Source organism: Fluviicola sp., assembly GCF_039596355.1.
In the GTDB taxonomy this organism is placed as follows: domain Bacteria; phylum Bacteroidota; class Bacteroidia; order Flavobacteriales_D; family Crocinitomicaceae; genus Fluviicola.
The window spans coordinates 115,344-170,535 of the sequence record NZ_JBCNJW010000011.1; the positions used below are offsets into that span (position 1 = coordinate 115,344).

47 protein-coding genes (1 of these 47 running past the window's edge) are annotated in these 55,192 nt (G+C 45.0%); 16 read left to right on the plus strand and 31 right to left on the minus strand.

Translation table 11 applies throughout. The features are described 5' to 3' along the window. Window positions 1–432: the 5' portion of a pirin family protein gene (locus ABDV94_RS17340; protein ID WP_343748473.1), read on the minus strand. 705 nt of this gene lie to the left of the window's left edge; only the first 432 of its 1,137 coding nucleotides appear in the window; the start codon lies at window positions 430–432; the stop codon falls past the left edge of the window. Between the two features lie 146 nt (window positions 433–578). Here ABDV94_RS17340 and ABDV94_RS17345 point away from each other — a divergent pair, with 146 nt between their 5' ends. The 4 genes from ABDV94_RS17345 to ABDV94_RS17360 all read left to right on the plus strand — a co-directional run bounded on the left by ABDV94_RS17345 (window position 579) and on the right by ABDV94_RS17360 (window position 3,082). Further along, window positions 579–920, plus strand: a complete 342-nt coding sequence (locus tag ABDV94_RS17345; protein ID WP_343748474.1) for a hypothetical protein — start codon at window positions 579–581, stop codon at window positions 918–920. A 188-nt stretch (window positions 921–1,108) separates the two neighbouring features. Further along, window positions 1,109–1,900, plus strand: a complete 792-nt coding sequence (locus ABDV94_RS17350) for a glucose 1-dehydrogenase (protein WP_343748475.1) — start codon at window positions 1,109–1,111, stop codon at window positions 1,898–1,900. Between the two features lie 279 nt (window positions 1,901–2,179). Continuing rightward, a complete protein-coding gene (locus ABDV94_RS17355) occupies window positions 2,180–2,533 on the plus strand; it encodes a hypothetical protein (RefSeq protein ID WP_343748476.1) in 354 nt (117 codons plus the stop codon). Between the two features lie 36 nt (window positions 2,534–2,569). Then, window positions 2,570–3,082, plus strand: coding sequence for a hypothetical protein (locus ABDV94_RS17360; protein ID WP_343748477.1), 513 nt, complete (start codon window positions 2,570–2,572; stop codon window positions 3,080–3,082). Here the strand turns inward: ABDV94_RS17360 and mtnB are convergent. Genes mtnB through pyrF form a run of 3 tightly spaced genes read right to left on the minus strand, consistent with a single transcriptional unit; the run spans window position 3,079 to window position 5,410 of the window. Beyond that, a complete protein-coding gene (mtnB, locus tag ABDV94_RS17365) occupies window positions 3,079–3,681 on the minus strand; it encodes a methylthioribulose 1-phosphate dehydratase (RefSeq protein ID WP_343748478.1) in 603 nt (200 codons plus the stop codon). The genes ABDV94_RS17360 and mtnB overlap by 4 nt on opposite strands. Window position 3,682: 1 nt before the next feature. Next, a complete protein-coding gene (locus ABDV94_RS17370; protein WP_343748479.1) occupies window positions 3,683–4,576 on the minus strand; it encodes a sterol desaturase family protein in 894 nt (297 codons plus the stop codon). A 12-nt stretch (window positions 4,577–4,588) separates the two neighbouring features. Next, window positions 4,589–5,410 (minus strand): orotidine-5'-phosphate decarboxylase, encoded by an 822-nt coding sequence (gene pyrF, locus ABDV94_RS17375; RefSeq protein ID WP_343748480.1) that lies wholly within the window; start codon window positions 5,408–5,410, stop codon window positions 4,589–4,591. Between the two features lie 91 nt (window positions 5,411–5,501). On the opposite strand from pyrF, the gene ABDV94_RS17380 reads away from it, so the two are divergent. Then, window positions 5,502–6,149: a hypothetical protein gene (locus ABDV94_RS17380; protein ID WP_343748481.1), complete on the plus strand. Its 648-nt coding sequence runs from the start codon at window positions 5,502–5,504 to the stop codon at window positions 6,147–6,149. 45 nt (window positions 6,150–6,194) lie between these two features. On the opposite strand, the gene ABDV94_RS17385 is transcribed toward ABDV94_RS17380, so the two are convergent. The 8 genes from ABDV94_RS17385 to ABDV94_RS17420 all read right to left on the minus strand — a co-directional run bounded on the left by ABDV94_RS17385 (window position 6,195) and on the right by ABDV94_RS17420 (window position 18,541). After that, window positions 6,195–6,971, minus strand: coding sequence for a DUF4249 family protein (locus ABDV94_RS17385; protein ID WP_343748482.1), 777 nt, complete (start codon window positions 6,969–6,971; stop codon window positions 6,195–6,197). 108 nt (window positions 6,972–7,079) lie between these two features. Continuing rightward, window positions 7,080–9,401, minus strand: a complete 2,322-nt coding sequence (locus ABDV94_RS17390) for a TonB-dependent receptor (protein WP_343748483.1) — start codon at window positions 9,399–9,401, stop codon at window positions 7,080–7,082. A gap of 160 nt (window positions 9,402–9,561) precedes the next feature. Further along, on the minus strand, window positions 9,562–10,641 hold the full coding sequence (gene prfA, locus ABDV94_RS17395) for a peptide chain release factor 1 (RefSeq protein WP_343748484.1): 1,080 nt from the start codon (window positions 10,639–10,641) through the stop codon (window positions 9,562–9,564). A gap of 138 nt (window positions 10,642–10,779) precedes the next feature. Beyond that, complete coding sequence (locus ABDV94_RS17400) at window positions 10,780–11,952, minus strand: AIR synthase related protein (RefSeq protein ID WP_343748485.1); 1,173 nt, start codon at window positions 11,950–11,952, stop codon at window positions 10,780–10,782. A 216-nt stretch (window positions 11,953–12,168) separates the two neighbouring features. Further along, on the minus strand, window positions 12,169–14,343 hold the full coding sequence (locus ABDV94_RS17405) for an OmpA family protein (RefSeq protein WP_343748486.1): 2,175 nt from the start codon (window positions 14,341–14,343) through the stop codon (window positions 12,169–12,171). Between the two features lie 162 nt (window positions 14,344–14,505). Then, window positions 14,506–15,537 carry an RluA family pseudouridine synthase gene (locus tag ABDV94_RS17410; RefSeq protein WP_343748487.1) on the minus strand — a complete coding sequence of 344 codons (1,032 nt, stop codon included), beginning with the start codon at window positions 15,535–15,537 and terminating at the stop codon, window positions 14,506–14,508. 3 nt (window positions 15,538–15,540) lie between these two features. Further along, window positions 15,541–17,736: a T9SS type A sorting domain-containing protein gene (locus ABDV94_RS17415; protein WP_343748488.1), complete on the minus strand. Its 2,196-nt coding sequence runs from the start codon at window positions 17,734–17,736 to the stop codon at window positions 15,541–15,543. Between the two features lie 16 nt (window positions 17,737–17,752). Continuing rightward, window positions 17,753–18,541: a PASTA domain-containing protein gene (locus ABDV94_RS17420; protein WP_343748489.1), complete on the minus strand. Its 789-nt coding sequence runs from the start codon at window positions 18,539–18,541 to the stop codon at window positions 17,753–17,755. 151 nt (window positions 18,542–18,692) lie between these two features. On the opposite strand from ABDV94_RS17420, the gene ABDV94_RS17425 reads away from it, so the two are divergent. Further along, window positions 18,693–19,658: a D-alanine--D-alanine ligase gene (locus ABDV94_RS17425; protein ID WP_343748490.1), complete on the plus strand. Its 966-nt coding sequence runs from the start codon at window positions 18,693–18,695 to the stop codon at window positions 19,656–19,658. A gap of 370 nt (window positions 19,659–20,028) precedes the next feature. Here the strand turns inward: ABDV94_RS17425 and ABDV94_RS17430 are convergent, their stop codons facing one another. The 5 genes from ABDV94_RS17430 to ABDV94_RS17450 form a co-directional block, all read right to left on the minus strand. After that, window positions 20,029–20,604, minus strand: a complete 576-nt coding sequence (locus ABDV94_RS17430; RefSeq protein WP_343748491.1) for a leucine-rich repeat domain-containing protein — start codon at window positions 20,602–20,604, stop codon at window positions 20,029–20,031. Further along, on the minus strand, window positions 20,564–21,502 hold the full coding sequence (locus ABDV94_RS17435; protein ID WP_343748492.1) for a bifunctional riboflavin kinase/FAD synthetase: 939 nt from the start codon (window positions 21,500–21,502) through the stop codon (window positions 20,564–20,566). Before ABDV94_RS17435 ends, ABDV94_RS17430 begins: the two co-directional genes overlap by 41 nt. A 69-nt stretch (window positions 21,503–21,571) precedes the next feature. After that, the gene (locus tag ABDV94_RS17440) at window positions 21,572–24,166 is read right to left on the minus strand and encodes a gliding motility-associated C-terminal domain-containing protein (RefSeq protein WP_343748493.1); all 2,595 of its coding nucleotides are present in this window, start codon (window positions 24,164–24,166) and stop codon (window positions 21,572–21,574) included. Between the two features lie 2 nt (window positions 24,167–24,168). Continuing rightward, the gene (locus tag ABDV94_RS17445; protein WP_343748494.1) at window positions 24,169–24,453 is read right to left on the minus strand and encodes a hypothetical protein; all 285 of its coding nucleotides are present in this window, start codon (window positions 24,451–24,453) and stop codon (window positions 24,169–24,171) included. A gap of 172 nt (window positions 24,454–24,625) precedes the next feature. Then, window positions 24,626–27,490 (minus strand): gliding motility-associated C-terminal domain-containing protein, encoded by a 2,865-nt coding sequence (locus tag ABDV94_RS17450; protein ID WP_343748495.1) that lies wholly within the window; start codon window positions 27,488–27,490, stop codon window positions 24,626–24,628. Window positions 27,491–27,674: 184 nt separating this feature from the next. Between ABDV94_RS17450 and ABDV94_RS17455 the strand changes: the two genes are divergently transcribed. From ABDV94_RS17455 to sufD, 4 genes are all read left to right on the plus strand, one after another. Then, entirely contained in the window at window positions 27,675–27,998 is a 324-nt protein-coding gene (locus ABDV94_RS17455; protein ID WP_343748496.1) for an iron-sulfur cluster assembly accessory protein, read from the plus strand. 15 nt (window positions 27,999–28,013) lie between these two features. Next, window positions 28,014–29,459 (plus strand): Fe-S cluster assembly protein SufB, encoded by a 1,446-nt coding sequence (sufB, locus tag ABDV94_RS17460; protein WP_343748497.1) that lies wholly within the window; start codon window positions 28,014–28,016, stop codon window positions 29,457–29,459. 107 nt (window positions 29,460–29,566) lie between these two features. Further along, complete coding sequence (gene sufC / locus ABDV94_RS17465) at window positions 29,567–30,319, plus strand: Fe-S cluster assembly ATPase SufC (RefSeq protein WP_343748498.1); 753 nt, start codon at window positions 29,567–29,569, stop codon at window positions 30,317–30,319. A 15-nt stretch (window positions 30,320–30,334) separates the two neighbouring features. Then, window positions 30,335–31,603 (plus strand): Fe-S cluster assembly protein SufD, encoded by a 1,269-nt coding sequence (sufD, locus tag ABDV94_RS17470; RefSeq protein WP_343748499.1) that lies wholly within the window; start codon window positions 30,335–30,337, stop codon window positions 31,601–31,603. 88 nt (window positions 31,604–31,691) lie between these two features. On the opposite strand, the gene ABDV94_RS17475 is transcribed toward sufD, so the two are convergent. From ABDV94_RS17475 to ABDV94_RS17485, 3 genes are read right to left on the minus strand one after another with little or no spacing between them, the layout of a single operon-like run. Further along, complete coding sequence (locus tag ABDV94_RS17475) at window positions 31,692–31,958, minus strand: hypothetical protein (protein WP_343748500.1); 267 nt, start codon at window positions 31,956–31,958, stop codon at window positions 31,692–31,694. Window positions 31,959–31,970: 12 nt separating this feature from the next. After that, the gene (locus ABDV94_RS17480; RefSeq protein WP_343748501.1) at window positions 31,971–33,071 is read right to left on the minus strand and encodes a hypothetical protein; all 1,101 of its coding nucleotides are present in this window, start codon (window positions 33,069–33,071) and stop codon (window positions 31,971–31,973) included. 12 nt (window positions 33,072–33,083) lie between these two features. Next, window positions 33,084–34,862 carry a gliding motility-associated C-terminal domain-containing protein gene (locus ABDV94_RS17485; protein WP_343748502.1) on the minus strand — a complete coding sequence of 593 codons (1,779 nt, stop codon included), beginning with the start codon at window positions 34,860–34,862 and terminating at the stop codon, window positions 33,084–33,086. A 254-nt stretch (window positions 34,863–35,116) separates the two neighbouring features. On the opposite strand from ABDV94_RS17485, the gene ABDV94_RS17490 reads away from it, so the two are divergent. After that, window positions 35,117–35,971 carry a TlyA family RNA methyltransferase gene (locus ABDV94_RS17490; RefSeq protein WP_343748503.1) on the plus strand — a complete coding sequence of 285 codons (855 nt, stop codon included), beginning with the start codon at window positions 35,117–35,119 and terminating at the stop codon, window positions 35,969–35,971. A gap of 305 nt (window positions 35,972–36,276) precedes the next feature. Here the strand turns inward: ABDV94_RS17490 and ABDV94_RS17495 are convergent, their stop codons facing one another. Genes ABDV94_RS17495 through ABDV94_RS17505 form a run of 3 tightly spaced genes read right to left on the minus strand, consistent with a single transcriptional unit; the run spans window position 36,277 to window position 38,883 of the window. Continuing rightward, a complete protein-coding gene (locus ABDV94_RS17495; protein ID WP_343748504.1) occupies window positions 36,277–37,704 on the minus strand; it encodes a hypothetical protein in 1,428 nt (475 codons plus the stop codon). A gap of 4 nt (window positions 37,705–37,708) precedes the next feature. Continuing rightward, window positions 37,709–38,227: a sigma-70 family RNA polymerase sigma factor gene (locus tag ABDV94_RS17500; protein ID WP_343748505.1), complete on the minus strand. Its 519-nt coding sequence runs from the start codon at window positions 38,225–38,227 to the stop codon at window positions 37,709–37,711. After that, entirely contained in the window at window positions 38,227–38,883 is a 657-nt protein-coding gene (locus ABDV94_RS17505) for a hypothetical protein (protein WP_343748506.1), read from the minus strand. Before ABDV94_RS17505 ends, ABDV94_RS17500 begins: the two co-directional genes overlap by 1 nt. A gap of 99 nt (window positions 38,884–38,982) precedes the next feature. Here ABDV94_RS17505 and ABDV94_RS17510 point away from each other — a divergent pair, with 99 nt between their 5' ends. The 5 genes from ABDV94_RS17510 to ABDV94_RS17530 all read left to right on the plus strand — a co-directional run bounded on the left by ABDV94_RS17510 (window position 38,983) and on the right by ABDV94_RS17530 (window position 44,519). Next, complete coding sequence (locus ABDV94_RS17510; RefSeq protein ID WP_343748507.1) at window positions 38,983–40,218, plus strand: cysteine desulfurase; 1,236 nt, start codon at window positions 38,983–38,985, stop codon at window positions 40,216–40,218. Window positions 40,219–40,228: 10 nt separating this feature from the next. Then, entirely contained in the window at window positions 40,229–40,645 is a 417-nt protein-coding gene (locus tag ABDV94_RS17515; RefSeq protein WP_343748508.1) for a SufE family protein, read from the plus strand. Between the two features lies 1 nt (window position 40,646). Further along, window positions 40,647–40,952 (plus strand): SUF system Fe-S cluster assembly protein, encoded by a 306-nt coding sequence (locus tag ABDV94_RS17520; RefSeq protein ID WP_343748509.1) that lies wholly within the window; start codon window positions 40,647–40,649, stop codon window positions 40,950–40,952. Between the two features lie 146 nt (window positions 40,953–41,098). Continuing rightward, on the plus strand, window positions 41,099–42,343 hold the full coding sequence (gene fabF, locus ABDV94_RS17525; RefSeq protein ID WP_343748510.1) for a beta-ketoacyl-ACP synthase II: 1,245 nt from the start codon (window positions 41,099–41,101) through the stop codon (window positions 42,341–42,343). Window positions 42,344–42,575: 232 nt separating this feature from the next. Beyond that, entirely contained in the window at window positions 42,576–44,519 is a 1,944-nt protein-coding gene (locus ABDV94_RS17530; RefSeq protein WP_343748511.1) for a hypothetical protein, read from the plus strand. An 84-nt stretch (window positions 44,520–44,603) separates the two neighbouring features. On the opposite strand, the gene ABDV94_RS17535 is transcribed toward ABDV94_RS17530, so the two are convergent. From ABDV94_RS17535 to ABDV94_RS17570, 8 genes are all read right to left on the minus strand, one after another. Continuing rightward, the gene (locus tag ABDV94_RS17535) at window positions 44,604–45,452 is read right to left on the minus strand and encodes an alpha/beta fold hydrolase (protein ID WP_343748512.1); all 849 of its coding nucleotides are present in this window, start codon (window positions 45,450–45,452) and stop codon (window positions 44,604–44,606) included. Further along, complete coding sequence (locus ABDV94_RS17540) at window positions 45,442–46,689, minus strand: T9SS type A sorting domain-containing protein (RefSeq protein ID WP_343748513.1); 1,248 nt, start codon at window positions 46,687–46,689, stop codon at window positions 45,442–45,444. Before ABDV94_RS17540 ends, ABDV94_RS17535 begins: the two co-directional genes overlap by 11 nt. Window positions 46,690–46,908: 219 nt before the next feature. Further along, complete coding sequence (locus ABDV94_RS17545; RefSeq protein ID WP_343748514.1) at window positions 46,909–47,784, minus strand: DUF2279 domain-containing protein; 876 nt, start codon at window positions 47,782–47,784, stop codon at window positions 46,909–46,911. Between the two features lie 58 nt (window positions 47,785–47,842). Next, window positions 47,843–49,375 (minus strand): YceI family protein, encoded by a 1,533-nt coding sequence (locus ABDV94_RS17550; RefSeq protein ID WP_343748515.1) that lies wholly within the window; start codon window positions 49,373–49,375, stop codon window positions 47,843–47,845. Window positions 49,376–49,520: 145 nt separating this feature from the next. Beyond that, window positions 49,521–50,264: a CpsB/CapC family capsule biosynthesis tyrosine phosphatase gene (locus tag ABDV94_RS17555; RefSeq protein ID WP_343748516.1), complete on the minus strand. Its 744-nt coding sequence runs from the start codon at window positions 50,262–50,264 to the stop codon at window positions 49,521–49,523. A 1-nt stretch (window position 50,265) separates the two neighbouring features. Further along, window positions 50,266–51,312: a dTDP-glucose 4,6-dehydratase gene (gene rfbB, locus ABDV94_RS17560; RefSeq protein WP_343748517.1), complete on the minus strand. Its 1,047-nt coding sequence runs from the start codon at window positions 51,310–51,312 to the stop codon at window positions 50,266–50,268. A 172-nt stretch (window positions 51,313–51,484) separates the two neighbouring features. After that, window positions 51,485–53,665 carry a gliding motility-associated C-terminal domain-containing protein gene (locus ABDV94_RS17565; protein WP_343748518.1) on the minus strand — a complete coding sequence of 727 codons (2,181 nt, stop codon included), beginning with the start codon at window positions 53,663–53,665 and terminating at the stop codon, window positions 51,485–51,487. 83 nt (window positions 53,666–53,748) lie between these two features. Beyond that, window positions 53,749–55,192 (minus strand): T9SS type A sorting domain-containing protein (locus tag ABDV94_RS17570; RefSeq protein ID WP_343748519.1); only part of this gene is annotated, 1,444 nt, incomplete at its 5' end.

Below are 55,192 nucleotides of genomic sequence, written 5' to 3' on the forward strand. Positions count from 1 at the left end.
GTTTCCGTAACGCCCGGCTGCTCCCAGGGAATCTGCGTGGTCTACAATTCCTTTGCGCACCACGGTAATGGTTTCAAATCCGCGGTGCGGATGCCCCGGAAACCCAGGAACTTTTTTCCCGTGATACATCCGGAAACCATCTTTGATAATGAAATCATCTCCCATGTGACGGCCTTTGAAATGCTCGGGATTCGGCCCCATTTGTTCTGTTCCCTTCGGAAACTGATCTTCATGGTGAACACAGAACAAAAAGGGATCTTGTGTTTCCCACTGGAAACCCAGCGGAAAATGTCGTTTAATCGGATTCATGTCTTTTTCTTTTGGTTGTTCGGACTCGTCTTTGCCGGATGCCAGCCAGGGTAATGCAAAAATAGCTGCTGATGCTGCTGACACACGCTGTACAAAATTTCTTCTGGTGAAATCTTTACTCATAATCTTCAAAATTATTTACCCGGGTACTAATTTATGAAAAAGACTTTAGAAAAACCATTCTTTAAGGATTATTAGAGATTGATGCCCCCAGTCAACATCCATCCTGTCAGGAATATGTTTACATTGGGACTCCTAAAAATCAACACATGAAAAAAATCACCCTGCACATCGAATCCGACGACCTGGAACAATTGGCAGCCGTAGGAATCGCTTATTTCAATTCATTTAATAACAAGTATATCAAACAAACGAAAGACATGGTTCTGGCAGCATCGGAAGTGTATAAGATGCGAAATGGGTCTACGCAAATGAATATGCTCGTACTGTACCGGGAAAATGGCATCACGATCGACATCATGGGCGCTGCCGGTGGAACAGGAGTCTTTAACTGGAGTTGGGGTTCCGAAGCGGGCTTTACAAGGGAAATGGCGATCCGCTACAAAAACTACTGCGAAAAACACGGACTCAAATTCGTTGGAATAGAATAAGTTCTTTTCCCTGCGTTTTTTTTATATCCTTTTAACAGTCTCAAAATAGTTACCCGGGTTTATTTTTTCTAACTTTAAGGGTCGTTCATTCACAGATTCAGACATTCGTAACACGCTGTGATTTGACGCAGAAATAAGCACATCATTCATCCTGACATACACAGTATTTTAACAAAAACACAAACAAAATGGCAACATTTGAGCAAAAATCGATCATCATCACGGGAGCAGCCATGGGACTGGGATTAGCTGCAGCAAAAGAGCTGGCAGGCCGTGGTGCAAACCTCACATTAATGGACTTCAATGAAGGACAGTTGAAGGAAGTAGCAGCACAACTTTCGGAAGAATTTCCGGATGTGAAGATTATTACCGTAGCAGGAGATGCATCCAATGAAGAAGACGTAAAAAAATACGTCAGCGAAGCACAAAAAGCGTTCGGTCGCATCGACGGGTTGTACAACAACGCAGGAATCGAAGGGCGCCAGGCTCCGATCACGGAATACGATATCCAGGTATTCAAAAAAGTCATCGACGTGAACCTGATGGGAGTTTATTACGGAATGCGTCATGTGATTCCGGTCATGCAGCAGCAAAAATACGGCCGGATCGTAAACGTGGCTTCCGTAGGCGGAATCCGCGGGGTACAAAACCAGGTCGCATACGTGGCAAGTAAACACGCCGTTTCAGGGATGACTAAAAACGCCGCTTTGGAATACGGTCGTGACGGAATCACTACCAATGCCATTGCTCCGGGAGCAATCCTCACACCGATGGTTGCCGAAGCATTCAAACAGGTGAATCCGAATGATCCGAAAGCCGCAGAAACCGAATACGCACAACGGAACCCGATCAAACGCCTCGGAATTCCTTCCGAAGTAGCAAAAGTGGTTGCTTTTCTTTTGAGCGAAGACGCTTCCTATGTGAACGGGCAAACAATTGCTATCGATGGCGGGGAATCCAACATTTACGGAAACTCCTAAGAATTAAAACACACAACTGACAGCCGGGATTTGTTTTGAAACAGGTTCCGGCTGTTTTTATTTTAAGGTTCTGTATGAAATACAGGTGATCACTTCCAATTCTTTGCGACCTTAGCATCTTTGCGGTTAGATCTAAATAATTTCAGAACGCTAAGAAGCAAAGAGCGCAAAGGTTTTAAATTGGAGCAGATCAAAAAATGATCAATCCTGATTGTAGCATAAAACCTAAAATAAAACACTAAGTTTGATACTATCAAATGATACTATAAGATCAGAAATATGTGCTTATTTCGATTTTTTAAACAACCAAAGCCAGAGAACCTTTCAAAAGAAGCGTATTGGAAAAAATATGCCTTCGCTGAACTCCTGAAAGATTTACACCAAGCAGTCGAACTTCTCTCTATCTTAAATTCCGGACATTCCCATAAATTTCCATCAACCGAGGCATTTCGCTATGCATTGGAGGATGCAATTGATGACATTGAATTCGGAAACAAGGTTGATTTAAACCATTTTTACACGTGGTTTGCCCCGACATCCGACTGGGATGATTTCACTGGGCAGGATGGAGAAGAATTAGGAAACCGGATTTATGAGCGGGTATCCCAATGGAAAGAAAGACAAACTGAGTAGATGATAGAAAACAACGAAAATCAAACAGAAATAAACATGAAGGTCGATTTAGCCGACCTGCGTGATATCTATTTCGGAAAAAGACAACAGGTCTATTTTTTTGGACCGACAACCAAAGGCGAATCGTTCTTGATGGTTACAGCACTAGCCCTTTTTCCATTTCATACATGGTACTTTATCCATCAAAAAGAAGGCGGGGGAGCATTTATAATTGGTTTTATTATTCTGATTGCACTCATTGCAAACTTTTGGAGTTCCACCAAACCGATCATTCAATGGAAGAAATCCATCAACGAATTCCTGGAAACAGCAGGAAAAGTAAAAGACTTGAGATTTATTTACAACGAAACTTTCGTTCTTCACATACAGGATGAGCAAATCACCAAAATTAACTGGAGTCAGATCACACAAGCGGCGATTACCGAAAGATATATCAACCTTGTTGCAAGTACGGATATTTTATTACCGAAAAACTCAATGACGGCAAGTGAATATGAACAGTTATCCGAAAAAATCCTGGAGAAAGTACAGGAGGTAAACAAAGTTTAATTCGAAAACTTCCAATCCACCTCAAACAGGTATTCTGCAGTTTCCAGATGGCGTTTTGCTTCGAAGAGGTTTCTTCCCCAGGCGTATGTTCCGTGCTGGCGCATAATGAACGCCGGAACGGTTAAGCGTGCTTTTTCCTGCTCCAACGTTTCCGAAAAAGCCGGCATATCCTGCGTATTGTCAAAAACCGGAACCTGAACAGTGGTTTCGTGTGTCTTGATTCCTTCGAAGCCTTTCAATACTTCGTAGCCGCTGAGCGAAACCGAAATCTCGTTTTTCATCGACTGCAATACCGAATACAAGGAATGACTGTGGACAATACACATCGTTTCGGGAAACAATGCGTACAATTTGCAATGAATGAGTGTCTCTGCCGATGGACGGATTCCTTCGTATGCAGGAAGCGCTTTTCCGTCCATGTCGACCTCCATGAAGTCTGCTGCCGAAAAAACGGATTTATCGATCCCGGATTTGGAAACGAAGATTACATCCGGAGTTTCCGGATTCCGGAAGGAATAATTGGTAGATGTTGCCGGCGACCATCCTTTCTGGTGGTATGCGCGGATTACCTGTGCCAGCTGTGCTTTCAACTCTTCCATTTCAATCGTTTTTTTCCTGTTTGATATGTTCCCGCAGTTCCTTGGACGTCATGGTGCTTCCGTCATGGCTCCATCCCGGAGGCTTGGTCACATACATCCATTTATTCCTCCATCCCTTGACTTTTCGCACATCCTGGTAGATCGCAATCCACTCGTGGAAAATGACATTCGCCGGATTGTTGCTGATTTTCTTCTCGTACAACCCGAATTCAATCGGCAACCCGTCGATTTCTGCCTGGAACGTTCCGAATAATTTATCCCAGACAATGAGAATCATTCCCATGTTCTTATCGAGGTATTCCACGTTGGATGCGTGGTGCACGCGGTGATGCGACGGAGTAACCAGAAAACGTTCCAAAACCCCCAGTTTCCCCACTGCTTTGGTATGAACCAAAATCCCGTAGGTCTGGGTAATCGAGTACATGATGAAGATATCGAAGGGTTCAAACCCCAGGAATACCAACGGAATAAACCAGATAAACCGGTAAACGGGTTGAAAAACCGAGGATCGGAATCCCGTTGTCAGGTTGTATTTATCGGACGAATGATGTGTTACGTGGATTGCCCAAAAGAAACGTACCACGTGGTCGATGCGGTGAATCCAGTAGAAAATAAAGTCTTCGGCAATAAAGAGCAGCGCCCAGTAATACCAGGAACTCATGTTCCAGCTCACAAAGCGGTAATCGAAGAAAAACATCAGCACGATGAGGGTGATTCCACGCATCAACACATCAATTCCCATATTCGCCAACATGAGGTACAGGTTCTGGATCGTATCTCCGACCGTATACAATTTCCGGTTATGCCAGTTACTCAGGATGATTTCACCCAGGATCAGCACCACATAAATGGGTGTACTGATAAATATGATGAGCTTCTCAACGTAGTCGACCATCGTCTTTTCGCATTAAACGAATTGCTTCTCTTTTAAAATAACTTCCATCTGTTGCTGCAGGTTTTGCGCTTCTTCTCTTGCTTTTTCGGCAAAATCAGAACCATTCGAAGCATAAATGATCGAACGGGAAGCATTGACCAGCAAACCACAGTCGGCATTCCAGCCGTATGCAGCCACATCTTCCATGCTTCCACCCTGTGCTCCTACTCCGGGAACAAGGAAAAAGTGATTCGGAACGAGTTTGCGGACTTCCGCTATTCCTTCCGCACGCGTAGCTCCTACCACATACATCAGGTTTTCGTCAGAACCCCATTTAGCGCTTTTCTTCAAGACTTTCTTATACAATTCCTCGCCGGAGGTATCTGTTGTGAACTGGAAATCCAGCGCACCTTTGTTGGATGTCAACGCCAGCAGAATGACCCATTTTCCGGGAAATGCCTGAAACGGAGTCACCGAATCTTCTCCCATGTACGGAGCTACAGTTACCGCATCGCAGTTGAGGTATTCGAAAAAAGTCTTGGCATAGTACAACGACGTGTTCCCGATATCGCCACGCTTCGCATCTGCGATCGTCAAACAATGAGACGGGATGTAATCGATTGTTTTCTTCAGAGATTCCCACCCTTTCGGGCCCAGTGCTTCATAAAATGCAACATTGGGTTTGTACGCTACGCAAAGATCCCTGGTAGCATCGATAATGGCTTTGTTGAATTCGAAGATCGGATCTTCACTTTGCAGCAAATGAGCCGGAATTTTATCCAGATCGGTGTCCAATCCAACGCACAAAAATGATCTTTTACTGCGAATCTGCTCAATCAATTCCTTTCTTGTCATTCCTCTGTTTTAAGCCTGCAAAGATAAAAAGTATCATTGAATTATGCCTTGTAAAGCTTCAGATTGCTAATTTCACGGAAAAATTCTTTTCATGCAGCTTTATTTCCGCCTTTTTCTCGCCACTTTTCTCATCCAGTTTTGTTCATACGCGCAATTTTATCTCGGAGCTTTCGGTGGATATAACCTGGGAACACGTCTCAATACCGGGATTTTTACAGAATTCTCATTACAGGATTTCTGGCCCGCAAGTATCAAGGTCAGCTATACGTATCATGTTCCTTATTCGAAGAACGGGTATGAAAGACCAACCATGAAGCATATTGGAAGTGACTCCGAAACAACCGAACATTTTGCTTCAACAAGAGAAACCTTTCAGCATCATTCCATCAGTTTGGAGTATAAACACTACATGTCCGATTTTTACGAGGATGAAGGAGGGACTTATTTCAGATCCATCGTCGGGTTATCTTTCTCCAAAGTCAACCGGGAATGGTCCGGTTTCCAGGATCAATTCCTTGTAACCAATTTCGACCTGTTTCAAATCAGGCAAACGTCTTTGAACCTGGGGCTTGCTTTTGGTTATGAACTCCCGATCTCAGATAGTTTCCTGATTTACGGCGATATCGGAGCCATGCTCCCGTTTATCAAACTTTACAGCAACAGCACAGAATACAGAGGTTTTCCCGAATTCACATTGGGTCTGCAGCTGGGCGTTAAATACAAACTCTTCAACACCTAAAACACGTCGTTTTTATCTGCTGACATCAATCAAAAGAAGTCCTCTTTAATTGACAACTACTGTTTTCGAATCAACCGTGCGGGCAGAAAAATAGCCCATGCATCCGCCGTTCATGTTTGAAACCGGGTTGGCCGGAGTAGCACTGCTGGAAGAATTGACCGATAACTGGTTGAAATACGTATACACCGGCTTGTCAATGCAGAAGAAATCTACCCGAACCGTGTCCTGTAGTACCAAATCCGATATAAACAAGGGCTGAATCACCAGGTTTCCGTCCGTAAACTGGTCGTCCTGGAGGTAAATACTTTTGTCTTTCACCCCGTTTACATACACATGAAACTGGAAGTAATTCGCCACGTTGGCTTCGTCGTAATGCGTCGGAACGATTGCAATCAGGGTATCTGTACCGAACGGGTAAAAGGCCGCATACAAATTATCCATTGCCTGGTAATTCGGCATGGTACTGCTTCCGGAATAGGTTTCCCCATCTACGACAACTGTCAGCGTATAGGTTCGTCCTTCCACTCCCGGATAGGAAGCCAGCTCATACCATCCGTTTCCTACGGAAGTGAAACTCGCTGCGTTTCCTAAATTATCAATGATGGTAACAACCGCATTATCGACTGTTGGAGGTGCTGTACTTTCATCAAAATTTTGTGTTTTGGTCACCCGGACGCGCTGCACCGTATCGCCACGCAAAATCGTTCCTTCAACAACGACTTTCTGATCGGTGTTGTTCAAATCCACATTGATTACTTTTTCACAACTTGAAATCGCAAGCAGAAAAAGAAGAGACAGGGCTATTGTTATTGCAAATTTCATCTTCGTTCTATTTAATTTATTCCATCCACTTCCGTGGATTGTTATCGAAAGCGATGCTTCTTATGACCGCGCTAACGCTTGTCTTTTATCACCAGCCGCAGCTGGCTCTTATTTGAATTTAAAGTTGTACGTAATTGCCGGAACAATCCGGAACAGGGTTGTCTGTACCGCTTCGGTTTTCGACGGATCGTCTTTATTCTCACGGAACGTGATGGAATAAGCGTTCTCATGCGCGTAGGCATTGTAGATCGAGAAGTTCCAGCTGCTTTCAAACTTCTTGGTGTTTTTGCGCAGCCAGGTTACCCCCAAATCCAACCGGTGGTAGTTCGGCATGCGGTAACCGTTTCGTTGGGTGTAGATGAAGTACGTTTCCCCGTCGATCTGGTATTTCCCGGAAGGGAAGGTCACCGCATTTCCGGTGTAGAACACAAACAGGGCGGAAACGGACCATTTCGGGGTAATCTCATAGATTCCAACTACCGACAAATCGTGTGTCCGGTCTTGTTTTGCCAAATACCATTTTCCGTCGTTGATTCCGTCGATTTTACGTTCTGTACGCGACAAGGTATACCCGATCCACCCGGTAAATTTCCCGGATTTCTTTTTCAGCATGATTTCCAAACCATAAGCCCGCCCGATTCCGGAAAGTAATTCTCCTTCCAGGCGTTCGTTTGCCTGTTCGTTTGCTCCGTTTTTGTAATCCAGCTGGTTCTGCATCCATTTGTAATAGACTTCCGTACTCAATTCCAATTTGTTGTCGAAGAAATTCTTAAACCACCCCAGCGCCACCTGATCGGAAACTTCGGGCTTGATATTCAAACTGGAAGACAACCACACATCTGTAGGCGAACCGGAAGTGGAATTTGAAACCTGGTGGATGTTCTGCGTATTGCGGGCATAAGCCGCTTTGATCGACTGGCTTTTCATGTACTGCCAGCTGAATGAAACGCGTGGTTCCACATAGAAATACGATTTCAGAAATTTGTTTTTGGAATATGTATTCGTGGTTGCCACTGTTCCGTCCGGGTTATAGGTATACATCTCGTCTCCGTTCGCCAGCGCGATCAGGTTCGATCCTCTCAAACCGTAACTCAAAGTAAATTTCTCACTCAAACTGTAATCGTTCGAAATGTACACGGCATTTTCAATGGAGTTCGTCGGTTTGATGCGTTTTGCATTGATTCCTGATCCTTCGCTCGCATCAATTTGTCCCGGAGTAATTCCGTGGTTGATCACGTTCAAACCGATTTTCACTTTGTTGCGGTGATTCGGGAACCACTGGAACTCTTGTTTCACATTGAAATCCTGGATTTGGGAAGTGATATCAAACTTCACGTCTCCACCGGAAATCGAGATTTTGTAATCGTATTTACTGTAGATGAAAGAGGTATTGGAAAACCATTTGTCGTTGATGATGTGGTTCCAGCGGAGTGTTCCGGTGGTATTTCCCCAGTTGATTCCGAAAATATCTCCCAATCCCAATTTGTCTCTTCCGAAGTAGCCGGAAAGGAACAAACGGTCTTTTTTCCCGAGTCGGTAATTCAGTTTTGCATTCAGATCGTAGAAAAACAGTTTGTTGTCTTTGAATCGATCCGAAAGTTTCAGGAACACATCGGCATAGGTTCGTCTTCCCGAGATCAGGAAAGAGGCTTTATCTTTTGCAATTGGCCCTTCCACGATCAGTTTGGATGAGATCAACCCGATTCCACCACCCACATTATAGCGTTTCTGGTTTCCGTCGTTCATTTTAATATCCAAAACAGAAGAGAGCCTTCCTCCGTAGTTTGCCGGCTGGTTTCCTTTAAACAACATCGCATCTTTGATCGCATCGGAATTGAAGGTAGAAAAGAACCCGAGCAAGTGGCTCGCATTATACACCGGCGCTTCGTCCAGCAAAATAAGGTTCTGGTCTGCTCCCCCTCCGCGCACGTAAAACCCGGAGCTTCCTTCCCCGGCATTTTTCACTCCCGGAATGAGCTGCATGGTTTTAATAAGGTCTTTTTCCCCGAAAATCACCGGGATTTTTGCAATTTCCTTTGGGTCGATTTTCTCTACTCCCATGAGCGGATCACGTACATTCGCGTCCGGGCGTTCCGTAGAAATAACCACTTCTTCCAATTCGGTCTCATCCTGTTCCGTCTTCAGTTGAAAATCCATCGACTGGGAAACCGACAAATCCACCTCTTTTTCTATCGTTAAGTAACCGGTTGCTGTTACCTGGATAGTATATTTTCCCGCTGGCAGCGTCAGTGAATAAAATCCGTATTCATTGGTCAGTGTTCCTATTTTCTGGTCTTTGACCCGGACAATTGCCCCGATAATCTCTTCTCCTTTCGACTGATCTTTGATCGTTCCACTCAAAGTGGCATTGGTCTGTCCAAAGGAAATGGACGTTATCAGAACAAATAAAATGTGTAATCCTACTCTCATTGTGGCTTTGTTGAGGTATAAAATTCGCATTTCTCTGCCAAAATCGATTAAAAAAATGGTAAGTGGTTGTCATTATTCGGTTAATGGTAAAAACGAAAAAGGTGATTTCGACTATGCGTAATCACCTTTTTAATTATCAATTAGCTTATTATCAAATGATTTAATTCAGCTCGCCTTTCATTTTTTCGGCATTTTCGGCCATTTTCAGTGCATCAATCATTTCCTGGATATCTCCGTTCATGAACACGCCCAGGTTGTACATCGTTTTGTTGATGCGGTGATCTGTAATCCGGCCCTGCGGATAGTTGTATGTACGTATTTTCGCCGAGCGGTCTCCTGTTGATACCAATGTTTTACGCTGAGCGGCACGTTCCTGGTGCACGCGGTCCAATTCTGCCTGGTACAAGCGGGAACGCAAAACCGAAATTGCTTTCTCCAGGTTTTTGTGCTGGGAACGTCCGTCCTGACATTCCACCACCACTCCTGTCGGGATGTGTGTCAAACGAATCGCAGATTCCGTTTTGTTGATGTGCTGACCTCCCGCACCCGATGCACGGAACGTATCTTTACGCACGTCGTTCATGTCGAGTTCAAAATCCACTTCCTCCGCTTCCGGCAACACAGCTACCGTGATTGCGGACGTGTGTACCCGCCCCTGGGATTCTGTTTCCGGAACACGCTGTACGCGGTGAACCCCGGATTCAAACTTCAACATTCCGTAAATTCCGGCACCGGAAATACTCATGGAAATCTCTTTGTATCCTTTCACGGAACCTTCCGATGAGTTAACGATTTCGTAATTCCACCCCATTTCCTTGAAGTACATCGTGTACATGCGGAAAATATCTTCTACGAAAATACACGCCTCATCCCCACCGGTTCCGGCACGAAGTTCGACAATCGCGTTTTTATCATCTTCCGGATCTTTCGGGATCAGAAGCACTTTAATTTCTTCTTCAATTTCCGGTCTTTTCTGCTCCAACTCGTCGATTTCCATCTTCGCCATTTCGCGCATTTCCGGATCGGTTTCCGTTTCAAGCAGTTCTTTCGAGCTTTTCAGGTTGTCCAGGATATTCTTGTATGCTTTATAGGCATTGTCAACCTCTTCCAGGTCGCGATATTCCTTGTTCAATTTCACATAACGATCCATATCCGAAATAATATCCGGGTCGGTGATCATTTTACCGACTTCTACAAATCGGAAGTGAATTGCTTCCAGTTTACTTAATAAATCCTGCATTTATTTTCTAATCTTTTAATTCTCTAATCTTATTCAAGCAGAAGACTTCAACTTTGCACTTTCCTTGCATCAAGCAAGATTGTTTTTTTCTTATCGCGAAGAAACAAAGAGCGCAAAGGTATTTGAAGCAGCTATTATCTATCCGTTGTAAACGAATGCTCCCACTTCCGAGCGAACAGTTACCTGTTTCCCGTCCATTTTTTCTACACGACCGATAATCTGAGCATCAATTCCGAACGATTTACTGATCTCGATGATCTGCTGTGCCTCGCTTTCCGGAAGGTAAATTTCCATGCGGTGTCCCATGTTGAACACTTTGTACATTTCTTTCCAGTCTGTTCCTGACTCTTCCTGGATCATTCGGAACAATGGCGGAATCGGGAACAAATTGTCTTTGATTACGTGAACGTTGTCTACGAAATGAAGCACTTTTGTTTGCGCTCCTCCCGAACAATGAACCATTCCGTGAATCGAAGCGCGGCACTTGTCCAGAATCGCTTTAATAACCGGAGCATACGTTCTCGTTGGAGAAAGCACCAGTTTTCCGGCATCTACCGGAACTCCATCTACGGCATCTGTCAGATTTTTCGAACCGGAATAAACCAATTCGGAAGGCACTGCAGCATCAAAGCTTTCCGGGTATTTTGCTGCCAATGTTTTGTTGAACACATCGTGGCGGGCAGAAGTCAATCCGTTTGACCCCATTCCTCCGTTGTATGCATCTTCATATGTTGCCTGGCCAAAGGAAGCCAAACCTACGATGACATCGCCACCCTGGATGGTATGATTCGAAATCACCTCGGAGCGCTTCATGCGGCAAACTACCGTTGAATCCACAATAATCGTACGTACCAGATCACCCACATCGGCAGTTTCTCCGCCTGTGGAATAAATTCCGATTCCCTGTCCGCGCAGTGTTTCAAGCAGTTCTTCTGTTCCGTTGATAATTGCAGCGATTACTTCTCCGGTAATCAAGTTCTTGTTTCGACCGATCGTGGAGGAAAGCAAAATATTCTCCGTTGCTCCAACACACAGCAGGTCATCGATGTTCATGATGAGCGCATCCTGTGCAATTCCTTTCCACACGGAAACATCGCCGGTTTCTTTCCAATACATATATGCCAGCGAGGATTTCGTACCCGCACCATCGGCGTGCATCACGATACAGTACTCTTCGTCTCCTGTCAAATAATCAGGGACTATTTTACAAAATGCTTTTGGGAACAAGCCTTTATCGACTTTTTTGATCGCGTTGTGAACTTCTTCCTTTCCAGCGGAAACACCTCGCAAATTGTATCGAACGTCTGACATATAAAAATTTGAAAACGCAAAGTTACAAAATTCAATTGAGAGCGCGGGACAGAACACAAAAAAGCCTTCGTCGGTCTGACGAAGGCTTTTCGTTATCTTTTCAGCTGCGATACTTTTTTTTTCATAGCTGCACTAACGTTTGCTATGTATCGCAAGCAGTGCTCTTTTTTTATAGCCGCACTAACGTTTGCTATGTATCGCAAGCAGTGCTTGCTCTTACCTTGCTTTTGGAAGCGGTTTGAAGATCAGGTAATCCGGATTCGCTGGCAACGCAGTATTTGCATCGAATTCCAGTGAAAGTACCTTCCCTTCTGTACGTCTGTTGAACTGTTGCAATTGCTCAAACAATACTTTGTTTGTTTTCTTGAACTTGTTCATGTACGCTTCTGTCAACGTGATCGTCTGTACTCCCGCCTGGATATTTCCTTCAGCATCTCTCGGCTCATTTTCATGGTAGCGTCCTCCGTACAGATAAACAACACGTGGCTCACGCTCTCCTTTTCCAACCGGAACGATACGACGCGGATCAACTCCTTTTTCTTCAACTAAGAATTTGTAACATGCTTTCGCACGGTTTTCAGAAAGAACCTGGTTGTAGACATCATTACCACGAGGGTCAGTATGTGAACTCAACTCCAATACCAATCCCGGGTTGTCAACCAACAAGTCGTATACGTACAACAAGGAGTCTTTGGAGTTAATCGTAGAGTCAACTAACAAGTCCCATTTTGCCAAAGGATAACGAACTTCCGGCAAACGGATTGGTTTCTTAACAGGGAATAATCCCATATCCAGTACGAAATCCTGGTTGTACACCAATAATTTTGTAGAGATAGATGCTCCTGTTTTGTTTTCGTAGTATCCTTCTTTGGAGATATTGATTTTGTATTCGGATTCTTCCTGGATGTAACGGTCACCGTTTGGTTTCTTATCCCAGAATACTGATCCGTCTTTTGAAGTCAAACCTTCCCATTTTTCGTTCGGGTTCGATCCGGTTACAACCACTTTTACCCCTTCGATTTTTGTTTGACGTGTTTTATCTGTCAGGTCAAATACATTCACTTTCAAAGAGAAAATGTTCGGAGGAAGTTCGTACATCCATAAATCCGGAACATTCTGATCACCTACGTTTCCTTTACGCTCAGAAGTAAAGTATCCTTTGCGGTCATCTACTTCAACCATGGCGTAATCGTTGAACTCAGAGTTGATCGGAGAACCGTAGTTTGTCGGTTTTTCCCACTGGTTTTTGTCTTTGATTTTCTCTGCGCGGAACATATCCAACCCTCCCATTCCAGGAAGACCGTCAGAAGCATAAATCAAGTCTCCGTTTTTCGCGAAGCTTGGGAACAATTCGTTTCCGGCTGTATTGACTTCCGGCCCCATGTTTACTGGAGTTGTCCAGGAATCAGATTTCTTATCGTAAGTCGTATACCACAAATCGTGACCTCCCTGTCCTCCTGGCAAATCAGAAGCAAAGATCAGGAATTTACCGTCGTCGCTTACACACGGGTGACCAACAGACAAGGTGTCATTTGGTTTCAATGGAAGTTTTTTCGGACGTTCCCATCCTTTTCCTCCTAATTCAGACATGTAGATATCACATCCCAGATTCTTTTTCTTTGTACTTGGACAACGTGTGAAGAACATGGTTTTTCCACGTGCATCGATACACAATGTACCTTCGCTGTCTTCTGTATTGATGCTGTCACCTACGATTGGTTTCGGCTCCAGCCAGTTTCCTTTTTTATCCAGTTCGGAAACGAAGATATCCATATATTTCTGGCAAGTCAGCGGATCTTTTGCTTTTCCTGCAATTCCAGGGCGTTCACTGGAAGAACCGAATGCAATCTTGGTATCTTTTTTATCTACGAACATCGGAGCCATATCTGTTCCTTCCATGTTCAATGCTTTCACATTCGAAACAGTGTGGCGTGTTCTGTTTTCTTTAAACTCTTCGTACATCTTGCAGGATGCTATTCCTACGTCCGCTCTCGGATCGTCCGGAACTAACGCTTTGTAAGCCTTATAGTTTTCCTGGGCTTTTTTCAAATCTCCCATTTGACGAAGCATATCTGCGTTGTATAACAAAACCAATGGCTCTTTCTGCTGAAATTTCAACAAGATGGCTTTTTCATACCATTCGTTTGCTCTTTTGAAATTATCGACGTTTCGGTAGCATTCAGCAGTTTTAAAAGCCATGTCTCCTTTTTGAGTAAGACCGGATTTAGACTTGCGTTTGATTTTGGAATAGGCCAACTCACATTTTGACGCTGCTTCGCAGTAATTTCCACTTCTAAACTGAGTATTTGCATCTTTGATTTGCTTTACCTGCCCGAAGGACAAGCTGGAAACAATCAAAAGTCCAGATAAAATAAGCGTTTTAACATTCATAGCAAGGTGCAATCTTTTTATATAAATACAGTGATAATCAACAATATACAGATTTAAAGGTATAGTTGTTCAGTTATCATGATTGCCGAAATTAAATTAAAATTTTGAATACGCACTATTTATCCGGGAAAAAAAAACGTCAAAAAGTGATTTTGTGATAAATTATTCAGTAACGTATCTCTCCCATTTATTCAGCAATTCCTGAAAACCTTGCGGCAATTCGGAATCAAACTGCATCCATTCGTGTGTCTTCGGATGTTGGAATCCTAACGATTTGGCATGCAATGCCTGTCCGGGGATCAACTCAAAACAATTATGAATGAACTGCTTGTATTTATCATGTGTTGTGCCTCTTACAATGCGGTCTCCGCCATATTCCAGGTCGTGAAACAGCGGATGTCCTTTCCATTTCAGATGGGTTCTGATCTGGTGGGTTCGCCCCGTTTCCAGCTTACATTCCACCAGGGTTACCAACCCAAAACGCTTCAATACTTTCACGTGTGTTACGGCATGTTTTCCATGGTCTCCCTCCGGAAAAACGGTCATAACCTTGCGGTTCTGAAACGAGCGTCCCAGGTTTCCTTCGATCCGCATATCTTCTTCCACGTCTCCCCAAACCAACGCATGATAGCGCCTTTCGGTGGTGCGGTCGTAAAATTGCTTCGCCAGGTTTGTCAGTGCATCTTCTGTTTTTGCCACCACCATGATTCCGGTTGTGTGCTTGTCCAGCCGGTGCACCAATCCGGGACGTCCGTAATAATCGGATTTTCGTTCCGGCAGATTGTCAAAATGATACACCAATGCATTGACCAATGTTCCGGTATAATTTCCATATCCGGGATGCACCACCATATCAGCCGGTTTGTTGATCACGATGAGCTGATCGTCCTCATAAATAATGTCGAGCGGAATATTCTGCGGAATCAGTTCGATTTCGCGTACCGGATAAGGCAACACAATTGCGACCTCATCCTTAGGCTTTACTTTGTAGTTCGATTTAACGGATTTCCCATTCACGACCACGCTCCCGTTACGGGCAGCGGATTGAATTTTATTCCGCGAGGTATTCGGAAGCCGGTCGATCAGATATTTATCTATTCGCACCAATTCCTGTCCCGGATCTACTTTAAAACGGTAATGTTCAAAAAGCTCCTCTTCCTCTTGCTCTACATCCCGACCAGGATCTTCATTCATCTCTTAACGGATAATTTTTATAACGTTTTGGGTATTGTTCAGTTTCAAAAAGTAGATTCCGTTCGGTGCGTCACTCAGGTCAAACTGCGCGTGCTCTGACGATACATTCAATACTGTTCTTCCCTGTGCATCCAATAATACAGCTCCCGGGAATGCTTCCTGTGATCTCCAGTCGATGTGAACCACACCGCTTGTCGGGTTCGGGTAAACTCCCCAGGAAATTTCTTTTCGCTGCTCATTTACAGATAAATCGAAATTATCGCTGGTTTCGAAAAGCGGACGCATCATCGGTACTCCGGGAGTAGATGAATTGGTCCAGGTAGTTCCTCCGTTCAGCGAGAAAAACAACTTATCAGAATGATCATTGTTTTTATCAAAACCTACATTCAACGGATCGGAGTCAATCTGACGCATTCCGACATAGAATGCACCGCCATCCAATGACAAACGGGTGTCTTTTAAAATGTAATCGGTAAAGATTCCTCTTCCGTCTTCATACTTCGGTGTTCTCGGGAAAAAGAACTGGTCTTCATACAAAACAGATCCTGGCACGCCGTTGTTATCTCCCCAAACGGTGAGCAGGAACAACTTGTTCGACAAATCTTTTACTGTCGGCACGAAACAAATCCGAACCCCAAGCAAAGTATCTGCCTGGTAAGGCTGGAATTTCAATGCCAATCGTCCCTGTACCTGTGAAATTCCGTATGCTGCTTCTGCAGAACCGTCATCGTAAGCGTATACATTTTCGAATACTTGTTGTGTATACGAAGAATCGTTCATGGAAAGGTTCGGGAACTGTGACCCCGCATTTCCAATAATATCAAATGTTTTGGTGTCAACAGCAGGTGTTGTGGAGAATGTATATCCTCCGGTGAAATTGTGCACACTTTCAACCACTGTTCTTGGCTCATAGTTGATTCCGTCTGACAAAAGTGAGGCTACCAGCGTAAAGGAGCCTTCGGTTGTTCCGTTGAAATTGACATTCACATTTCCGTTCATGTTATTTTCCTGGATATTGGAACCATTTCTTACGGTCACTTTCACCGCCGGGTTCATGTGAGTCGGGTTATTCACCCAATGTTCCCAGGGAACTTGCGTATACGTATCGATCAGTGAACCGATCGGGTACACAAAGGCAAAATCTTTAAATAACGTATCCTGATAACCACTTCCGGCTCTCAAATGCACGTAGTCGAGGTGAAATTCATCCAGCATCCCTGAAAGACCTCCGTAGTTTTTGAAGCGGATTTTGAACCCGTTATTGAAATAGGCTGCACTGGTAATTTTGATGTGGCCCACCTGGAAGTCATTTTGCGGACCGCCGCTGGTTGCCCAGATGTGATTCCAGCTGTTAGTTCCTTTATTGAAAAACTCCAGGATCAGTGAATCCTGTACTTCAGGCGCGTCTCCGAAACCTTGTCGCTGTACCAGGAAACTCAGGTAAATCGAATCATTTGGCGCAAAGGTCGACAAATCGATGGTTTTGGATGTCAAATAATCGGCATAACCGCTTTGTGTTGTTCCGATAGCATACGGATACCCGTTTTCGTCCAATCCGTCGAAAGTAGCCACTCCCAATGTCCACGGATTTACCGCATGGGTATAATTATGGTATACGGTTTTATCCGTCCAGTATTTTGCCTGGTCTACTTCATGAAAAAAGAAAACCAGCACCGAATCCTGCTTGATATCCGGGTTGCTGATGGCAATGGTATCGGGAGGTGTTCCCTGATCCAAATCTTCATAGATATTGTATGGCGGATATAACTGAATCGTCGAATACACGACCGGGTAGTTTTGGAAACTCGCCATTTTGATCGAAATCAACGGTAAATCCGTTTGTGTCTGAGTTCCTCCGGAAGTCGTGTATTTCTTGGTGGGATTACTTGAGAATACTTTGTCGTTTGTCAAAGGAACATCCGACAGGTCGGTCAGGTAATAGAACTTTTGTTCCGTCACTCCCGGATCTCCCGGCTGTGAGTTCATCAACGAAAATCTGGAATGCGAAAACTCATCCAAAATCGGCAGTGAAAGCGTGTCGAAAGAATAAACAAACGTACTATCAATACTCGTCGTTGCTTTTAAACGATAGGGTTTCCCTTCGCCTCTCTTAATCGCTCCGATGGGGCTGAGAACCTCCTGTCCGAACGAAAGAATACCAAAAGCAAGTACAAAAAAAGGAACTAAACTAAATCTCATGTTGTTTTGCATTTAGCTACCTTCTTTCAGCCGAAACCGTAATCGTTGTTCCTGGTGAAACGGTTACTCCTTCAAGATATTCCGGGCTTTGGGAATAAATAACAGCAGTGGTTGTATCAGCAGCGGTTGAACAGCCGTCGCACAGACCGACTAAAATATGTAGCGATATGCCACTTAAACGCGCTTTCGCCTCAGATATTGTCAATCCGTTCAAATCAATCAGTTCAACTGGCTGTGAAGCACTGTTTTGTCCCACAACCAATGTCACTACGCTTCCAACCGGGATTTTCGTTCCTTCCTTGATTTCACGTCCGTTGTATAACTGTCTCAATACCGCTCCGTTTGCTTCGCTGCTCGGAACATAATTCTTGCGGTATTTCAACCCCCTGTTTTTCAAAATGCTTTCTGCAATGCGCTCCGATTTATCGATCAGGCTCGGCATTTCAACCAAACGCGATTTTTTCGATACCTGTACACGGATTACACGACCAGACTTCACAGATACCAATGATTTGGAAGTCGGAAGCGGATCCTGTGACACAATCGTCCCGGTAGGCAATTCAGGTCTGTAAACGGAATCCAATACTTCCATTTTCAATTCCAGCGCTTCCAGCTTGGATTGCGCGCCCTCCGTTCTAAGACCAACCACATTCGGCACATCTATTTTTTCTCCGTGATTGGTATACTGATCCAGATAAAGTATCAGGATTCCGACCACCACGAAATAAGTCAGCACAATGAAGATAGTATGCTTCAAAAAGTGCTTACTCCAAACAAATGCTCTAAGCTTCTGTAAAAACTTCATAAATCGATTGTAAGTTGCAACAAATATAGAAAGAATGTTTCTGCGAGAATGCACCAAGAGATGAAGCTTTTAACAATCATTTCTGAAAACTTTTCCTCCGGATGCAGATGCACCGTTCAATTATCCGCTAATTTTGTGAAAAATACATGATATGAAGCGAGTTGGTTTGTTTTGCGGCGGATATTCTTCTGAGTTTGAAATCTCATTAAAAAGTGCTCAAACAATCCGGGATAATTTCCCGGACGGATACGAACCTGTGCTCATTCATGTAACGGAAAACGGGTGGTTCGTTCCTGTAAACGGAGAACAGTTTCCTTTTTCAATCGAAAGCATGAGCTATCGGATCCATGATACGGAACACACCATCGACATCGGTTTGGTGTACATCCACGGAAACCCGGGCGAAAACGGGAAAATCCAGGCTTTGCTCGACATGAAGGGAATTCCGTATGTGAACTCCAATGCCCTGGCTTCGGAATTGAGTTTCGATAAATGGTACTGTAACCAGTTTCTTTCCCGTTTCGGAATCCCGGTAGCCAAATCGCTTTTCCTCAAATCCCGCCACGAATTTACAGCCGAACACATTCTGAATGAATTGGGACTTCCTTGTTTTGTAAAACCTTCCGATTCCGGTTCCAGCTTTGGAATCAGTAAAGTTTCCGAAGCAGAAAACCTGCAGGCCGCGCTTGATAAAGCGTTTGAAGAAGGTGACACGGTGGTTATCGAATCGTTTTTGAAAGGAACCGAAGTGACCTGCGGAATTTACCGCTCACCTGCCGGCTTGGTCACGCTTCCGCTCACCGAGATCGTTTCCGACAATGATTTCTTCGATTATGAAGCCAAATACCTGGGACAATCGCAGGAAATCACTCCGGCACGTATTCCGGATGCTATTCGCGACATCGTATGGGAGCGCACAAAAGAAATTTACACCTTACTGCAGTTGCGTTCTATTGCACGCGTTGATTTCATGGTGGTGAATGACATTCCACATGTAATCGAGGTAAATACTACTCCTGGGTTCTCACCGGCAAGTTTGGTTCCGCAAATGCTGGCTGAAGCAGGTACTCCTATCAAAGATTTCTGGACGCAGATTTTTGAAGTGGAGCTGAAATAGACCGGTTTTTATTTCTTTCATTTCCCACGAAGCCCGCAAAAGGATCGCTGTAGATTTAAAACACGCAACGATCACCAGGTGATTGTTGTGTCCTATGTCGTTTTAATGTGCCAGTGTGATCGAAACGGAGTGTTCTAAATCGCGTTTATTTCATTCTGAATCCCTTGCTATGACTGACCAGTATGCAATATCGCGAACACACAACCAAACGCATAAAAACTGAAAAAGGGTACAATCCAAATAGTACCCTTTTCCAAACCTAAAACCCAATTTACCAAACCAATCAGAGAGATTTCTGATTTATACTTGACACCCATATGATGAGCGTATTTTTAAATGGTTGGAAAAAAAGATAAAAAAAAATTAAAATTTATTCTACGCAGTGACACGGAGGATCAAAATACCACTTTACCTGCGGCATAGACTCTTCCCATTTCTGCTGAAAATGAGGGCCTAACATAATCGAACGCATATCCACTACTTCTAATTTTTTCAGGTTTAAAATTTCTTCAGGAAGTGCATTAATCGGGTTATCCCAGATATCGAGCATCTTCAAATCTGCCAAATATCCGATACAAGCCGGAAGCGAGCTGATTCGATTCCGTGCCAGGTGCAATTTTTGCAATTTCGGCAGTTGACAAATCACAATCGGAGCCGCATCAATATTATTTTTGGTCGCATCCAGGATTTTCAGCAATTTGAATCCTCCCATTTCCAAAGGAAGTTCCTTCAATTTGTTTTTGGAAATATTCAGGTACTTCAGGTTCTTAAATGCATACAGTTTTTCCGGGATTTTTTCCCACTTCAATTTCGATGCATCCAACGCAAAAATGGTATCGGGATTGGCTTTTTGAACTTCCTCCCAGCGATAAATTTTCAGGGTATCCTGTTGAGCCAGCAGTACGCTAGACCAGTGTAGAAAGATAATTGCGAGCAGTAATTTCATCCAGCTGAATTTGATTCTTTAAGTCTTCTATGTTCTCAAAACGTTTTTCGTCACGAATATGTTGCATGACCTCCACTTTCATCCGTTGCCCATAGATTTCTTCCTGGAAATCAAACAGGTGAATTTCGATCGTTACCTGTCCGTTATTCGCAACCGTAGGGCGGGTTCCCACATTCATCACGCCGGATAACACGCGATCTCCCAAATACGCTTTAGCTACATACACCCCATTTTTCGGAACAATTTTATCCGGGTTTTCCAAATCGATATTTGCAGTCGGAAAACCGATGGTTCTGCCGATCTGTTGTCCTTTCACGATGTTTCCTTCCAATACAAACGGAGTTCCCAATAAGGTTGCCGCGTATGCCACATTTCCTTCCAAAATGGCGTTCCGGATTTTAGTAGAACTGATTGTCGTTTCTTCAACGGAAATCGCAGGAAGTTGAAAGACATTGAAATGATAAACCTCCCCCAATTCCTGGAGCTCCTGGAACGATCCCTCCCGATTTTTTCCGAAATGGTGGTCGTGGCCGATGTGCATTTCACTCACTCCAATCTGGTTCACCAGCACATCCCGCACAAATTCCATGGCTGAAAGCCGCGAAAATTCTTTGGTAAAAGGAAATAAAATAACCGTATCAAGTCCCAGTTCTTCAAGTTTTTCGAGCTTTTCCTCAACGGTATCAATCAATTTCACCGAATAGCTTTCCGGGTAAAGCACCTTCCTCGGATGCGGTTCGAAAGTAAACAAAACCGATTCCTTACCTTCGCTCTTTGCTTTTTCAATCAATGAACGAATAATCTCCTGATGCCCCAAATGAACGCCATCATACGTTCCCAAAGTCAGGATTGGGCTATTAAACTTTATTTCAGGAGTCAATTGACGGACGATACGCATAATACAAATGTAGTCAAACAAAAAAAGACTACAATTACTGCAGCCTTTTTTACTTAAATATTCATTCACTTAGCGGATCAACTGGATATTTCCCTGTCCTTTTAAGATCGTTCCGTTAATTCCTTCTGCTTCGTACTGGAAAAAATACACTCCTTCCGAAGCCTGGTTTCCGTTGACGGTTCCGTCCCAGAAGCCCTGTACATCGTCATACTGATGCATCTTCTCGCCCCAGCGGTTCAAAATGGTAACCCGCATGGATTTCACATTGTCTGCCGTGATAAAAAACGTATCGTTGTTGTGATCACCATTCGGCGTGAAAATATTCGGAACAATGACTTCCGGATCGGCAAAAGGAAGTACTTCGATTTTGAGCGTATCGGTATCGGTACATACTCCGTTCATAGCCGTGAGCACCACAATATATTCTCCCGGATTACTGTATGCGACCTGTTGTCCGGCAGTTGTTTGCGCATCGTATTCCAGTCCGTTTCCGAAATCCCAGTGATAAGAACCCGCCGTGCCCGAGTTATTCTCAAAATTGACGGTCAGCACCGGGTTTCCGGTCGTTACATCCGAAGAAAGACTGGAAACCGGATACGGAACAACCGTTACAATTACCTGATCCGTATTCTGACAACCATTCGCATCCACTCCGGTCACGGTATAGGTCTGCGTAGATGATGGAACGAAAGAAACTCCGTTCGTCACACCATTTGTCCAGGTGTAGGTTTGTGCTCCGGAACCGGATAAGGTGACTGTCGTTCCAAAACAAAGCGACTGATCTGCTCCTGCATTCACATTCGGAAGCGGGTTCACCGTTACCACCACCTGATCCGTTCCCTGACAGCCGGTTAATGAAGTTCCAGTAACAGTATAGGTTTGGGTTGTCCCCGGAACAAAGGAAACACCATTGACTACGCCGTTTGTCCAGGTATAGCTTTGCGCCCCACTCGCAGTTAAGGTAACCGAAGCTCCCTGGCAAAGGGCCTGATCTGCTCCTGCATTGACTACCGGCGCAGGATTGACAGTCACCAACACCTGGTCGGTATTTTGACAGCCATTCGCATCCGTTCCGGTACAAATATAAATTCCCGTCGCCAAAGGCGTAAACGGCACATTATCCACTCCTCCGTTATTCCAGGCATATGTTTGTGCTCCGGAACCAGACAGGGTAACACTCGTTCCCGCACAAACCGTTTGAGGCAAACCGGCTTCTACAACCGGAAGCGGATAAACGGTCACTGTTACCTGGTCTGTTCCCTGACAGCCGTTCGCGTCTGTTCCGGTAACGGTATACGTTTGTGTTAAACCAGGCGTAAATGATGTTCCGTTGTTTACACTGTTGTCCCAACTGTAATTTTGCGCACCCGAACCAGCGAGTGTAACCACATCTCCCAGGCAGACCGACTGATCAATACCCGCACTTACTGTCGGTAATGAATTCACGGTTACAACCACTTGCGCCGTATTCTGACAACCGTTCGCATCGGTTCCGGTAACAGTATAGGTTTGAGTGGATGCCGGAATAAATGAAACACCATCCGTTACGCTGTTGTCCCAACTGTAGTTTTGCGCTCCGGAGCCGGACAAGGTCACGGAAGTTCCCTGACATACTGCCTGGTTGTTTCCACCACTTACAGCCGGAAGCGCATTGACGGTCACGGTCGTTGTGGACGTACAGACTGAACCATTATCCGTCACCGTTACCTCGAAGGTATATGTTCCTGGTGTAGATGGAATCGGAACCGCAGTCGGGTTTTGCACATTGGATGTGAAACCGTTTGGCCCTGTCCAGGAATAGGTGGCATTTGCGATGGTCGTAGCAAACAGGTTGACCGTACTTGTTCCGGCACAGACCGCTCCACTGTTTGAAGCGGTGACAGTACATCCGCACGGATTGACGACAATCGTAGCCGTGGCCGTAGTAGACGACGGACAGAGTGGATTTCCCGTTGCAGAATTGACCGTATAGGTATATGTTCCAGGAGTAGACGGTGGAGTTGCCGTAACAGTCGTTCCGGTCGTACCGCTCAAATTCGGCGACGCAGTCCAGGTATAAGTTCCATTCCCGCCACTTGCCGTAAGGCTCACAGATTCTCCGACACAGATACTTGAATTCACCGGGCTGATATCTACCGGAATAGCAACTCCTGTATTTGCAGCAAACGTATAATCACAAACATCTCCCGCAAACCCATCAATCATGATGTAGTAGGTATTTCCAGGTGTTAACCCGGAGGCAGAAACCGTTTGTGAGTTCGCCGAAGGCGCTAACTGGCTGCAATAATAGGATGTCACTGTTCCCGAACAGTTATTGGCGGAGAAGATCATGATCTGGATTCCGTCTCCGTATGTGGAGTTAAACACCCAGACATTGAATGAAATGGATGTGGAAGAAGCAACAAATTTCAGGAAAGAGTTGTTCTCAATGGAACCACAGAATTCACCGGTCAATCCGCAATCAAACAATCCGAGGAAACCACAAGACTGACTCCAGGTATTGACCGTATAAGCCGATGAGGTATTTCCGCAATAACCGTTTAATTCACAGATGGGTGTTGCCAGCGCACACGTGTTTCCGGCAGCAGGATTTGTCCCGCATGGAGGTTGGGCATAACCGACCGAACTCAAAAGTACAGCCAGCATGAATAAAATCTTTTTCATTGCTACTGATTTTTGCGGTTCTTGATATAAGCCAGTATGGCTTTGTTCTTGTCGGTAGGTTCGACCCTTGCTTTGTAGGTGAAATGTTCCCGGAGCTTGTAAAGCTCCTGATCCGAACATCTGTCTATCAGATCATAAACAACGTTTAAAGGTTGTGTTTTCGATTGCTCGGAAACATACATGTAATCAATTCGTACCTGATTGGGTTGTTTGCTTGTTCCATCCTGGGAAAAAGCCGGGAAAGCAAGCACAAGCAAAAGCAATTGCAGGCTAACAATTCTTTTCATAGTAGTAGTATTAGTTTCAGTTAGCAGGTGTCTAGTACCTTTCAGCACTAAACACCTGTATAACAAAGTAGTAACATTTCAAACTTAGAGATAATCCTTTAAAACAACTAATTTCTTAAAATCCTTAACGAAAAAGAAACAAATTGTTTTGAATTACAACATTTTCAGGATGTTATCTCAATAATTGAATATCACCTTGCCCGGTTTGTGTTGTACCGTCCAAACCGGTTGCAGTATATTTATAGAAGTAAACTCCGTCTTCTGCCATATTTCCATTCAATCTTCCATCCCAGTATCCGTTCAGATCTGTGATGCGCGCCATAAAGTTCCCCCATCGGTTCACAATGACCAAATCAATGGAAACTGCATTCTCCAGTCGCACGAAGAACACATCGTTATTCTTATCACCATTCGGTGTAAAGATGTTCGGAATAACCACTTGCAACGGTTCGTATGGCAATACCACAACCTGCAGCTGCGCCGTGTCCTGACAGATTCCGTTACCAGCCGTAAGTACAACCGTGTATGTTCCCGGGGAATTATACGTTGAGCCTGGTGTCAGCGAAATATTGTTTGTCTGCTGATTACTTCCGTTTCCGAAGTCATAATAATAGGTATTCGCATTCTGGCTTGAGTTCGTAAACTGCACCGTCAATCCCGGATAACCACTTGTAGGTGAAGAAGCACCCAGAACTGCCGTCGGAACCGGAACAACCGTTACAATAATCGTATCTGTATTCTGACAACCAAAAGCATCCGTTCCGGTAACCACATAGGTGTTCACTCCCAAAGACGGAGTAAAGCTCACTCCATTCGAGATTCCGCCGTTCCAACTGTATGAAGTTCCTCCAGATCCTGACAAAGAAACCGAAGTCCCCAAACAAATCGTCTGATCACTTCCCGCTCCGATGTTCGGATCCTGATGAATCGTTACCACTATTGAAGCACTCGCTGTACAATTGTTTCCATCCGTTGCCGTAACCTGATAAGTGGTCGTTGAAGCCGGACTCACCGTATTGGTTTGACCGTTCGGCAGGGAATTACTCCAGGAATAAACAAATGATCCTGCTCCTCCTGACGCCGAAGCCGTCATCGTTACCGAACCACCGGCACATGCCGATAATGGTGTATTGGTCGTAACCGTAATCGCTGTAGGTTCTGTAATGGTTACCGAAACGGTATCGTGACAGTTATTTCCGGAAGTGACTACATAATCGTAAGTTCCGGCTGCCAATCCGGTAAATGTATTGGATGTCTGGGACGGACCTCCAACCAATGAATAGGTATAAGGTGACGGTGCTCCCGTTCCGCCCAGCTGCACTGACCCATCGCTCAGTCCGTGACAGGAAACATTTTCGTTATCGATCAGCAAAGCCGTCAGGTTGTTGACTGAACCAACCGTTCCAGAAGCGGTCGCAGAACATCCGTTGGCATCTGTTGCCTGAATGGTATACGTTCCGGCTGCCAGGTTATTAAATACCGTTCCGGTTTGCTGCGCACCTCCGTTCAATGAATAATTCAATGTTCCCGTTCCTCCTGATCCCGAAACGGTCATGCTTCCGTCCGATCCGGAACAACTTGCATTCGTAGAAGAAACATAGGAAACGGTCACTGGAGATGGCTCCGTAATCGTTACCGATTGCGAATCGGTACATCCGCCGGCATCCGTTACCTGAATCACATACGTCCCGGCAGCTAATCCGGAATACGTTCCGCTGGTTTGATTATTTCCGCTGTTTAAAGTATAACTATATGGTGCTGTTCCTCCTGAGACACTGGTAACAGCCGATCCATTCGAACCGCCGTTACAGGTAACGTTTGTGGAACTTGCCAATGTCAGATCGATGGATGAAGTTTGTGTTACAGTTACAGAAATACTTCCCTGGCATCCGTTGCCATCCTGGACGAGAACAGTATATGTTCCCGCAGCAAGTCCGCTGAAAACGCCACTCGACTGCCAGGTCGCGCCATTATCGATCGAATATTGATAATTTCCGGCACCACCACTTCCCTGGACTTCGAAACTACCGGTATTCCCGGTACAAGAGGTCGGGTTTGTTGCAATTTGGTTTGCGGACGGAGTAGACGGATCCGGCGATACAAGTACGTCATCTGTTTTGACAATCGTTGTTCCGTCACAGGCGGTATACGTCACCTGCGCGGTATAAGTCGTTGGTGCGGTCGGGCAAACGGTCACTGTATTTCCCGTTCCGACACTGTTTGTTCCCTGGAACCATTCAACCGAATAGATCGGTGCTCCATCCGGAGTAAAGCGCCATGCTTCAGGCGTTGTTACTGTCCATGCCGGTGTAGCGTTTCTGTTCGGAGCGACAATTCCCGCTGTTCCTGCAGGATTCTGGATTCCTACGATTCCATATCCCTGCTGCCAGGTTGAACACGTTGCTTTATTATTCACGTACACGTCGATCACATTCGTTGTTTCATACAACACCATCATGTGCGTACTACGCAAACTGGTACAGCTGTAGTGTGCCAACTGGTAATAAGACACGACGAAAATCCGGCAGGGAGCCGTTCCGAGTACATACCATTTGACCGTACCTGCCACAGAAGGGTCAATATCGTGCAAAACACCGAACACATCTCCGTAAACCCTCAACGCTGTCGACGGACAGTTACCCGGATAAGCATAGGGTTGATCCGGAGTCGTGGTGGAAACGTAATTTCCGAACTTAATTGATCCGTTTGATCCGATCTTACAAGTCGTGTAAGTCTGTCCGTAATAACAGAAATTAAATGGAAGTGTAATGAGCGAACTCCAGACATCATCCGTATTGACCGAAACGGCCGTACCACCAGATTGGTTATACGCAATCGGGGGGTTGTGCGGAATAGATGAAACAGCATAAGTAGTAGTTGCTCCGGAATGCAGGGGTATTGCATTCAACGTGGCACAGGGTTGGTTACAGGTCAGTGTCTGATCTGCTCCGGCGTCGATACTCGGACAGCCGGGAAACTGTGCACGCGCAAACGTGAAAACTGATAGGATGCCTATCAGCGTAGTAGTAAGTTTCATATTTAAGTCTATAATGTAACGATAAGTAAAACGTACCTCGTTGAAAAAGGTTGCACTAAGCTACAAAATTCCGTTCACAAGTTTTATAGCAAAATAATTGCACCAATACCATAAATGTGGTATTTTTGTCAACGAAATACAGCTTTATTTAAAATTAATCTAAATAAAGAGCAACATACTTGTCATGATTACAGTAACAGAACAAGCTAAAAAACAAGCCATTCGCTTGATGGAAGACGAAGGAAAAGCAGGTTATTTCATTCGTGTTGGCGTTGAAGGAGGAGGCTGCTCCGGTTTGATGTACCAACTCAAATTCGACAACGAAGAAAAAGCTGACGATAAAGTTTTTGAAGACAACGGAATCAAAGTGGTTGTCGATAAAAAAAGCTTTCTATACCTGGTAGGAACGGTCCTGGATTTTTCAGGAGGACTGAACGGTAAAGGATTCGTTTTTTCGAATCCGAATGCGGGAAGAACATGCGGCTGCGGTGAATCCTTCTCATTATAAATATTACAAACTTAGATGGGTTATACAGAAAACGACTTAGCGAAAGATTTAGAAAATTCGGAATATAAATTCGGATTCACAACAGATATCGAATCGGACAGAGCTCCGCTTGGATTGAACGAAGAGATCATCCGGTTTATTTCAGCTAAGAAAAATGAGCCGGAATGGCTGTTAGAGTACCGTTTGAAGTGCTACAAAATCTGGTCTGAAATGACGGAGCCTTCCTGGGCACACATTTCGTACCCGAAGCCTGATTTCCAGGCTATCTCCTATTACGCCGCTCCCAAGCAAACTAAAAAATATGAGAGCTGGGACGACGTAGATCCTGAAATGAAAGAAACCATGGCAAAACTGGGGATTTCATTGGAAGAGCAGCAGCGTCTTACAGGTGTTGCAGTGGATTTTGTCATGGATTCTGTTTCTGTGGCGACCAGCTTTAAATCAAAATTGAAAGAACTCGGAATCATTTTCTGCTCCTTTTCCGAAGCAGTTCAGGAACACCCGGAACTGGTTCAGCAATATATGGGGTCAGTGGTTCCTCCAACAGATAACTTCTACGCCGCATTGAATTCGGCGGTGTTTACAGACGGATCTTTCTGCTACATTCCGAAAGGAGTGCGTTGTCCGATGGAACTTTCAACCTATTTCCGCATCAACGAAGCCAATACCGGACAGTTCGAACGTACGCTGGTAATCGCTGATGAAGGTTCTTACGTTTCATACCTCGAAGGTTGTACGGCTCCTCAGCGCGATGAAAACCAATTGCACGCCGCTGTGGTAGAACTCGTTGCTTTGAAAGATGCCGAAATCAAATACTCAACTGTTCAGAACTGGTATCCGGGAGACAAAAACGGAGACGGTGGTGTTTTCAATTTCGTAACAAAACGCGGAATCTGTGAAACCAACGCGAAGATTTCCTGGACTCAGGTTGAAACAGGATCTGCGGTAACGTGGAAATATCCTTCCTGTATTTTGAAGGGAGATAATTCCGTAGGTGAATTCTACTCTGTTGCAGTAACGAACAATTTCCAGCAGGCAGATACGGGAACCAAAATGATCCACCTTGGAAAAAATACCAAGAGCACGATTATTTCCAAGGGAATTTCAGCAGGTAAATCCCACAATTCTTACCGCGGACTGGTTCAAATTCATAAAAATGCACACAATGCCCGCAACTTCTCTCAGTGCGACTCTTTGTTGATGACTGATGAGTGTGGTGCACATACGTTCCCATACATTGAATGTAAAAACCCAAGTGCCAAAATTGAGCACGAGGCTACGACATCCAAAATCGGGGAAGACCAGATTTTCTACTGTCTGCAACGAGGAATCTCCGAAGAGAAAGCAATCAGTTTGATTGTAAACGGATATTGTAAAGAAGTATTGAATCAGCTTCCGATGGAATTTGCAGTGGAAGCACAGAAATTACTGACAATTAGCTTAGAAGGGTCGGTAGGATAGATGTTTAATCGGGGAAAGTCCTCCCCCTTTGTCCCCCTCCAAAGGGGGAATCTGAATCGCCTCCTTCCTTGAGGGAGGATTGAGGAGGGTGGCAAAACAAGAATAAGATGTTAAAGATTAAAAATTTACACGCGTCGATTGACGGAAAAGAAATTCTGAAAGGATTGAACCTGGAAGTAAAAGCAGGAGAAGTACATGCAATCATGGGGCCGAACGGTGCCGGAAAAAGTACTTTGGCGAGTGTTTTGGCAGGTCGTGAAGAATACGAGATCACAGAAGGTTCCGTTGATTTTGACGGGACGGATTTGCTGGAAATGGCAACGGAAGACCGCGCAAGAGAAGGTTTGTTTTTGGCATTCCAGTACCCGGTTGAAATTCCGGGAGTTTCCAACGTGAATTTCCTGCGCACTGCGTTGAATGAAATCCGTGAATATCGTGGTCAGGAAGCAATCTCTGCAAAAGATTTCATGGCGCTTGTAAAAGAAAAATCCGCGATCGTGGAACTGGACGCAAAACTAGCTTCCCGCTCCGTAAACGAAGGATTCTCCGGAGGAGAGAAAAAACGCAACGAGATTTTCCAAATGGCGATGCTTGAGCCGAAACTTTCCATCCTGGATGAGACGGATTCCGGGTTGGATATCGACGCACTCCGCATCGTTGCAAACGGTGTAAATACATTGAAATCCGACAAAAACGCAACGGTTGTGATTACACACTACCAACGTTTACTTGATTATATCGTTCCGGACTTTGTTCACGTATTGTACAACGGACAAATCGTGAAATCAGGGCCGAAAGAACTGGCTTTGGAGCTGGAAGAAAAAGGTTACGACTGGATTAAAGCGGAATTTGCTCATTAATAATCGGATTCACAGATGCAAATTATTGAAAAAGAATCGGCAGCAAGCGTGAACTGGCAGTTAAACGGATCCTTTGTTTTGAATCCGGAATTGCGCCGGAAAGCACTTGAAGTGCTGGATCAAACTCCGTTTCCGACTACCAAAACCGAAGCGTGGAAATACACGCGTGTTGCCAAAATCAAAAACAGTTCCTTAGCAATCCAGGAGAACCCGGTTGCTGTTGACGGACATGTTGCTTTGGATGAAAATTCACTCCGCTACGTGTTTGTAAACGGGCATTTTTCGGCGGATCTTTCTTCCAAAACATACCCGGAAGGATTGAAAATCGAAGCACTTTCTCAAATGGATCCGCAGGAAACGGTTATTTTCGGAACGGATATTCCATTGGAAGGAGAAGTTTTTTCGTCCATCAACACGGCATACGCAACAGACGGATTGTACGTACACGTTTCTGCTAAAATGCAGATCGAACCGACAATTGAAATCATCCAGGTAAATACCGGAACGAATGTACTTTCCAACCTGCGCCACGTATTGGTTGGAGAAGCATTTTCAGAAGTGCGTTTTGTACAGCGTTCGATTTCTGTAAACGGTTCTGAAAACTTCACCAACGTGATTTCTGAAATCCGTCTTGGGAAGAATGCAAAACTGACTGTAGACAAACTCCAGGAGGAAAGCGAATCGTGTTTCCAAATTTCGGGAGAACTCGTGAGTCAGCAGCAAGATTCAAACTTTACGATTAATACTGTTACCCTGAACGGGGCATTGGTTCGCAACAACCTGACGATTGAAGTAGACGGGCAAAATTGCGAAACACACCTCAACGGAGCTTACATCCTGAACGGAACACAGCACGTAGACAATCACACGATTGTAGACCACAAAGTGGCAAACTGCGAGTCGAATGAATTGTACAAAGGAGTAATCGACGGAAAAGCAACGGCGGTATTCAACGGAAAAGTATACGTGCGTAAAGACGCACAGAAAATCAACGCATTCCAGTCAAACGGAAACGTTTTATTGAGCGATGATGCAACCATCAACAGCAAACCGGAATTGGAAATTTATGCTGACGATGTAAAATGTTCACACGGCTCCACTACCGGGCAATTGGATGAAGACGCTGTTTTCTACCTGCGTGCCCGAGGATTGAGCGAAGCAAGTGCACGCCAGTTGATGGTAGGTGCATTTGTGGAAGACGTGTTGCAGAAAATTGAAAATGAATCTGTAACAAATCGCATTCATTCCATTTTAAAAGAACGGTTCAATTGGGTTATCGAATAATCCAATCCTTAATAATTCACAGGAATGAAAAATCCATCCGTCAACTGACAGATGGATTTTTTTGGTTCTATTCTATTCACAAATAACCCTATTCAGGTTTTCTTTTCATGGAATTCAGTGCCGGCGTTTGCTGACCTTTTGATGCCGGTTCATGCTCGTTGGAAACCGGTAGGGTTTGAACGTTTACCACTTTCTGTGTAGAAACCGGCACCAACGAATCTGAAACAGGCTCCTGCTTTGCCGGTGTCTCTACCGGAACCGGAGTTGCTGCTTTTTTCAGGCTTGAAGCTTGCTGCTGGGAAAATACGGTCATTGAGCACAAACTCAACCCGCTGATAAACAAAAATCGTTTCATGATTCACCGGTATTAGTTGAGTATCATAATAGTCATTTCCCCCGGGTTTACATCCGTTGTAGGATTCCCTCCGATGGTCACCACAGATGTTCCGGAAGACCGGCTTGTTCTCAAATCAATGGTATGTGTTCCTGCCGGCAGCGTCACCATTGTATTCAGTGCTCCTACACCCAAACCGGTGGTTGCAGAAGTATTTGTTATAAACATCCGGTTCCATCCCCCGCTTGCCAGAGGAGCTCCATCCACGTTTATCACAAAATCCACTGTCGAATACCCGGTTGTTGTCAACGTTGTATTCAATGCTCCGATACTTACCCAAATAGCCACCGATGAAGAATTTGCCAGAGTAAATGTCTGAGTCATTCCGGGCTGGATAGTTAGCGCAGTAGTGTTCACCCCTGTTCTTGCAGCAGAACTGTATACATGATATTTATTGATGACTCCGGATGGACCTTGCGGGCCGGTTGCACCAGTAGCTCCCGTAGCTCCAGCAGGACCTGTAGCGCCGGTTGCTCCGGCTGGGCCTGCGGGACCTTGTGGGCCTACCGCTCCATCAACACCATTTGTGCCTGCAGGACCAGCGGGACCCTGAGGGCCTGTGGCTCCATCTGCACCTGCCGGACCTTGCGGGCCAGCAGGACCTTGTGGACCTACCGCTCCGTCAGCACCATTTGCTCCGGCAGGACCAGCAGGACCTTGTGGGCCAGCGGGGCCTGTAGCTCCCGTAGCACCTGCCGGACCAGCGGGACCCGTTGCGCCAGCAGGACCTGTAGCACCGGTTGCTCCGGCTGGGCCTGCGGGACCTTGTGGGCCTTGAGGGCCGGTTGCTCCGCCACTACACAAGTTTTGCCAGGCTCCAGCAGTTGTTTCATAAAAGAAAAAGCAGTTTACATCAATATCATATACCAGCAATCCTTCGGTCGGAGCGGCAATAGCAGTCCGCTGAGCCGTTGTCATCCGCGGGACTAAAACCCCCTGACTGGTAGATTGCATTTCTAAAATGGCATTCGGGTTTGGAGTAGTGGTCCCGATTCCAACGTTGTTTTGTGCATAAGCCCCATTCAATCCGAAAATCAAGATGAACGCAGCGAGTAAGTTCTGTTTTTGTTGCATGATACTTTTTGATTAGTTTCTGATAACCGTTACGTTACCTTGATAGTTGTATTCTTTAGAAGCAGAAGATGCCCGCAGTTTGTAAAAATAAACTCCGTCATCCACAGGCTGCCCGTTTGATTTCCCGTCCCAAACCACTGCCGGATCGCTGGATGTGAAAACAGTATTTCCCCAGCGGTTGACAATAACCAGGTCGTATGATTTGATTCCTGCAGTTTTAATCAGGAAAAAGTCGTTGGTTCCGTCGTTATTCGGTGTAATAATGTTCGGAACAACAATATCACGGAAAATCTCGATCGTCTGAACTGCTGTTCCCGAGCAACCGTTGTTATTGGTCACGATTAAGATTACCTGGTACGATTCCGCTCCATCTTCATAGGTATGCGCCGGGTTCTGGCTGGAAGAACCGTTTCCATCTCCGAAAAACCAGTTCCAGGAAACAGATCCCGGAGTTTGATCCGTGAAACTATAACTCGTACCATCTTCGGTATAAGTAAACTGGGCATTCGGTGATGGATTCACTGTCGGTGTGCAATTTCCCGGCTGCGAGCTGCATCCGTTTGTTCCCTGGTCGATCACAGTCACCTGCCCCGTTCCTGTAGTCCAGTCTACTGTTACACTGGAAGTTCCCTGCCCGCCGGTGATTGTTCCGCTTGAAGGAAATGTCCATTGGAAGTTTCCGGATCCTCCTGTTACCGAGAAAACGTTGTTCGAAGAGTTTTCACAGACTGTCGGGCAATTCAAGGTTGGAGGCCCCGGCTTAACAGTCGATAAAATATACGGTTCGCCCGGGTTTGCAAAATTCCAACCGGATTTCGTTCTGGTCGTAAATCCGCCGTTTACAGCGGTTGACGTTGCTGCCATGTCATTCCAATTCGTGCTGGCCGTTCTCCAATGTGCCATTCCCGTCCAGTCGCCGTCATCTGCGATTACGTAAAACATCCGAACATCTGTCGGTGCCGAACCGATCACCCGCTGAATGGAATGGTAATACGCCGGGTTCAGCGCACACATGTTTCCATCAGTCTGAGTGCGGTTAAATGCATCGTTATTCGCATCGTAATTATTGAAACGCACCACGTACTGGGAAGCTTCGTTCGTTTGCGGAGTCAGTTCGATTGGTCTGAAACGCAGTGTTCCGTTGCTGGAACCAGTCGGGAACATATAGGTTCCTGTTGAGTTTGTTGCACGCGATAAGGTTCCGGGCTGCAAACTGCTTACAAAGCCTTCCGCACCAAATGTATTGGTGTACGTCACCGCCCCAACCGCCGGATTGAGTACTGAAAAAACGTTGGTTTGTGTTTCCAGTTCGCGCGAGTTGATCTGCAGAATGCCCGTTAGTCCGGTAGCGGCATTGACTCCCTGCAAGGTCTTTTTACGGTTGTTCCCCACTCCTGTTCCGGTCAGAATCAGGTTATTGAAAGTTGTTGAGATTCCGTTCGTGGAAGTAATGAATTGTTGTGTGTTCCCGAAAAGCGTTACCGTTGAAGTTCCGGCGTTAAACGTTCCGTTATTAATCCAATCCTGCTCAACAAGATAAGCCCCGTTTCCGCCTGCTGTTGCGTTTGTTCCGATTCGGAAGGTTCCCGGGATGGGGAATGTAGAGTTTTTGGTGATCGTTACTGTTCCCTGGTTTGTCAGCGTAGTCGATTGAGCCAATTCTACTCCGCCGTTTACCTGGACAAGCGCGCCGGCAGTCATGGAAAGAACAGCTCCATTTGAGTAGAAAATTTGTCCGAACGAACAACATGCGCAGCACAGAGTCAGTAGTCCACCTAGTAGTAGTTTCATACGGTTTCAGTATTAATGTAAAGCAAATATAAATTAACTCTTTGAAAAGTAAACGTTATAATTTAAAAAATAGTTGCTTACATCACTGATTTTACCGGAGTTAGGTGAATCCCTAAACAATTTTGTGAAATTAACTCAATGTAAAGTTGATATTCAAAAACTCAGGTTAAATAATCCTACTTTTCAATTGAAAATCAGAAGGTTTCACCTTTTTCATACAGGGGAATACTCAAAAAGAGCTCAAAGGGGCGAAAATGCTCACATTTAATCGGATTTTGGAGGGTTCATTCGTTGAAAATCCCTACCAGCAGCATCGGATTCCGGAGAGGATGAATAATTATTCAAAACAATTAAAACACAACGATTACTTTTGCAGTATGGAAGAGCGTTTGGATAAATTATTGGTTGACCGCGGGCTGGTCACTTCACGAACCAGAGGGGAAGAACTGATCAAGAACGGAGACGTACTCGTGAATGGAATTTCGGTTGAAAAACCGGGAAAGAAAATCCCGCTGGATGCCAAGATTTTACTTCTGAATGAAGAATTGACCTGGGTTTCCCGTGGAGCATTGAAACTCTTGAAAGCGATCGATCATTTTGAAATTCCGGTAGCAGGAAAAACGTTTATCGACCTGGGAGCTTCTACAGGAGGTTTCACAGAAGTTTTGCTAAGCAAAGGTGCTGCACATGTCTACTGCGTGGATGTAGGTCACGGACAATTGCACGAGCGCATCCGCGAGAATCCGAACATTACGAATATTGAGAAAACGCATATCCGCGAACTGACTACAACGCATGTTCCGAAACCGGCAGACGGAATGGTGATTGACGTGTCATTTATATCCCTGGAGAAAGTACTTCCGTTTACAGGAAGTTTCGTGCAGCCGGGCGGCGTGTTGGTTGCTTTGATCAAGCCGCAATTCGAGCTGGAAAAGAAATTCCTCAACAAGCACGGAGTCGTGAAAAGCGCTTCTGTTTACCCGGGCATTTTGCAACGCATCGAACGGGCAGTTGGTGATTCACATTTTGAAATGGTGGGGATTATTGATTCTCCGATCATCGGCGGAGACGGAAACAAGGAGTTTTTGTTGTATGCTGTAAAGAAATAAGTGGCATTCTAATCTCCCGCGGATTCCGCTAATTTTTATCTTGCAGATCATCCTGGTGATTTTGAACTTTTCATCCTTGGTAAATGAACCTGCGTGATCAGTGAAATCCACGGGAGGGATACAAAAAAGACCCTGACAAAAATGTCAGAGCCTTTTCAATCAAGCCAGTTCTACCTTGCCTCGACTATTTCGTTATCGTTAGAGTTGTAGTAATTTTTAAACTCCTTTGGAGAAGCAGACAACGAAATAAATGTCTTAAAATATCTTTCCTGGTAATAGATGCAGTTGTTTTTGAAAGGTTGGAATTAAAATGAATATTTTATTTGAAGTTTCACTCCCTGAATATCACTGAAAACTGCGTTTCCACTTTTCAACCTTGATACAAACTGATACTGCATTCCCACTCCCAGAGCTGTTTTATTTTTAAATGGTGCAATGTGATAGTCAATTCCGGCAGTTGCTCCAAGCTGGAACTTATTGGAATTGTACACATTCGTAATCATTGAACGGTTTGCTTCGTACCCGCCTAATAAACGATTGATCGAAACACCTCCATAAAGCGTTGCGCCTCTGTAGGTATATCCTGCAGAAGACATCAGGAAGATCGTGTTCAAACGCTGATCAGAGCTCACATAACGCCCGTTGATGTAACTTCCGTTCGACTGTGCGTATTGACTAAAGCCTAAATCCTGTGTCAGACGAATGTTCCCGATATAATAATGATATTGCAAGTCAGCAGCAATTCCCATTGAAGGAAGCGAACTGGAGAAAGCACTTCTGTTCTTTTCGTTAATCAGCGAGAACTGTCCTCCGAACTGCACACTGAATCGCGGTTTAAACGGCGTTTTCAGCGGAATAAGAACGAAATCACCGATCTTTTCGTTAGTCGTTTCAAATGCAATTTCTTTTACTCCAAGTTCATCCAATCCTGCCAGGTCGTTCAGTGTAGAAGCCGTATTTGAAGCGTCCGGATTCGTTGTTGAAGCAGGCTTCTGGTTATCCTCAGGATGCGCTGCATTCGAATTTACAGTGCCATTTTTCGGATTTACGGCCACATCTTGCTGATTCAGCTGAATGGATCCGTTTTGTTCGCGGACACCATTCGTATTCGTTGCATTCGTCTTATTTCCGATTGGATTGGTAAAGTTATTGCGAACCTTCTGAACCTGAATCGCTTTGTTTCCTTGCGGAATGTTCGCTTCAGCAACTTTACGTTCAGCCGATACCGCATGCTCGTTATGATTATTGAACGCTAACTGACGATCAGTTACTGCATCGGAAGAGTGTTGATCACCGGTTGCAATTCCAGCAATCATACGCGACTGATCATTACCGGATTCGACCACATGATCCGTGTAGAATGAAAGGAAAATGAACAGAACCGATGCCGCAGCCATTTTAACCCACGGAATACGTGTTGTAACCGGATAACTCAGACTTACGTTCAGTCGGTTCCAGACACGCTCTCGGGAAAGTTGTTCCTCCAGTTTTGTCCAGCCGTCACCGGAAGTATTCGGAGACCAGTTTTCATACGAATCAACCAGTTCTTTATCGGCAGAACTTCCGTTTAGCTCCAGTGTTTCGTCCAAACGATCCCAAACAGCAGAAACAGCCAAATCCGCTTCCAAATCTTCCCATAAATCCGGAGACGGTGTTCCCGCATCCCAATTCTGATAGGATTTCTGAAGTGATTTAAACTCCCTGTTCGGATTATTTGAATGTAATTGACTCATTTATTTAAGAAACCAATTTTTGTTTTAGTACAGACCGGGCGTAATTCAACTGGGACTTGGAAGTTCCTACTGAAATCTCCAATTCTTCGGCGATTTCGGAGTGAGACCAGCCTTCCAGCGCATACAATTTCAATACCAACCCGGCTTTTGCAGGCAGCAGGTTGATCTCTTCCAATACGCGCGCAAACGGAATTCCCGTTTCCAATTCTGATTCGTCCTGATCCACCACCGGAATTTCTGCCAGCTGTGTAAAGTTTTTTCGTTTTCTGAGCGCCTGCAGACAGCAATTCACTGTTACCCGGCGCATCCAGCCTTCAAATGATCCTGTAAACGTATACGATCCGATATTTTTGTAGATATGCATAAACGCATCGTGCAGCATGTCTTCCGCATCCTGCGTATCTGCGCCGTACAATTTACAAACCTTGAACAAATCCTTCGAGAAAAGACGATACAGCCTTTCCTGTGCCGGGCGTTCCCAGTTGGTACAACCATCAATGATATCTTTGTATTCGGCAGACATTACTCAACAGTTAAGATCAACGAATTAGGGAGTTGTTCTGTAATCTTATTGAACATCTGGATGTTATTGTCTTTATTGATCAGCAATGTCGGAACGCCATTCTCATTCACATAAGACGGGCTATTCCAGATACTGCTCGGAATGGACGATAACAACTGATTAATATCAAATCCAATATTTACTTTGTAGCTTTTCTTTCTTTCCAGGTAGAACGGATTCTGAACTTTAAACGAAAGATCTTCGTAATCCGACCATTCGATTACTATCGGAATGGCTTCTGCCCCTTTGTATACAAACCCTTCCAGGTGGATACACGGATGGTTGCTTTTGTCGATCAGTGTTTTGATTTCAAATTGCGTATAATCTCCCATCGGAACGTCTAATGCAATCCCCAGATCATTTTCAACGGAGAATTCAATTTTGTCTCCAAATAAATCCTGTGTAATCTGAACAGGATCTCCTTTCACGCGCGTTCCGGAAACGGTAAACTGTTTGGAATAGAAATATCCTTTATTAATGACTGCATTTCCCTGACTTGAATTGGTAGAATAGAACTTCCAACTCAAATTCAAAGAGGCCGGTTGTTTCAATCGCCATTTTTCACAACCGCCCGATCCAATCAGGATCACTATTAAGAACAGGTATAAACCTCTCATTTGCAATTTATTTTAAACTAAGATACGACTAAATTAAAAAGGTTGGAATTTAAACTTATTTAGAAACAATACAAATAGCATTTACATTATCTTTGTACCATGGAAAATGGAGCAACAAGAAAATTCAATGTGCGTGAGATTCGACAGGATTTCCCCGCCCTGCGCCAACAGGTATACGGAAAGAACCTGATTTACTTCGATAACGGAGCAACCTCGCAAAAACCGCAGATGGTTTTGGATGCCATTAACCAATATTATAGTATGGACAACGCCAACATCCACCGTGGTGTCCATCATTTGAGTCAGAAAGCAACCTCCGAATACGAGGAAGCTCGTGAAACGATCCGTCGTTTTATCAATGCCCCGAAGAAAGAAGAAATCATTTTCACCAAGGGAACAACCGACGGAATTAACCTCGTAGCAACTTCTTATGGAGAATTACTCCAGGCCGGTGATGAAATCATCATTTCGGCTATGGAACACCATTCGAACATTGTTCCGTGGCAGATGCTTGCCGAGCGCAAAAAACTGGTTTTAAAGGTCATTCCGATCAATAAACGTGGTGAGTTGCTGCTGGATGAATACCAAAACATGCTGTCGTCCAAAACAAAACTGGTAGCAGTAACACATATCTCAAACAGCCTCGGAACGATCAATCCGCTGGATCAAATCATTGAAGCGGCTCATGCGGCCGGTGCAAAAGTATTGGTCGACGGTGCTCAGAGTATCCAACATACCAAAGTGGATGTGCAGGCTATGAATTGCGACTTCTTTGTTTTTTCCGGACACAAAGTTTTCGGGCCCACCGGGATCGGGGTTCTCTACGGAAAAGAAACTCTGCTCGACGAAATGCCTCCTTACCAGGGTGGTGGCGACATGATTTCAAAAGTGACATTCGAACGCACCACATACAACGAACTCCCGTTCAAATTTGAAGCGGGAACACCGCACATTGCAGGAGGAATCTGCCTTGGAACGGCGTTGAATTACCTCAACCAGTTTGATCCGAAGGAATTGGAGGAATACGAGCGTGACTTGACCGAATATGCCCAGGAAATGCTGGAAACATTCGAAAATATCCACTTGATCGGAACAGCGAAAAACAAAACTTCGGTGGTTTCATTTACTGTTCAGGGTATTCACCCGTTCGATATCGGAACACTGCTGGACAAACAGGGAATTGCTGTCCGCACAGGACACCACTGTACCCAGCCGTTGATGGATTTTTACCAGATTCCGGGAACGATCAGAGCATCTTTTGCATTTTACAACACACGAGAAGAAATTGACAAATTTATAGCAGCAGTGGAAAAAAGTATTTCCATGCTGGGATAGGAGTACACACATGAGTATTGAAGAAAAACAGCAAGAAATCATTGATGATTTTGCCATCTACGATGACTGGATGGAGAAATACGAATACATCATTGAACTTGGAAAAGATCTGCCTTTGATTGATCCGTCCAAAAAAACGGACGACCGGCTGATCGAAGGATGCCAGAGCAAGGTTTGGCTGGATGCCGCTATCGATCACGATAAATTACGTTTAACGGCTGATTCGGATGCAATTATTACCAAAGGGATCATCGGTCTACTGGTACGCGTTTACGATAATGAAAGTCCGGAAGACATCGTTAGAAGCGATCTGCGCTTTATTTCCGAAATCGGGCTTCAGGAACACCTTTCACCCACCCGGGCAAATGGTCTGGCAAGCATGGTGAAGAAAATTAAATTAATGGCATTGTCCGCAATCCCAAAATAAGATGGAACATCTGGAAGATAAAATAGTAGCGGTTCTGAAAACCATTTTCGACCCGGAAATCCCTGTAGACATCTACGAACTGGGATTGATCTACGAAGTACGCATCTCCAAGGAAGGTGTTGTAGAAATTGACATGACGCTCACTTCTCCGAATTGTCCGGTAGCCGAATCCTTGCCGAAGGACGTGAAGGAGAAAGTAGAAGATATTGATGGAGTTTCCGAAGCTCATATCAACATCGTTTTTGACCCGCCGTGGGACAAAGATATGATGAGTGAGGAGGCGAAACTGGAATTGGGTTTCCTGTAAGCTGACAGGAATGTTCAAATTAAAATTTCTACTGAACATTTTGGGAACCTTTTGAACCCTTTGAACTTTCCGACGAGACCTTTAAATTTGCTGCGCGAATCTGATCCCCTGATTGCATTCGCCTCAATTAATCGAAACAAATTATTATGACAAAAAGAGTTGTAATTACCGGATTGGGAGCCCTTACGCCAATCGGAAATAATGTTCCCGAATTCTGGAACAACCTAAAAGCAGGAAAAAGCGGTGCAACACCGATCACGAAATTCGATACGTCGAAGTTCAAGACCACGTTTGCCTGCGAAGTGAAAGGATATAACGCATCTGAACACTTTGATGTGAAGGAAATCCGCAAATATGATCCGTTCTCCCAATATGCACTTGTAGCTGTGAGAGAAGCAGTGGCGGATGCCGGAATCAATTTCGAAGAACTGAACAGAGACCGCATCGGGGTGATCTGGGGATCCGGAAACGGGGGAATCCAGACATTCCAGGATCAAATGAAGGAATATTGTGCAGGAGACGGTACGCCGCGCTTCACACCTTTCTTCATTCCGCGCATTTTGGTAGATATCGCATCCGGAATCATCTCCATGGAATACGGCCTGAGAGGAATCAACTACTGTGCGGTTTCTGCCTGTGCTACATCCAACACGGCCATGATCGATGCATTCAACTACATCAAGTGGGGAAAAGCCAATATGATTATCTCCGGAGGTTCGGAAGCGGCGATCAATGAAGCAGCAATGGGCGGATTCTCTTCTGCTCAGGCTTTGTCGAAACGCAATGATTCCTGTGAAACGGCTTCGCGTCCGTTTGACGTAACCCGCGACGGTTTCGTGATGGGAGAAGGTGCCGGTGCAATTATCCTGGAGGAATACGAACACGCAGTAGCCAGAGGTGCTAAAATCTACGCGGAAGTTGTCGGCGGAGGAATGGCTGCAGATGCTTACCACCTCACGGGAACTCACCCGGAAGGAGACGGAGCGGTGCTCGGAATGGAAGAAGCTTTACGTGATGCGGAGATTTCTCCGGACCAGATCGATTACATCAATATGCACGCCACTTCTACTCCTCAGGGAGACAACAGCGAGCTGATTGCTTTGAAGCGTGTATTCGGTGAAAGACCATCCCTGAGTGTTTCCGGAACCAAATCGATGACCGGACACTTGCTGGGAGCAGCAGGAGCTGTTGAGGCCATTGCATGTATCAAGGCAATCCAGGATTCGGTGGTTCCGCCAACGATCAATACAACGGAAATCGAACCGGATTTCAAAGATTTGTACGATTTCCCGCTGCAGGAAGGAAAGAAAAAAGAGATTACGTATGCGATGAGTAATACCTTCGGTTTCGGAGGGCATATTGCGACGGTGATTTTTAAGAAGTTCCAGTAAGAAATAAAAACTCAATACTAGTCGGAAGGGGACGTCATTCATGATTTCCCCTTCTTTTTTGGTTTTTAAAACGTCAATTCGCAAATTCGCCAAATAGCGAACCACCCGGATTTAAAGGTACACAGCTCTGTTAAAAAAATCATTTTCCGGTAACCAAAACAGAACAACTCATTTATAACAACAGCCGGGGTTACTTATGAAGTACGTTATATGTATCTTATTCTTTTTTTGGATGAAGTCAGTTTTGGCCCAGGAGGTGCTGATTCCATTTATAGACAAACACACACAACTTACCGGCTTTCGGAACAACAAGAAAGATACCATCTATCCTGCCCGATTCAACGTCATCCAGGAAATAAATGACCCCATTTCCGAATGGATTCTCTCAGACGGAAAAAAAACAGGCTGTTTAAACAGACAAAACACGTGGATTATACCACTAGCATTTGATCGTATTATTTATCACGATCTGGAGGATCTTCTCGAAGCTCAAAACCCCTGGCAATTCCGTCTGTATGATAAAACCGGACAGGAAATCATACCGAGAAGTAGTTATCCCTTTCAATTCAAACCCCTTTCGAACCGCATTGCATGTGTACAAGTCTACAATGAAAAGAAACATTCAAGCCTGTATTCCATTACAGGAAAACAACTGATTCCCTGGTCACACGATATTACGGAAGTCTACATACAGGTTTGTGATCCCTGGCATGATTCCGGCTTCCCGTTTCTGTATTACAAATACTCTCCGCTGGAGACACATCAAACAGGAATCATACGCTCTGATAGCACTGTGATCGTTCCGCCTTATTATGAAGATGTTGAATTTATCTCATTCGCTCAATCCTGCGTTTCTGAAAATGCATACTTCCTTGCCAAAAACTCCGGACATGGTAATTATCATATCTTTCAGCTCAATGGCGGCAAAGAAAATCAATTTACAGATTTGACTTCCCTGGAACCACTCCAAACACTCAGCCATTTGTACCGGAAAGAAGCACCTCCATTTTTTGAGGGAACCCGATACTCGGGAGAACAAGATCTCCACCTCATTCTCGACCGGAAAACCGGGAAAATGAGTGCCAATTACTCCCAGCTGGAATCGTTCGGGAATTTTTTCATCGGATTCCGGGAAACAGAAGCAGACCTCATCGACACCAACCTAAGAGTGATCACCACCATTCCATTCACCAGTAAAATGGAAATCGACATGCCGCAATCGGACAAATATCCTCCCTTCAACACCCTTCAATCGTACGAACGGGATGAACACACCCTTTTTTATGCTAATTACGCGGAATCTTTCCGAAACAAACTCTTTGCAGTTGCCATTATTACGAAACACGATCAGCCCACAAAAAAGCAAGCTAGAAAAGGAACCGAAAAGATTACCAGGAAACAATTACTTCACCTTGAATCGGGGAAACTGGTTCCAAAAGAATACCTGGACATTTACCGGGTGATTTCGGGGCAAAATGTCTATTTCTGGGCTTTGAAAGACACAAACAGCCCGAACCAGGTTTTTGACATTTACAACGATCACCTCGATTTTCTCCAAGTTCAACAAATTCTTCCCGGGGAAACCTTTTATCCGTTCCGGAAATTATCCGGTTATGAGGAATCCGACTACCTTTTGTCCAAAGAAAGAGCTGAATTATTCTATCTTGAAAACGGAACCGGGAAACTGGCAGTACTTCATCGCAACGGCACGCGGCTTTCCGGCTTCATCTGGGACAGAAGGGTAACGGTTGAAGGATTGAGTACCGATTCCACGCTTGTATTTCTTGTCCCCTGTGAGAAAGACACCACACTATGCGGTGTTTTGGTGAACCAATCAGGAGAGCCGCTTTTCGGAAAGTTCAATGCCAATACACATTTCATGGACGGACACAAGTACTATTCCATCTATTCCCCTGAATCGAAAGAATTCCGGATTCTTTCTGCGACGTTTGAAATACTGATTGATTCCGTTCGCTATTTTCACAACACTGATCCTTCTGTTTTAACCCGGAACTATCCCCTATACAAAAACAACGCAAACCGGCTTTTCATCCATACTCCTGAAGGAATTTCTCCTTTATATCCTTCCTTTTTCAATACACCGGATTCAATAAACCGCATTTCAAAATCGGGAGTGTTTTTTGTAGATGCGATGGGATATCTCATTCAGCAATGAGTCTTCGGGAAGAACGTAAAATGCCCATTCTCATCCACCGTGACGGATTATGAACAACCACCCGGATCTAAAAGCTTTGAGCAACTATTTTTCCTGAACAACACAACTCCTGATCCAATCCTCCACCTGCTGGCAGAAAAACGTCAGTTCTTCCGATTCTCGTTTCATCGGGTGAGTGGTATTGAGTGTATGTCCCGCATTTGGAATCGGCAGAAAGGCATTTTTCAGATTGTTTTTGTAAACCCAGGAGAAAATGGTTCTGCCATGTTCAAACGGAACCGCTTCATCGTCCACTGCATGTGCCACAAAACACGGAATTTCCAGTTTTTCAATCACCGGCTGCATATCCCATTCGGCATCACTGGCAAGAGTTTCCGCCAAAAATTCCGGTCCCTGGGGCAATTCCTGCTTTGTCCGCATATTCGGGCGAAAATAAACGCCGTTCTTCGTCCATTCTTCCATGATTTCAGGAGTCCGCGTATTCAGCGTGCGAAGCGAATTCAACAGGATCATTCCAGACACAGCAATTCCTTTCTTTTGAATTTCGCTGCTGGCAAATGCAGCAGAAAACCCTCCCATGCTGTGGCCGAACAGGAATAACTGTTCCGGTTTACCGATCCACGCTCCCGACATCATTTTTTCAGCCACAAAACTCAAATCTTCGACTTCCAGCCTCCTGCAGTTGGCTTTGTAGCTTTCCAGGTCGTTGAAATAATCGCCGTCGTCGGAAATACCACAATGCGTATAATTAAACGCAACGGAAGAAATCCCTTCGGAAGCGAGGTATTCCTGGATAGTCGGGAACATCCCGAAATGGTAAAAACCATTGTGCCCGCAGGCCATCAGGACCCACGAACCATTATTTCCGCAATCTGTCAGTTTTCCACGGATTGCTCCGTTCGGACTGTCAAATTGAAAAAGTTTAGTCTGCATTTTTAATGAATTGACACATACCAATATTGGTTCTCAAAAAGTAAACACCTTTTGCCACATTCGCAACATCAAATACATATCCACCCGAAATTTCATGGAATTCTACCGGCAACTCTCTTCCGAACGCATCGGATAAGTGAATACTTGTCAAAACAGCATCTGTCCGCATAGTGAACGTTTGCCCTGCCGGATTCGGGAAAATCTCCAGCTGGGATGCAGAAAGTTCATTCAAAGCATTTACCGCGTCACAGTAATTGATGCGCAGATTGATCGATGAATCACATGGAAATTGATAACTGTTCATCGGACGGGTAATATGCGGAGCATCTGTCTGGATCATGGGTTTCAATCCTGCCGGCAATGTGACCTGAGCCGTTGAGCCGTTTCCAAGGCACACATCTTTTGCTGCCGGATTTCCATTCCAGGTATAATCAGCCAAAGCATCCAGCAGGCGGTAAATTCCATAATAATCATGCGCATTCAGAGCGATCACCGTATTGGGCGTATTGTGATCGGCCGGGTAAATATACCCGCCAACCGTATCGCGTTGCAGCATCAAAAAATCCTTTTCGGAATTCGCAATGGAAATATTCCGGAAAATATCTGCCGCCAGCCGGTGATCATTGGTCGAATCGCTCTGGTAAATTTCCGTAATCAGTTTTACATCCGAAGGGAAATTCTGCAATTGATTTTGAGTAATGTTGTATGAATACCATTGTGCCGAAACGTAAATGAAACGCCCGTTACTTCCCCAGTTGTTTTCCGTGAAGCATTTGTAGGAATTCCCGAAAGAAGCTCCACCACCGAACGAATGTCCCATAAATGCCGCACGAGTCGTGTCGATAATCTGCGGATAATCGCGGGCAGCCTTCCGGAATCCTTCCAGCAGGTTTTCATAGCGTGCAGGAACCGAAACTCCTGTGGTCTGGTAAGGAACAAAAACCAGTGCATATCCTTTTTTAGCCACAAAATCAGTTAGTCCCTTGATGTAAAGCGGGTTGTTACCGCCATATCCGTGCGAATAAAAAATCGTCGGAACGGGAGTGGTGATTTCCTGCGGATGAAAAATAACAATGTCTTCTCCGTTGAAATTGGCATTGTTAAAAGATTCCGTTGCAACCGTGTAAGTTCCGTCTGATCCGTAACCCGAGGTCGGTTTTCCCACATTGGGATCGGAATAAGGTTGTGTAAATCCCAGGAATGGGGTAAACAAGAGTAAAATAAGTTGTGTTTTCATCAGAGTCATTGTGTTGGTTTTATTTTTCTCTAAAATGCGGTCTATTTGAGGAGTTTTCGTTATGAACGGTTTTAGAATTCAATAGTTCAATTAAAAATTCTTTTCAATTATTAAGAGACCTGACATCCAGAATTCCATTCATCTTTTCAATTCTCAATTTTACCTTTTCAATTAGATGCCTTGTTGCACTCAAAGTTTAACCCTCGGTTCAATCTTTTTTCAGAACATTCCGACATAACAAACGCCGTTGCGCCAAAAAACAGCCGGAAATGGAATTTTGATGGTATTTAACGGCTTGAGAATTTTTCGTACCCACGTTTTTTTAACCGGAATCTGCGCCCAGTCAATATCCAGTGAAATGGCGTATTCCTGTTTGGCATAATAGGTTTTTCCGGTATTCGCATCCGTGTAAACATTGTCGTAGCCACGCAGTTTGGCATCCGCGCTGTAGCCGAAACCGATTTGAATCCATTTGGGAAAGCGGGATTCTTTGAAAAAAGTTCCCGGGGCCACGCACAACCAGTAACTCTGCGCATTGTAGTCTTTCAACAATCGTTGTGGGAAGTTCGACCCCAGGGCATCCGGACGAATGGCGGCATAAGGCGAAGGTTTGTAGCCGAATTTGATTTGAACACGCTGCTCGTCCCAACCGAGTTGCTGCCCGATAAACAGCGCCGAACCAACGGTATTCGCAGTGAGATCCGCCACCGAAAATCCCCATTCGGCACTGAAACCATCCAGGATTTCGACGGAGAGCTGATATGTCCAGGCGATTCCGCCGGAAAGCCAAACGGCTTTTTTTCGCGGCATGCGTGCCCAGCGCCAGGCACTGTACTCCATCATGGAAAGACGATAAGCCGTGAATGCATGCCCACATTTATCCATATACATCCACTCTTTGGAATCATCGAAAAAATGGAAATCAGATTTGGGATATTCCTTATACCAAACAGCTGAAAGCAATGCAACACTTCCCCCGCCGACTGCCAGATTCGTTCCCGCAACCCAATACGAGCGCTTATTCCACGAGGAATCAGGTTGTTGGGCAAAAGAATTGAAGGCAACAAAAAAAAGACAGAAGAGGAGTACTTTCACACTGGAAAAATACAACTTTCTGTCTTTAGATTTTGTTCTGATGAACAACAATTCGGTTTTAACGAGCCAATGCGACTTCAAAAGTGACATCCACCAGGTCGCCGATTTTCGAATCTGAAGTCATGTTGTGTTTCGTTCTGTCAACAACAGATTTTCCAACAAACACCAGCATCTCGCTGCCGTCTTTCGTTACTTTGGAAACGAAACGCAGGTTCACAACTACTTCTACTTTCATTCCCACGAATTCCAGGTCTCCGGTAATCTTGTAATCCTCCCCTACTTTTTCAATCTTTTTGGACGTATAGATAATCTTCGGATATTTCTCCGACTTGATGAATTCGTCACTCAATACAGATTCGTCCCGGATGTCGTTGAAAGTGGTCAAACTCTCGCTCTTCATGGTTACCTGCAGGCTTTTAATCACTCCTGCTTTATCCAGGTGAATATCCGTTGTGAAATCCTTGATTGCTCCGGCTGTTCTGCTGGCAGGAGGCCCCACTTCAAATTCCAGTTTGGAGTTTGCCGCTACGCTTTTCCATGCTCCGGCATCACCATCCGTCAATGCAATGGCAGGAATGTCCATCACATCTTTTTTCTTTGCTGTCTGATTCGAAGATTCTTTCCCGGTGTCAAGCAATGTTTCCACTTTCAGTTTTTCCGGCTGAAAAAGTGAATCCACTGTATTGGTGAATCCCATCAGGATCAACGGCAATAAAATTCCGGGAAACGGCTTGTTTCCATCTGAATATTCTACCAAAGCCAGCGCCAGTGAAGATCCGATAATTGCTCCGAGCAAGGTCGGTGTACCACCGAAATTTTCATTGATCAATCCGAAACTGATCAGTACTGCCAAAATCAGGATCGGGATAAACAGTCCGAGGAATACGTTTTTCATGGATCGACATGCCCACAATGCTCCCAAACCTGCCAGGATTCCCATCCATAAGTTTCCTTTCTGCAACGAGTCGGAAATACCTTCCAGTGAGTTGAGTGAGAACAAAATCCATGCTACCGCAAAAAGTACAATACTCAACTGCAAACCGGCATTCGAACGCAGTGCTACCACAGAACCGAAGTAACCGACTGCGAGTAAAATCACACCGAAAGTAGACACGAAAAAGGACGATGCAAATACAAATAATCCGAAGTAAACCAGTGATACTGCAGCATCAAATTCTTTTTTATCTGCTTTGAACCAGCGAACTGCAAAATAGTCCTTAATTTTCGCCAGAAGCGGAATCAACGATCCGATCACGGCAAACATCGCCACTTCAGCCGTCCAGTTCACTTCAAACCCCTGGTACGTTGCTTTTGCACCAACCGGGATCAGGGCCAGAAGTCCAACAAAATAAGGTGCTACCATTCTGATTTTCGCTGAAAGTAATGAGATCAGGTAGCCCAATGCTACGATTCCCAGCAGGGAGAAACAAATCATATCCAATGAAGGATCCTGCTCAAATCCATTGGTCAAAGCAACAATCAAACCACCGATTGCGATGCTCAATGAAGTTCTGAAGAAGAATGCTGATCGTACTAAAAAGGCGGTTATAATTGCAATAATTCCTACGCCAAGTCCAAGATAATTTTCCATAATTGTCAATTTTCAGCAAGTATACACATAATTTATTTACCAAGGTAAATATTTCCCTTGAAATTAATTTTTAGTGAAAATTTAGATTAAAAAATGGAACTTTCCAAAGATAATTTTAACAAATCGGAGGTGTGCTGATCCTGCCTTAGAGAAACTGGCGATTTTTGACCGGTTCTTTGATTAATTGATGAAAAACGGCTTCCTGCAGGGAATTTTCCAACAGCTCCAGGTGCTGAATCCGGTGACAGTCGCTGCCCAGCAAATCGATGCATCCTGCTTTTAAAAGCCTCATTGCCTGGTTTTTCACATTCAGCCCGTAATGCCCGGTGAAAGAATTCAGATTCACCTGGATCATGCATCCGCGTTCGCGCAGCTGCCGTGCTACTTCAATGGAAGGATGGTAATACAGGTAGCGCTCGAAATGTGCCAAAACAGGTTGATAACCTGCCGATTTCAACTGAAAAACAACTTCTTCCACCCGCGAAGGCTGATTCCGGAAGGAGAATTCAAATAAAATATGATTTCCGTGAAACGGCAGCAGGTCTTTGCGGCTGATCCGCTCGAAAAATGTTTCATCGAAGTAGTACTCGGCTGATGCTTCTAACTGAAGCTTCAAGCCCAGCTCTTTGCTCACACCGCGAACTTCTTCGAGTTTGCGGAGAATGATTTCGGTCGTATTGTCATACACTCCCGACATCACGTGCGGGGTGAAAATGAGTTTTTGGTATCCCAGCTCTTCGAATTTGCGCAGCATCCCGATCGTGTGATCCATGGTAGGTGCTCCGTCGTCAATTCCGGGCAGCAGGTGACTGTGTATATCTACCAGCAAGGCCCCACCCAAATCGGCAGTTTCTTTTTTCTGGCGTTTAAACACATCGAACACCCCCATCTTAACGCTGATTATACATGTTGTTGTAATATTCCTGGTACGCTCCGGAAGTGACTTCTCTCACCCAATCCTGGTTTTCGAGGTACCATTTCACGGTGTTTCTCAGTCCTTCTTCAAAGGTGATGGATGGTTTCCAGCCCAACTCGTCGAAGAGTTTCGTTGCATCAATCGCATAACGCAAATCGTGCCCGGCACGGTCTTTCACATACGTGATCAACGCAGCACTTTCTCCTGCTTCACGTCCCAATTCTTCGTCCATGATCTGACACAGCTCGTGAATCAGGTCAATGTTCCGCCATTCATTCCATCCGCCGATGTTGTAGTTGCAGCCGATTGCTCCTTTGTGGAAAATCACATCGATTGCCCGGGCATGATCTTCTACCCACAACCAGTCGCGCACGTTGATTCCTTCTCCGTAAACCGGCAGTGGTTTTTTGTTCAGAATGTTATTGATCATCAGCGGAATCAGTTTTTCCGGGTGGTGATTGCTTCCGTAGTTATTGGAGCAGTTCGAGCGCTTCACCGGAAAATCGTAGGTATGGTAGTATGCTGAAACAAAATGATCGGAAGCGGCTTTGGACGCGGAATACGGACTTCGGGGATCATACGGTGTGTTTTCCGTAAAAAAACCTTCCGACCCGAGTGATCCGAACACTTCATCCGTGGAAACATGATAGAACACGTGTCCTTCATTGGATTTCCAGTAAGCCCGTGCCTGGTTCATCAGGTTCACCGTTCCCACGACATTGGTGTGCACAAATTCCATCGGTCCTTCGATCGATCTGTCGACATGCGATTCTGCCGCCAGGTGAATGACATCTGTGATCCGGTAGGTCTCAAACGCATTTTTCACATCCTGTTCGGAAGTAATATCTCCTTTTACAAAATGATGATTTTCTGCCGTCATGACGTCTTTCAGATTTGCCAGATTTCCCGCATAAGTCAGGGCATCGAAGGTCACAATCTGATAATGAGGATATTTATTGACCAACAGGCGAACCAGATGTGAACCAATGAAGCCAGCGCCTCCCGTAACCAGAATATTCATAGAAATTGAGCTCTTTGATGTAAAGTTACACAAAATATCATGTGATTCCGGGGATTCATCCGAACATCATCAGGTTCTTTTCCTACAAGAACAAAAAAAGAATGCGACCCGAAGCCGCACTCTAACTATTGAAGGTACAATAACAAAAAGAACTAAAACTGATGATTATTCATTAACGTAAAACTTCAATAAAACCTTGTTTCACAAGTTCCTGTCCTGAGCCTAAAACCGCAGTTAAGCGGTAGAAATAAACACCTTCCGCCATCTCTTTTCCCGTTTCGTCTTTTCCGTCCCATTGAAAATCGGGCTTACTGAACGAACGAACCGGGTTTCCCCAGCGGTTCACAATGTCTATCTGCAGGGATGCAATCCCCGAATACGACACCAATGAAAAATAATCATTTACCTGGTCACCGTTTGGCGTAAAGATATTGGGCACTTCAAGGAAACAGGCTTGTGATATGTCAATATAAAATGAATCTACTTCGGAAACACAAGAACCGTTCTGTGCATAGACGTAATACATGGTAGAAGTGGTTGCATGCAAAGTGTTCGTTGCACCGGATAAATTTCCGGGAGTCCACACAAAAGAACTGTTCGGTACATTGGAACTAACCGTTGCCGTTACCGGCTCTCCCGGACAAACCTGGAAATCATCCGGAACCGCAACAACCGGATTCGGTGATACGGTCATGAAAATAGAATCCGTTCCTACCGGACAACCGTGATATGCCCCTTCCACATACACCCAGCCAGCTCCCGATTGATTCACTACCAGTGTTTGACCGGTCGTTTCTGCCGGCGTCCATGTAAAGACCATTCCCGGTACATTCCCTGTTACGGAAAGCGTCGTGGAAGAGCCTTCACAAAAAGAAGTTGCTCCGGAAATCGTAGCTTCCAATTGCGGAATCACCAATACCGATGCTGTTTTGGAATCCGTACAGCCGTTCGGTGAAGTTCCGACTACTGAATAAACGCTGTTCGATGCGGGAGAAACAATCCGCACCGGCTGCGTGTTTCCATCGTTCCAGACATAGGTCGTTCCGTTGATCGATGAAGTAACCATCAACTGTACCTGTTCTCCGGTACAAATCGTGTCCTCGGAAACCTGCAGGGTGAGCACCGGAGCAGGACGCACAACAGCTGTTGTCGATACGGTATTCGACGTACAACCAAAAGCATTCGTTCCGACCACCGAGTAAACCGTTGTGGCAGTGGGATTGACAGAGAGCGTCGCACCGGTTGCATTTCCGGGTGTCCACACGTAAGTCATATTCGGACTGGTTGAAGAAGCCGTAAATACAGCCGTTCCACCTGCACAAATCGTATCGTTTCCGCTCACGGTAATCACCGGCGGCGGGATAAAAGTAATGGTAAATGAGACCTGATCGGAACAACCTGCCGCACCGTCATAGATATACAATGTTTGCGCAGTTGTAATCGCTGCACCCGGCAGATAAGCATTCCCGGTTCCGTTCGGTCCGGTATAATATCGTTGGTTTCCGCTTAAATTCGTTCCCGAAATAGCAGGAAGCACATAATAGGTACAGGCAGTGACATTCTGAACCGGATCCAGATCCGGCGTTTGAATAAGCGCTACCTGAATGTTTGCAATGGAATCCGCACACCCCGGAGCACCATCAATGGTATAATGATACGTTCCGTTGGCATTGGTTCCCGCGGTAAAGGTTCCCAAATAACCGTTTGTGAGTGTACTTGGACCGGTCCACGCACCGTTTTGCGATAAGGCATTCGGAGTAATTTCGGAAAAAAGATTCAGGGAATTGGTTGACGCTGCACACTCCGTAACCTGGAAATTGAGTGGAGTTGGCTGGCACTGGAACAATCTCAGGTCGTCAAACCCGACATCATTTCCACCTGTCCCGGCTGCATTGGTAATGATTTCAAAAACAACCGAGCTGGTCGTTGTTGTAAACGAAGCCATGGTAATGTCATTCCAGGTACTTCCGTTGATGACGTTTTGCGAAACCAGGATGGTTCCGTTGTTGTCTTTGACCTGGATCGTGAGGTTATTTGTACTCGTCCATGCATCCCGTGTAGAAAAGGAGAAACGATACTGCTGTCCGATACACATATCCGTAAAAGGTTGCGAATAAAGCAACCCCGAATACCCGTCAACGATATTCATGTACATTCCGTATGATCCCGTGCGAATACATCCTGCATAAGTCTGCGGTGTATTCTGGTAGGTTGTTCCCGGAAGCAGGTACGGAATAACCGTCGTGTATTCGTAGGATTCATAGTAAACCTGCGTCCAGTTGCATTGGGCAGAGCTTGTGAACCCGTTCAAAAGAAAAGTCAGTAAAATAAGGGGAGCGGAGAGTAGTTTCATATTCTTGAGATTGAAGTGGAAAACGATGAGGATACAGGCAGGAATGTACTTCCCGCCTGCTCTCATGCCTTTTCTATTGTGTTTTATTGAATCACCAATTTGATGGTACTTGCTTTGTTTTCGCTTTGAATGCGTACAAAGTAAACTCCCGGATTCCAACCCTGAACAGAAAGTTCTGTCTGAGCATCCAGTCTTCCAACTGTTGCAACCAATGTTCCTGCAGCCGAATAAACTGTTGCAGATGCATCTGTTGTTTCAGGAACCGTGATAGTTACTTTATCTGAAGCCGGGTTCGGGTACAGGCTTAAGCCTTCGATTCCGTTTTCTTCGATTCCTGCTGTACTTGTCACCACAATTGTTTGAATCACTGTTTCGGATCCACACTCATTTGTCAATGTTACTGTTACCGCGTAAGGTCCTGCAACGGTGTATGTATGACTCACTGTAGCAGGAGCGTTTGTCAGCGCTGCAGATCCGTCTCCGAAGTTCCAGGTATATGAATCAACGTTTTGCGGATTCAATACGGTGAATGTATAAGTCGGCATGTTGTTTACCACATACAGCGAGCTGTTTGCCGTAGGAGTGTTGTTTACTCCGATCGTGATCGAACCAACTCCCATACAACCGTCTGAGTTCGTTACCGAAACTACGTATACACCAGCCTGAGTTACGGTTCTTGTTTGAGTCGTTAGCAATGAACCACTCCAAACATACGTAGCTCCTGCATTTCCTGCATCAAGTACCAATGATTCTCCCTGACAGATCACCGTATCGTTTCCAAGTTCTACCAATGGATTCAGGTTTTCGATCTCAACTGTCTCGATTTTCTTCGCACAAGAAGTTGTTCCGTTGCTGCTCATCCATACATCGTATGTACCCGGCTGAATTCCTGTGAAGGTTCCTCCCGACTGCCATGTTGCTGGTGTTTGATTTGCAGCAACCAACGCAAACTGAGAAGTTGGTGCTGTAATTGTTACGTTTGAAATAGCGTGACGCAATGCATCCCCTCCAGTAGAAGCGCTGAATGCTTGTTTCCACGTAGAAGTGTTTGCCGACATGTAAGCCGCAGGCATCTGAACGTTTGTAAAGATCGTTGCAGTTCCAACCGTTAAGCTTGCTTTTCCGGATACGTCAATCGTAAACACAACCGGAACATCCGTTCCCAATTTCCATGAAGCGGTGTTTGCAGCATAAGCAACTGTTGAAGCTGCTGTCGGTGTTACGGCAGTAGCGCTTACACCGGAAGTATTTCCGTAAACGATGTAGATTCCGGCAAGGTTCGTCGTATTGTCAGCCGCGTCGAATACCAAACGCAGTTTGGAACCGCTTCCGTTTTGGTTACCCGTATTCGAAATATCATCTGCGAAAGAGTAAGAAAGTCCGTCTCCACCACCTGTACCGTACGTATTGATCGGCTGGTCAGCAGTGAGTTTGAAGCTCAGAGTCATGGCATTGTTTGATCCTGTGTGGAAGTTCGGGTCTGTAATGATCACCGAACCGTTGTTGCTTGTTGCAGAAGGAGTCAAA

What these genes read in the sequence shown, in the direction of transcription:
- ABDV94_RS17345 (WP_343748474.1), top strand. Translation starts at nt 579, where the DNA reads ATGAAAAAAATCACCCTGCACATCGAATCCGACGACCTGGAACAATTG.
- ABDV94_RS17350 (WP_343748475.1), top strand. Translation starts at nt 1,109, where the DNA reads ATGGCAACATTTGAGCAAAAATCGATCATCATCACGGGAGCAGCCATG.
- ABDV94_RS17355 (WP_343748476.1), top strand. Translation starts at nt 2,180, where the DNA reads ATGTGCTTATTTCGATTTTTTAAACAACCAAAGCCAGAGAACCTTTCA.
- ABDV94_RS17360 (WP_343748477.1), top strand. Translation starts at nt 2,570, where the DNA reads ATGAAGGTCGATTTAGCCGACCTGCGTGATATCTATTTCGGAAAAAGA.
- mtnB (WP_343748478.1), bottom strand. Translation starts at nt 3,681, where the DNA reads ATGGAAGAGTTGAAAGCACAGCTGGCACAGGTAATCCGCGCATACCAC.
- ABDV94_RS17370 (WP_343748479.1), bottom strand. Translation starts at nt 4,576, where the DNA reads ATGGTCGACTACGTTGAGAAGCTCATCATATTTATCAGTACACCCATT.
- pyrF (WP_343748480.1), bottom strand. Translation starts at nt 5,410, where the DNA reads ATGACAAGAAAGGAATTGATTGAGCAGATTCGCAGTAAAAGATCATTT.
- ABDV94_RS17380 (WP_343748481.1), top strand. Translation starts at nt 5,502, where the DNA reads ATGCAGCTTTATTTCCGCCTTTTTCTCGCCACTTTTCTCATCCAGTTT.
- ABDV94_RS17385 (WP_343748482.1), bottom strand. Translation starts at nt 6,971, where the DNA reads ATGAAATTTGCAATAACAATAGCCCTGTCTCTTCTTTTTCTGCTTGCG.
- ABDV94_RS17390 (WP_343748483.1), bottom strand. Translation starts at nt 9,401, where the DNA reads ATGAGAGTAGGATTACACATTTTATTTGTTCTGATAACGTCCATTTCC.
- prfA (WP_343748484.1), bottom strand. Translation starts at nt 10,641, where the DNA reads ATGCAGGATTTATTAAGTAAACTGGAAGCAATTCACTTCCGATTTGTA.
- ABDV94_RS17400 (WP_343748485.1), bottom strand. Translation starts at nt 11,952, where the DNA reads ATGTCAGACGTTCGATACAATTTGCGAGGTGTTTCCGCTGGAAAGGAA.
- ABDV94_RS17405 (WP_343748486.1), bottom strand. Translation starts at nt 14,343, where the DNA reads ATGAATGTTAAAACGCTTATTTTATCTGGACTTTTGATTGTTTCCAGC.
- ABDV94_RS17410 (WP_343748487.1), bottom strand. Translation starts at nt 15,537, where the DNA reads ATGAATGAAGATCCTGGTCGGGATGTAGAGCAAGAGGAAGAGGAGCTT.
- ABDV94_RS17415 (WP_343748488.1), bottom strand. Translation starts at nt 17,736, where the DNA reads ATGAGATTTAGTTTAGTTCCTTTTTTTGTACTTGCTTTTGGTATTCTT.
- ABDV94_RS17420 (WP_343748489.1), bottom strand. Translation starts at nt 18,541, where the DNA reads ATGAAGTTTTTACAGAAGCTTAGAGCATTTGTTTGGAGTAAGCACTTT.
- ABDV94_RS17425 (WP_343748490.1), top strand. Translation starts at nt 18,693, where the DNA reads ATGAAGCGAGTTGGTTTGTTTTGCGGCGGATATTCTTCTGAGTTTGAA.
- ABDV94_RS17430 (WP_343748491.1), bottom strand. Translation starts at nt 20,604, where the DNA reads ATGAAATTACTGCTCGCAATTATCTTTCTACACTGGTCTAGCGTACTG.
- ABDV94_RS17435 (WP_343748492.1), bottom strand. Translation starts at nt 21,502, where the DNA reads ATGCGTATCGTCCGTCAATTGACTCCTGAAATAAAGTTTAATAGCCCA.
- ABDV94_RS17440 (WP_343748493.1), bottom strand. Translation starts at nt 24,166, where the DNA reads ATGAAAAAGATTTTATTCATGCTGGCTGTACTTTTGAGTTCGGTCGGT.
- ABDV94_RS17445 (WP_343748494.1), bottom strand. Translation starts at nt 24,453, where the DNA reads ATGAAAAGAATTGTTAGCCTGCAATTGCTTTTGCTTGTGCTTGCTTTC.
- ABDV94_RS17450 (WP_343748495.1), bottom strand. Translation starts at nt 27,490, where the DNA reads ATGAAACTTACTACTACGCTGATAGGCATCCTATCAGTTTTCACGTTT.
- ABDV94_RS17455 (WP_343748496.1), top strand. Translation starts at nt 27,675, where the DNA reads ATGATTACAGTAACAGAACAAGCTAAAAAACAAGCCATTCGCTTGATG.
- sufB (WP_343748497.1), top strand. Translation starts at nt 28,014, where the DNA reads ATGGGTTATACAGAAAACGACTTAGCGAAAGATTTAGAAAATTCGGAA.
- sufC (WP_343748498.1), top strand. Translation starts at nt 29,567, where the DNA reads ATGTTAAAGATTAAAAATTTACACGCGTCGATTGACGGAAAAGAAATT.
- sufD (WP_343748499.1), top strand. Translation starts at nt 30,335, where the DNA reads ATGCAAATTATTGAAAAAGAATCGGCAGCAAGCGTGAACTGGCAGTTA.
- ABDV94_RS17475 (WP_343748500.1), bottom strand. Translation starts at nt 31,958, where the DNA reads ATGAAACGATTTTTGTTTATCAGCGGGTTGAGTTTGTGCTCAATGACC.
- ABDV94_RS17480 (WP_343748501.1), bottom strand. Translation starts at nt 33,071, where the DNA reads ATGCAACAAAAACAGAACTTACTCGCTGCGTTCATCTTGATTTTCGGA.
- ABDV94_RS17485 (WP_343748502.1), bottom strand. Translation starts at nt 34,862, where the DNA reads ATGAAACTACTACTAGGTGGACTACTGACTCTGTGCTGCGCATGTTGT.
- ABDV94_RS17490 (WP_343748503.1), top strand. Translation starts at nt 35,117, where the DNA reads ATGCTCACATTTAATCGGATTTTGGAGGGTTCATTCGTTGAAAATCCC.
- ABDV94_RS17495 (WP_343748504.1), bottom strand. Translation starts at nt 37,704, where the DNA reads ATGAGTCAATTACATTCAAATAATCCGAACAGGGAGTTTAAATCACTT.
- ABDV94_RS17500 (WP_343748505.1), bottom strand. Translation starts at nt 38,227, where the DNA reads ATGTCTGCCGAATACAAAGATATCATTGATGGTTGTACCAACTGGGAA.
- ABDV94_RS17505 (WP_343748506.1), bottom strand. Translation starts at nt 38,883, where the DNA reads ATGAGAGGTTTATACCTGTTCTTAATAGTGATCCTGATTGGATCGGGC.
- ABDV94_RS17510 (WP_343748507.1), top strand. Translation starts at nt 38,983, where the DNA reads ATGGAAAATGGAGCAACAAGAAAATTCAATGTGCGTGAGATTCGACAG.
- ABDV94_RS17515 (WP_343748508.1), top strand. Translation starts at nt 40,229, where the DNA reads ATGAGTATTGAAGAAAAACAGCAAGAAATCATTGATGATTTTGCCATC.
- ABDV94_RS17520 (WP_343748509.1), top strand. Translation starts at nt 40,647, where the DNA reads ATGGAACATCTGGAAGATAAAATAGTAGCGGTTCTGAAAACCATTTTC.
- fabF (WP_343748510.1), top strand. Translation starts at nt 41,099, where the DNA reads ATGACAAAAAGAGTTGTAATTACCGGATTGGGAGCCCTTACGCCAATC.
- ABDV94_RS17530 (WP_343748511.1), top strand. Translation starts at nt 42,576, where the DNA reads ATGAAGTCAGTTTTGGCCCAGGAGGTGCTGATTCCATTTATAGACAAA.
- ABDV94_RS17535 (WP_343748512.1), bottom strand. Translation starts at nt 45,452, where the DNA reads ATGCAGACTAAACTTTTTCAATTTGACAGTCCGAACGGAGCAATCCGT.
- ABDV94_RS17540 (WP_343748513.1), bottom strand. Translation starts at nt 46,689, where the DNA reads ATGAAAACACAACTTATTTTACTCTTGTTTACCCCATTCCTGGGATTT.
- ABDV94_RS17550 (WP_343748515.1), bottom strand. Translation starts at nt 49,375, where the DNA reads ATGGAAAATTATCTTGGACTTGGCGTAGGAATTATTGCAATTATAACC.
- ABDV94_RS17555 (WP_343748516.1), bottom strand. Translation starts at nt 50,264, where the DNA reads ATGGGGGTGTTCGATGTGTTTAAACGCCAGAAAAAAGAAACTGCCGAT.
- rfbB (WP_343748517.1), bottom strand. Translation starts at nt 51,312, where the DNA reads ATGAATATTCTGGTTACGGGAGGCGCTGGCTTCATTGGTTCACATCTG.
- ABDV94_RS17565 (WP_343748518.1), bottom strand. Translation starts at nt 53,665, where the DNA reads ATGAAACTACTCTCCGCTCCCCTTATTTTACTGACTTTTCTTTTGAAC.